The 56,123-nt window shown below is 64.4% G+C and carries 55 protein-coding genes (2 of these 55 cut by a window edge); 32 read left to right on the forward strand and 23 right to left on the reverse strand.

The annotated features are described in order from the left end of the window. Positions 1-860, forward strand: the 3' portion of a protein-coding gene (locus ACIA48_RS11380; protein WP_396730874.1) for a Bug family tripartite tricarboxylate transporter substrate binding protein. It extends 103 nt beyond the left edge of the window; 860 of the gene's 963 nt are visible here — the last part of the coding sequence; its start codon lies beyond the left edge, outside the window; its stop codon occupies positions 858-860. On the opposite strand, the gene ACIA48_RS11385 is transcribed toward ACIA48_RS11380, so the two are convergent. Then, positions 861-1,529: a glycoside hydrolase gene (locus ACIA48_RS11385; RefSeq protein WP_396730876.1), complete on the reverse strand. Its 669-nt coding sequence runs from the start codon at positions 1,527-1,529 to the stop codon at positions 861-863. 199 nt (positions 1,530-1,728) lie between these two features. Between ACIA48_RS11385 and ACIA48_RS11390 the strand changes: the two genes are divergently transcribed. After that, on the forward strand, positions 1,729-3,048 hold the full coding sequence (locus tag ACIA48_RS11390) for an acyltransferase (RefSeq protein WP_396730878.1): 1,320 nt from the start codon (positions 1,729-1,731) through the stop codon (positions 3,046-3,048). On the opposite strand, the gene ACIA48_RS11395 is transcribed toward ACIA48_RS11390, so the two are convergent. Together ACIA48_RS11395 and ACIA48_RS11400 are read right to left on the reverse strand one after the other, a co-directional pair. Next, complete coding sequence (locus tag ACIA48_RS11395) at positions 3,045-5,918, reverse strand: RND family transporter (RefSeq protein ID WP_396730880.1); 2,874 nt, start codon at positions 5,916-5,918, stop codon at positions 3,045-3,047. The two genes, ACIA48_RS11390 and ACIA48_RS11395, sit on opposite strands and share 4 nt — an antisense overlap. Positions 5,919-6,051: 133 nt before the next feature. Further along, positions 6,052-6,687: a cutinase family protein gene (locus tag ACIA48_RS11400; RefSeq protein WP_396730882.1), complete on the reverse strand. Its 636-nt coding sequence runs from the start codon at positions 6,685-6,687 to the stop codon at positions 6,052-6,054. A gap of 389 nt (positions 6,688-7,076) precedes the next feature. Between ACIA48_RS11400 and ACIA48_RS11405 the strand changes: the two genes are divergently transcribed. Further along, positions 7,077-8,396: a hypothetical protein gene (locus ACIA48_RS11405; protein WP_396730884.1), complete on the forward strand. Its 1,320-nt coding sequence runs from the start codon at positions 7,077-7,079 to the stop codon at positions 8,394-8,396. A 15-nt stretch (positions 8,397-8,411) separates the two neighbouring features. Here ACIA48_RS11405 and ACIA48_RS11410 read toward each other — a convergent pair whose 3' ends face one another. The 5 genes from ACIA48_RS11410 to ACIA48_RS11430 all read right to left on the reverse strand — a co-directional run bounded on the left by ACIA48_RS11410 (position 8,412) and on the right by ACIA48_RS11430 (position 13,286). Further along, entirely contained in the window at positions 8,412-8,852 is a 441-nt protein-coding gene (locus tag ACIA48_RS11410; RefSeq protein WP_396730885.1) for a DUF5078 domain-containing protein, read from the reverse strand. Between the two features lie 13 nt (positions 8,853-8,865). Beyond that, positions 8,866-9,192, reverse strand: coding sequence for a DUF732 domain-containing protein (locus ACIA48_RS11415; protein WP_396730887.1), 327 nt, complete (start codon positions 9,190-9,192; stop codon positions 8,866-8,868). Then, complete coding sequence (locus ACIA48_RS11420) at positions 9,189-12,098, reverse strand: RND family transporter (RefSeq protein ID WP_396730889.1); 2,910 nt, start codon at positions 12,096-12,098, stop codon at positions 9,189-9,191. Before ACIA48_RS11420 ends, ACIA48_RS11415 begins: the two co-directional genes overlap by 4 nt. Further along, on the reverse strand, positions 12,095-12,523 hold the full coding sequence (locus ACIA48_RS11425) for an MmpS family protein (protein WP_396730891.1): 429 nt from the start codon (positions 12,521-12,523) through the stop codon (positions 12,095-12,097). The genes ACIA48_RS11420 and ACIA48_RS11425 overlap by 4 nt, the downstream gene beginning before the upstream one ends. A 166-nt stretch (positions 12,524-12,689) precedes the next feature. After that, positions 12,690-13,286 carry a TetR/AcrR family transcriptional regulator gene (locus ACIA48_RS11430; protein WP_396730893.1) on the reverse strand — a complete coding sequence of 199 codons (597 nt, stop codon included), beginning with the start codon at positions 13,284-13,286 and terminating at the stop codon, positions 12,690-12,692. A 65-nt stretch (positions 13,287-13,351) separates the two neighbouring features. On the opposite strand from ACIA48_RS11430, the gene ACIA48_RS11435 reads away from it, so the two are divergent. Together ACIA48_RS11435 and ACIA48_RS11440 are read left to right on the forward strand one after the other, a co-directional pair. Then, entirely contained in the window at positions 13,352-14,185 is an 834-nt protein-coding gene (locus ACIA48_RS11435; RefSeq protein WP_396730895.1) for a mycofactocin-coupled SDR family oxidoreductase, read from the forward strand. Between the two features lie 10 nt (positions 14,186-14,195). Further along, on the forward strand, positions 14,196-15,407 hold the full coding sequence (locus ACIA48_RS11440) for a cytochrome P450 (RefSeq protein WP_396730897.1): 1,212 nt from the start codon (positions 14,196-14,198) through the stop codon (positions 15,405-15,407). A 287-nt stretch (positions 15,408-15,694) separates the two neighbouring features. Here ACIA48_RS11440 and fadD1 read toward each other — a convergent pair whose 3' ends face one another. Beyond that, on the reverse strand, positions 15,695-17,272 hold the full coding sequence (gene fadD1, locus ACIA48_RS11445; RefSeq protein ID WP_396730899.1) for a fatty-acid--CoA ligase FadD1: 1,578 nt from the start codon (positions 17,270-17,272) through the stop codon (positions 15,695-15,697). A gap of 23 nt (positions 17,273-17,295) precedes the next feature. Between fadD1 and ACIA48_RS11450 the strand changes: the two genes are divergently transcribed. From ACIA48_RS11450 to ACIA48_RS11460, 3 genes are all read left to right on the forward strand, one after another. After that, on the forward strand, positions 17,296-18,360 hold the full coding sequence (locus tag ACIA48_RS11450; protein WP_396730901.1) for an amidohydrolase family protein: 1,065 nt from the start codon (positions 17,296-17,298) through the stop codon (positions 18,358-18,360). A gap of 95 nt (positions 18,361-18,455) precedes the next feature. Continuing rightward, a complete protein-coding gene (locus tag ACIA48_RS11455) occupies positions 18,456-19,817 on the forward strand; it encodes an aromatic ring-hydroxylating dioxygenase subunit alpha (RefSeq protein WP_396730903.1) in 1,362 nt (453 codons plus the stop codon). Continuing rightward, positions 19,811-21,508: an FAD-binding protein gene (locus ACIA48_RS11460; RefSeq protein ID WP_396730905.1), complete on the forward strand. Its 1,698-nt coding sequence runs from the start codon at positions 19,811-19,813 to the stop codon at positions 21,506-21,508. The genes ACIA48_RS11455 and ACIA48_RS11460 overlap by 7 nt, the downstream gene beginning before the upstream one ends. A gap of 34 nt (positions 21,509-21,542) precedes the next feature. Here the strand turns inward: ACIA48_RS11460 and ACIA48_RS11465 are convergent, their stop codons facing one another. From ACIA48_RS11465 to ACIA48_RS11480, 4 genes are read right to left on the reverse strand one after another with little or no spacing between them, the layout of a single operon-like run. Further along, entirely contained in the window at positions 21,543-22,361 is an 819-nt protein-coding gene (locus ACIA48_RS11465; RefSeq protein ID WP_396730907.1) for an enoyl-CoA hydratase-related protein, read from the reverse strand. A gap of 9 nt (positions 22,362-22,370) precedes the next feature. Then, entirely contained in the window at positions 22,371-23,591 is a 1,221-nt protein-coding gene (locus ACIA48_RS11470) for a CaiB/BaiF CoA transferase family protein (protein WP_396730909.1), read from the reverse strand. Then, positions 23,588-24,661, reverse strand: a complete 1,074-nt coding sequence (locus tag ACIA48_RS11475) for an acyl-CoA dehydrogenase family protein (RefSeq protein ID WP_396730911.1) — start codon at positions 24,659-24,661, stop codon at positions 23,588-23,590. Before ACIA48_RS11475 ends, ACIA48_RS11470 begins: the two co-directional genes overlap by 4 nt. Continuing rightward, positions 24,658-25,815, reverse strand: coding sequence for an acyl-CoA dehydrogenase family protein (locus ACIA48_RS11480; protein WP_396730913.1), 1,158 nt, complete (start codon positions 25,813-25,815; stop codon positions 24,658-24,660). The genes ACIA48_RS11475 and ACIA48_RS11480 overlap by 4 nt, the downstream gene beginning before the upstream one ends. A gap of 88 nt (positions 25,816-25,903) precedes the next feature. Here ACIA48_RS11480 and ACIA48_RS11485 point away from each other — a divergent pair, with 88 nt between their 5' ends. From ACIA48_RS11485 to ACIA48_RS11515, 7 genes are read left to right on the forward strand one after another with little or no spacing between them, the layout of a single operon-like run. Beyond that, positions 25,904-26,770 (forward strand): mycofactocin-coupled SDR family oxidoreductase, encoded by an 867-nt coding sequence (locus tag ACIA48_RS11485; RefSeq protein WP_396730915.1) that lies wholly within the window; start codon positions 25,904-25,906, stop codon positions 26,768-26,770. Between the two features lie 13 nt (positions 26,771-26,783). Continuing rightward, complete coding sequence (locus ACIA48_RS11490; protein ID WP_396730916.1) at positions 26,784-27,104, forward strand: hypothetical protein; 321 nt, start codon at positions 26,784-26,786, stop codon at positions 27,102-27,104. Between the two features lie 38 nt (positions 27,105-27,142). After that, positions 27,143-28,081 carry a thiamine pyrophosphate-dependent dehydrogenase E1 component subunit alpha gene (locus tag ACIA48_RS11495; RefSeq protein ID WP_396732732.1) on the forward strand — a complete coding sequence of 313 codons (939 nt, stop codon included), beginning with the start codon at positions 27,143-27,145 and terminating at the stop codon, positions 28,079-28,081. Positions 28,082-28,092: 11 nt separating this feature from the next. Next, positions 28,093-29,091: an alpha-ketoacid dehydrogenase subunit beta gene (locus ACIA48_RS11500; protein WP_396730918.1), complete on the forward strand. Its 999-nt coding sequence runs from the start codon at positions 28,093-28,095 to the stop codon at positions 29,089-29,091. Next, on the forward strand, positions 29,084-29,323 hold the full coding sequence (locus ACIA48_RS11505) for a lipoyl domain-containing protein (RefSeq protein ID WP_396730920.1): 240 nt from the start codon (positions 29,084-29,086) through the stop codon (positions 29,321-29,323). Before ACIA48_RS11500 ends, ACIA48_RS11505 begins: the two co-directional genes overlap by 8 nt. Positions 29,324-29,347: 24 nt before the next feature. After that, positions 29,348-30,211, forward strand: coding sequence for an enoyl-CoA hydratase/isomerase family protein (locus ACIA48_RS11510; protein WP_396730922.1), 864 nt, complete (start codon positions 29,348-29,350; stop codon positions 30,209-30,211). Between the two features lie 21 nt (positions 30,212-30,232). Next, positions 30,233-31,768: an acyl-CoA synthetase gene (locus ACIA48_RS11515; RefSeq protein ID WP_396730923.1), complete on the forward strand. Its 1,536-nt coding sequence runs from the start codon at positions 30,233-30,235 to the stop codon at positions 31,766-31,768. A 1-nt stretch (position 31,769) separates the two neighbouring features. Here the strand turns inward: ACIA48_RS11515 and ACIA48_RS11520 are convergent, their stop codons facing one another. Both ACIA48_RS11520 and ACIA48_RS11525 read right to left on the reverse strand, forming a co-directional pair. Continuing rightward, positions 31,770-32,927 carry an NDMA-dependent alcohol dehydrogenase gene (locus ACIA48_RS11520; protein WP_396730925.1) on the reverse strand — a complete coding sequence of 386 codons (1,158 nt, stop codon included), beginning with the start codon at positions 32,925-32,927 and terminating at the stop codon, positions 31,770-31,772. Next, entirely contained in the window at positions 32,924-34,132 is a 1,209-nt protein-coding gene (locus ACIA48_RS11525; RefSeq protein WP_396730927.1) for a cytochrome P450, read from the reverse strand. The genes ACIA48_RS11520 and ACIA48_RS11525 overlap by 4 nt, the downstream gene beginning before the upstream one ends. An 85-nt stretch (positions 34,133-34,217) precedes the next feature. Between ACIA48_RS11525 and ACIA48_RS11530 the strand changes: the two genes are divergently transcribed. Genes ACIA48_RS11530 through ACIA48_RS11545 form a run of 4 tightly spaced genes read left to right on the forward strand, consistent with a single transcriptional unit; the run spans position 34,218 to position 37,183 of the window. Beyond that, positions 34,218-34,574: a Rieske (2Fe-2S) protein gene (locus ACIA48_RS11530; RefSeq protein WP_396730929.1), complete on the forward strand. Its 357-nt coding sequence runs from the start codon at positions 34,218-34,220 to the stop codon at positions 34,572-34,574. Beyond that, complete coding sequence (locus ACIA48_RS11535) at positions 34,571-35,623, forward strand: amidohydrolase family protein (RefSeq protein WP_396730931.1); 1,053 nt, start codon at positions 34,571-34,573, stop codon at positions 35,621-35,623. The genes ACIA48_RS11530 and ACIA48_RS11535 overlap by 4 nt, the downstream gene beginning before the upstream one ends. Continuing rightward, the gene (locus ACIA48_RS11540; RefSeq protein WP_396730933.1) at positions 35,620-36,771 is read left to right on the forward strand and encodes an amidohydrolase family protein; all 1,152 of its coding nucleotides are present in this window, start codon (positions 35,620-35,622) and stop codon (positions 36,769-36,771) included. Before ACIA48_RS11535 ends, ACIA48_RS11540 begins: the two co-directional genes overlap by 4 nt. Further along, the gene (locus ACIA48_RS11545; RefSeq protein WP_396730935.1) at positions 36,755-37,183 is read left to right on the forward strand and encodes a hypothetical protein; all 429 of its coding nucleotides are present in this window, start codon (positions 36,755-36,757) and stop codon (positions 37,181-37,183) included. The genes ACIA48_RS11540 and ACIA48_RS11545 overlap by 17 nt, the downstream gene beginning before the upstream one ends. A gap of 8 nt (positions 37,184-37,191) precedes the next feature. Here the strand turns inward: ACIA48_RS11545 and ACIA48_RS11550 are convergent, their stop codons facing one another. Next, a complete protein-coding gene (locus tag ACIA48_RS11550; RefSeq protein WP_396730937.1) occupies positions 37,192-37,908 on the reverse strand; it encodes an SDR family NAD(P)-dependent oxidoreductase in 717 nt (238 codons plus the stop codon). A 9-nt stretch (positions 37,909-37,917) separates the two neighbouring features. Continuing rightward, complete coding sequence (locus ACIA48_RS11555) at positions 37,918-38,727, reverse strand: FadR/GntR family transcriptional regulator (RefSeq protein WP_396730939.1); 810 nt, start codon at positions 38,725-38,727, stop codon at positions 37,918-37,920. A 75-nt stretch (positions 38,728-38,802) separates the two neighbouring features. Here ACIA48_RS11555 and ACIA48_RS11560 point away from each other — a divergent pair, with 75 nt between their 5' ends. Beyond that, positions 38,803-41,142, forward strand: coding sequence for a CoA transferase (locus ACIA48_RS11560; RefSeq protein WP_396730941.1), 2,340 nt, complete (start codon positions 38,803-38,805; stop codon positions 41,140-41,142). Between the two features lie 12 nt (positions 41,143-41,154). On the opposite strand, the gene ACIA48_RS11565 is transcribed toward ACIA48_RS11560, so the two are convergent. Further along, positions 41,155-42,393 carry a cytochrome P450 gene (locus ACIA48_RS11565; protein ID WP_396730943.1) on the reverse strand — a complete coding sequence of 413 codons (1,239 nt, stop codon included), beginning with the start codon at positions 42,391-42,393 and terminating at the stop codon, positions 41,155-41,157. A gap of 108 nt (positions 42,394-42,501) precedes the next feature. Here ACIA48_RS11565 and ACIA48_RS11570 point away from each other — a divergent pair, with 108 nt between their 5' ends. The 5 genes from ACIA48_RS11570 to ACIA48_RS11590 are packed head-to-tail and all read left to right on the forward strand — an operon-like array spanning position 42,502 to position 46,619. Beyond that, positions 42,502-43,632: an aromatic ring-hydroxylating dioxygenase subunit alpha gene (locus tag ACIA48_RS11570; RefSeq protein WP_396730945.1), complete on the forward strand. Its 1,131-nt coding sequence runs from the start codon at positions 42,502-42,504 to the stop codon at positions 43,630-43,632. After that, complete coding sequence (locus tag ACIA48_RS11575) at positions 43,632-45,233, forward strand: AMP-binding protein (RefSeq protein WP_396730947.1); 1,602 nt, start codon at positions 43,632-43,634, stop codon at positions 45,231-45,233. The genes ACIA48_RS11570 and ACIA48_RS11575 overlap by 1 nt, the downstream gene beginning before the upstream one ends. A gap of 8 nt (positions 45,234-45,241) precedes the next feature. Beyond that, positions 45,242-45,655: a nuclear transport factor 2 family protein gene (locus ACIA48_RS11580; RefSeq protein ID WP_396730949.1), complete on the forward strand. Its 414-nt coding sequence runs from the start codon at positions 45,242-45,244 to the stop codon at positions 45,653-45,655. A gap of 53 nt (positions 45,656-45,708) precedes the next feature. Further along, positions 45,709-46,182 carry a MaoC family dehydratase N-terminal domain-containing protein gene (locus tag ACIA48_RS11585; RefSeq protein WP_396732735.1) on the forward strand — a complete coding sequence of 158 codons (474 nt, stop codon included), beginning with the start codon at positions 45,709-45,711 and terminating at the stop codon, positions 46,180-46,182. Next, complete coding sequence (locus ACIA48_RS11590) at positions 46,179-46,619, forward strand: MaoC/PaaZ C-terminal domain-containing protein (RefSeq protein ID WP_396730951.1); 441 nt, start codon at positions 46,179-46,181, stop codon at positions 46,617-46,619. The genes ACIA48_RS11585 and ACIA48_RS11590 overlap by 4 nt, the downstream gene beginning before the upstream one ends. Here ACIA48_RS11590 and ACIA48_RS11595 read toward each other — a convergent pair. Together ACIA48_RS11595 and ACIA48_RS11600 are read right to left on the reverse strand one after the other, a co-directional pair. Continuing rightward, entirely contained in the window at positions 46,616-47,128 is a 513-nt protein-coding gene (locus ACIA48_RS11595) for a cupin domain-containing protein (RefSeq protein ID WP_396730952.1), read from the reverse strand. The genes ACIA48_RS11590 and ACIA48_RS11595 overlap by 4 nt on opposite strands. A gap of 107 nt (positions 47,129-47,235) precedes the next feature. Then, positions 47,236-48,693 (reverse strand): aldehyde dehydrogenase, encoded by a 1,458-nt coding sequence (locus ACIA48_RS11600; RefSeq protein WP_396730954.1) that lies wholly within the window; start codon positions 48,691-48,693, stop codon positions 47,236-47,238. A 64-nt stretch (positions 48,694-48,757) separates the two neighbouring features. On the opposite strand from ACIA48_RS11600, the gene ACIA48_RS11605 reads away from it, so the two are divergent. After that, positions 48,758-50,077 carry a lipocalin-like domain-containing protein gene (locus tag ACIA48_RS11605; RefSeq protein WP_396730956.1) on the forward strand — a complete coding sequence of 440 codons (1,320 nt, stop codon included), beginning with the start codon at positions 48,758-48,760 and terminating at the stop codon, positions 50,075-50,077. On the opposite strand, the gene ACIA48_RS11610 is transcribed toward ACIA48_RS11605, so the two are convergent. Then, the gene (locus ACIA48_RS11610) at positions 50,070-51,203 is read right to left on the reverse strand and encodes an aromatic ring-hydroxylating dioxygenase subunit alpha (RefSeq protein WP_396730958.1); all 1,134 of its coding nucleotides are present in this window, start codon (positions 51,201-51,203) and stop codon (positions 50,070-50,072) included. The genes ACIA48_RS11605 and ACIA48_RS11610 overlap by 8 nt on opposite strands. Before the next feature lie 108 nt (positions 51,204-51,311). Between ACIA48_RS11610 and ACIA48_RS11615 the strand changes: the two genes are divergently transcribed. Next, positions 51,312-52,307, forward strand: a complete 996-nt coding sequence (locus ACIA48_RS11615) for an esterase family protein (protein ID WP_396730960.1) — start codon at positions 51,312-51,314, stop codon at positions 52,305-52,307. Positions 52,308-52,340: 33 nt separating this feature from the next. Further along, complete coding sequence (locus ACIA48_RS11620) at positions 52,341-52,784, forward strand: SRPBCC family protein (protein ID WP_396730962.1); 444 nt, start codon at positions 52,341-52,343, stop codon at positions 52,782-52,784. Here the strand turns inward: ACIA48_RS11620 and ACIA48_RS11625 are convergent. After that, positions 52,781-53,179 (reverse strand): hypothetical protein, encoded by a 399-nt coding sequence (locus ACIA48_RS11625; protein ID WP_396730964.1) that lies wholly within the window; start codon positions 53,177-53,179, stop codon positions 52,781-52,783. The genes ACIA48_RS11620 and ACIA48_RS11625 overlap by 4 nt on opposite strands. Positions 53,180-53,285: 106 nt before the next feature. On the opposite strand from ACIA48_RS11625, the gene ACIA48_RS11630 reads away from it, so the two are divergent. The 4 genes from ACIA48_RS11630 to ACIA48_RS11645 are packed head-to-tail and all read left to right on the forward strand — an operon-like array spanning position 53,286 to position 55,396. Beyond that, complete coding sequence (locus tag ACIA48_RS11630) at positions 53,286-54,095, forward strand: nuclear transport factor 2 family protein (protein ID WP_396730966.1); 810 nt, start codon at positions 53,286-53,288, stop codon at positions 54,093-54,095. 41 nt (positions 54,096-54,136) lie between these two features. Next, positions 54,137-54,562, forward strand: a complete 426-nt coding sequence (locus ACIA48_RS11635) for a hypothetical protein (protein ID WP_396730968.1) — start codon at positions 54,137-54,139, stop codon at positions 54,560-54,562. Positions 54,563-54,571: 9 nt separating this feature from the next. Next, entirely contained in the window at positions 54,572-54,751 is a 180-nt protein-coding gene (locus ACIA48_RS11640) for a hypothetical protein (protein WP_396730969.1), read from the forward strand. A gap of 60 nt (positions 54,752-54,811) precedes the next feature. Then, on the forward strand, positions 54,812-55,396 hold the full coding sequence (locus ACIA48_RS11645) for a hypothetical protein (RefSeq protein WP_396730971.1): 585 nt from the start codon (positions 54,812-54,814) through the stop codon (positions 55,394-55,396). Here the strand turns inward: ACIA48_RS11645 and ACIA48_RS11650 are convergent, their stop codons facing one another. Beyond that, positions 55,397-56,123, reverse strand: the 3' portion of a protein-coding gene (locus ACIA48_RS11650) for an SGNH/GDSL hydrolase family protein (protein WP_396730973.1). The gene runs 44 nt beyond the window's last position; the window shows 727 of its 771 coding nt (coding positions 45-771); the start codon falls outside the window, past its right edge — the gene reads right to left on this strand; it ends in the stop codon at positions 55,397-55,399.

Here is a 56,123-nt window from a genome sequence, read left to right on the forward strand (position 1 = left end):
CCGTCACCATGACGGCGGGAGCGAACCCGGGGAGTGGATTCGACATCACGATCCGGGCGGTGGTCGAGGCCCTTCAGTCCGAAGAGCTCGTCGACGTGCCGCTTCCCGTGGAGAATCGGCCGGGCAACAGCGGCGCAGATTTCCTCGCCACGATGGTGGAGCAGTACAAGGGCGACGGCAACCAGGTGTCGGTCACGTCGCTGTCGATGATGATGAACGAACTTCTCGGCAAGTCGAAGTACGGCTACGACGACGTCACGATGATCGCGCGGCTGATCACCGAGTACTACGTCGTCGTCACCCGCAACGACTCTCCGTACAACAACCTCGGCGATGTGATGTCGGGGATCAAAGCGGATCCCAAGAGCGTGGTGGTCGGGGCCGCCAACGACGACCAGGCGCCGTTCGACCTGCTGGTCGCGGCGGCCGGCGGTGACGCATCGACCATCAACTACGTCCCGTTCCAGGGCGGCGGCGACCAGATCGCGGCGCTGGAAAAGGGCGACATCAGCGTGGCGATAGGCGGCGTCAGCGAGTTCGTCGACCTGTTGAACTCGGAAGCCCTGCAAGCGCTGGGTGTGCTGTCCGAGGGCCGGCTGTCCGGACTCGATGTGCCCACCGCGAGGGAGCAGGGGCTCGACGTGACCCTCGCGAACTGGCGGGGTCTCTACGGACCGCCGGACATGCCGAAGAGCGCCGTCGAGTTCTGGCAGACTGCACTCGGGACGATGGTGAAATCACCTACGTGGCAACAGATCGCGAAGGACAAGCAGTTCACCACGACCTTCATGACCGGCGAGGAGCTTCACACCTTTTTGGTGGAGACCCAGGCCGATGTCAAACAAGCGCTCGCGCTGTAGCTAGTTCTTCGGCGCCGGGCTCATCGAGCTGATGTAGTACGTCTCGTCGCCGGTCGGATATCCGCCGCCGGCGGTCGCGATGTGCACGTGGTCGAAGTGGTTGGCGGTCTCGTTGCCGTAGTCCGCGGTCCAACTCGGTGCGCCGATGCCGGGGTAGAAACCTTGCCGCCAGATCACGTGCAGGATGCCCCACCGCTCGGCGTTCGCCAACGCCAGGCCGGCGATCTGGTTGCCGAGCTCGATGCCCTCTTCGCTGTTGTGGTTCGGGATCATCACGTCGATCGCCAGACCTTCGGGGTGCCACCGCAGCGGGTCCTGCCGATACCCGCCGATGGTGGTGATCTCGGGGAACATCACGGCGATTGCGCGGGCTGCCCAAATGGTCCGGACCTGCAATCCGCCCTCGGGGGTGATGCCCTTGGGTAGCTCGAACGGAAGCTCCCGCGCAGCGGCGGGCGCGCTGGCCGCCAACAGTTCGGCCTCCGCGGGCACCGGGACCCTCGGCACACTCGGCGGCGCGGCCTCGGGGGAGGACGGCGCGATTGCCGCAGGCTTTTCGGTGTGCGGCGTATCGGCGTTCTGGGCGTACAGCATGGCGCCGGAGACACCCAGCGAAATCACGACCGCCAACCAGCGGCCACGGCCGTTAGCTAACAGATTTCTCGCCACGGCTGAGCACTTTACTGCCGTCGCCAAGGCAGTACTGCCGTCTTCGTGGTCTCGTAATGTTCTCTTAGGGCCCGACGGCCCCGACGGCCAGCAAGTTCTACGCCGCCGAAAACCCCAAAAAATTCACCGGCGCGGTGTGTTGGGCGAAGCGCGTAGTACTACTCATCCGCTGTTGGCCGCGGCACGGCATCCTGAACGCATGACGCTCACCAAGCCTGTGTCCGGTGTCGGCAAGGTCGCTGCCGAGACGCCGGCTGACCGCGACCGCGCTGTCGACGTTGCCCGGCTCGCCGCTCTCGTGGTCGTGATGTTCGGGCATTGCGCACTCTTGCTCGCCATAATCGACGGCGGTCTGCGGATCGGCAACCTGCTCGGCGAGGTGCCCGCGATCGCACCCATCACGTGGATAGTCCAGGTCATGCCACTGTTCTTCCTGGCAGGTGGTGCCGCAGGCGCCTACGGCTGGCATCGGGGCTCGTCGTGGGGCACGTGGCTGGTCAAGCGAGCGCAGCGGCTGTGCCGGCCGGTCTTCTGGTACCTGGCCGCATGGTCGATCGGCATTATGGTGACCTATTACATTCTCGGCGCCGAGTCCGCGGCCAGCATCGGCCGCGAGTGCGTGGCGCTGCTGTGGTTCCTCGGTGTCTATCTCGTCGTGCTGGCCTTCGTTCCCGCCCTGACCCGGATGTCGAGCGGCCGCACGGTCGCCATCACGGTCGTTGCGCTGATCGCTGTCTCAGCGGGCTTCGACGCGATCCGGTTCGCGGTTGGCACGCCGATGGCGGGCGTCGCGAACTTCGTCATCGTGTGGCTGATCCCGATGGTGATCGGCGTGGCCTATGCACGACGCCTGATCGCGCTGCGCACCGCGCTCGTCGTCGCCGCATCTGCGTTCGCTGCACAGCTTGTGGTTGCGGTCGCCGGACCCTATGACGTTTCTCTGGTTGTCACGGGCTCCGAACACGTCTCCAATGTGTCGCCGCCGACGCTGCTGCTCGCGCTGCACTGCACCTGGATGTCGTTCGCGTTCGTCGCCGTCGCGGGGCCGATTCGACGCTGGGCACAGCGTCCGCGCGTCTGGTACTTCGTTGCGACGGGCAACGGGGGAGCGATGACGCTCTACCTCTGGCACATTCCCGCGATCGCGGTCGCCACCTTCACCCTGCACGCCTTCGGACTCGACGCGTATGACGTTGACGCCCCGTACTTTTGGGCCATGCTCGCGCTACGCGCCGTCGTGTTCGCCATCGTGATGCTCGCCATGTTCATGCTGCTGTCGCCGCTCGAGCATCGCCGGCTGCCGTGGTGGGACGCCCCCGTAGCCGCTGTCGGTATCCGGTCGGCCGCCGCCGGTGTGCTCATCGTCCTCGCGGGAGTGGCGCTGGTGCTCCTCGCCAAGAACGGGCTTGGCGATGCCCAGGGGCTTCTCACGCTCGGCTGCTTCGTCTCCGCCGCCGCTGCCGCACGAATCTGCGCGGGAGCGCAGCAGCCGCAACCACTAACGGCTACAACCGTCTAACGGTCGACCAGCTGCTCCGGCGGCTTCGGCCACGGCACCGGCCTGGGCCGGGCACGCACGACCTGCGGCCACCAGAACCATTTACCCATCAGCGCCGCGATCGACGGAGTCATGAACGCACGGATCACCAAAGTGTCGAACAGCAAGCCCATTCCGATCGTTGTGCCCATCTGGGCGACCACCGTCAGCTCGCTCACCGTCATGGAGATCATCGTGAACGCGAACACCAGACCGGCTGAGGTGACGACCGAGCCACTGCCGCCCATCGCGCGGATGATGCCGGTGTTCACGCCGGCATGCAGTTCTTCCTTCAACCGGGCTACGAGAAGCAAGTTGTAGTCGGCGCCGACGGCCAACAGGATGATCACCGCCATGGCCATGACCATGAATTGCAGCTCGATGCCCAGCACATGCTGCCAGATCAGCACCGACAGACCGAACGATGCGCCCAGCGACAACACCACGGTGCCGACGATGACCGCGGCCGCGACGACGGCGCGCGTGATGATCAGCATGATGGTGAAGATCAGCGCGAGCGCGAGGATTGCGGCGATCAGCAGGTCATAGTTGTTGCCGTCCTGCATGTCCTTGAATGCTGCCGCGGTGCCGCCGAGGTAGATCGTGGAACCCTCCAGCGGCGTGCCCTTGATCGCCTCCTTGGCCGCGTGCTTGATGGCTTCGATGCGTTCGATGCCGTCGGAGCTGAGCGGATCTCCCTCGTGCTGAATGATCATCCGCACGGCTTTGCCGTCGGGCGAGATGAAGCTGTCCATGCCGCGCTTGAACTCTTCGTTGTCGAAGATCTCCGGTGGCAGATAGAACGTGTCGTCGTTCCACGAGTCGTTGAACGCATCACCCATCGCCGACTGGTTCTCGCCGAGCGCGGCCTGCTGATCCTGCATGCCGCCCTGGGTGGCGTGCATCGTCAGCATCATGTTCTTCATCGTCTTCATCGTCTCGATCTGCTGCGGCATCAGCGCGAGCAGTTGCGGCATCAGCGCATCGAGCCGCTCGAGATCGGGCAGCAGATCCTGCACCGCCTCTGTCGTCGTGTCGACGCCGTCGATCGTGTCGAACACCGACCGCATCGACCAGCAGAGGTTGATGTTGTAGCAGTGCGGTTCCCAGTAGAAGTAGTTCCGGATCGGACGGAAGAAGTCGTCGAAATTAGCGATGTAGTCGCGCAATTCGGCGATGTCGACCGTCATGTTGCGGGTCTTGGCGACCATGCTGTGCGTGGTCGCGCTCATCTCGCCCATCAGGTTCGACATGCGGGTCATCGTGTCGATGGTGACCTGCATCTCGTCGGCCTGCTTGAGCATGTCTTCCATGCGGTCCTGCAGGTACTTGCGGTTCAGGTCCTGGCCGACGCCGCCCAGGCTCATCTGCGCCGGAATCGTGCTGAACTTCACGGGTTTACCGTCGGGGCGGGTGATCGCCTGGACCCGGCCGATACCGGGTACCCGGAAGATCGCCTTGGCGATCTTGTCGATCACCAGGAAGTCCGCGGAGTTGCGGAGGTCGTGGTCGCTCTCGATGAGCAGCAACTCCGGGTTCATCGTCGCCGGCGAGAAATGCCGTTCGGCTGCTGCGAAACCCAGGTTCGCGGGGAGGTCTTGCGGCAGGTACTTGCGGTCGTTGTAGTTGGGTTGGTACCCGGGCAACGTGAGAAGGCCGACGAGCGACAGCACGATCGTCGCAAGCAGCACCGGCCCGGGCCAGCGGACGATGACGGCACCGATCTTGCGCCAGCCCCGAATACGCATGGCGCGCTTGGGTTCCAGCAGGCCGAAGCGACTCGCCACGGTGATGATCGCGGGACCCAGCGTCAGCGCGACGAACACACCGGTGGTCATTCCCACGGCCAGCGGAACACCCAGTGTCTGGAAGTACGGCAACCGCGTGAACGACAGGCAGAACGTGGCGCCCGCGATCGTCATACCCGAGCCCAGCACGACGTGCGCGGTGCCGTGGAACATCGTGTAGTAGGCCTGTTCTCGGTCCTCGCCGAGCGTGCGTGCCTCCTGATATCTGCCTATGAGGAAGATGGCATAGTCCGTCGCTGCGGCTATCGCGAGTGTGACAAGAAGGTTTGTCGCGAACGTCGACAGCCCGATCAGCTCGTGGTATCCGAGGAACGCCACCACACCGCGCGTCGCCGACAGCGTGAGCACCACCAGCACCAGCACGAGCAGGACGGTGCGGATCGATCGGTAGACGAGCAGCAGCATGGTGATGATCACCGCGAACGTGACCATCTCAATGATCCGGATGCTGCGGTCGCTCGCGATTTGCTGGTCGGCGACCAGGGCCGACCCACCGGTGACGTAGACCTTCACGCCCTGCGGCGGTTCCATCCCGTCGACGAGCTTGATGACCTGCTCGACGGACTCGTTGGACAGCGCCTCACCCATGTTGCCGGCGAGGTACACCTGCACGTATGCGGCCTTGCCGTCGGCGCTCTGCGCGCCGGCCGCCGTCAGCGGATCGCCCCAGAAGTCCTGAACGTGCTCAACGTGCTTGGTGTCGGCCTCGAGTTTGTCGACGAGTTCGTCGTAGTACTTGTGCGCCTCCGCGCCGAGCGGCGCGTCCCCTTCGAGGAGGATCATGACCGCGCTGTCGGATTTGTACTCCTGGAAGAGCTCGCCGACCTTCTTCATCGCGATCACCGACGGCGCTTCGGCGGGGCTCATCGACACCGACCGCATCTGGCCGACCACTTCGAGCTGCGGCACGGTGACGTTGAGCAAACCGACGATGACGACCCAGCCGATGATGATCGGCAACGAGAAGATGCGGATCCACTTCGCGATGCCCTTGCGCCGCTCCTGCTCGCGTGGCGCCAGGGGCTCGCGGGTCGGAGCGCTCATCGGGGCGTCATGAGCCGCGACGGGGTGCTTCCGCAAGTGAGCCCAGCCTGAACACAGTTGGGCACCTCGCGGATCCTCCCTAGATTGTTAAGCTTGCCTTAGTTCCTACCAGATTAGGCCCCTGAGCGGCCACTCACAGCAGTCCCACAGCGAACGACGCCGCCTGATCGACCATTCCCGTCCGGACGTAGGCGCCATGCGCGCCCCAGTCCCGTCCGCCTTCGGAGCAGATCGGATCGTTGGGCACGCACATTTCAACAGTTTTTGCGGCATAAAGGGGACCCACGCCGGGTAGCGGACCTGGCGACAGCGAATCCGCGAAGCTGCTCCTCGGACCGCCGAAGATGGCCGCCGCGGCGACGTTGTCGGCGACCGCGGGTGGCATGGCGGCGGTGGCGAGGTCGACGACGGCGGCGCCCTGGGAGTAGCCGCCGAGCACCATGCGCGTATTCGGGCAAGTGGCGGCCATCGATTGCACGTGAGCGCTCACGTCGTCGCGGCCGGCGGGTGCGCTGCGGCCGAAGTCGCGGCTCGCGGGATAGTTGACCGCGTAGACCCCGACAGAGCGCTCGCCGAGTCGCGAGCGCAGCGACTCGACGAACGCCTGCCCGATACCACCGACGCCGGGCGGTTCGGTGGTACCACGAGCGAACACAATTTCGACGTCGGGACAGGGTGCTGCGGCCGCGAGTGGCACGGTCGCCAATGTGAGTGGCAGGGCGGTGGCGCTGAGGCACACGAGCCCGAGAATGCGCGAGATCGTCGTCATACTCTTACGTCGTTCCGGGCTGCCGAGATGTCACATCAGCTGCCCAGAGTCGACCCACAATCTGATGCGAACGTGACGACACGCAGCCGCCCAGCAAATAAAGCGAGGGGACGTATGAGCATTCTGTGACAGTCGAGACCGTAGTGGTGGCTGATCTCAAAACGACCTCTAGGGGCCAGAGGGACGCCTGTTCGCTCCCGGATACGCATATTTGAAGCGAGTGAACTGGTAATACATCGCGCGCGACGGCGATATTTGTCCTACCGTGTGGGTTGCCGCACGTCGTCCTGACTGCGTCAGGTAGGAACAAGCAAATACTGCCCGTGATCTCGGCGCAACGCGCCGTCTGGGCAGCGGCGGATCAAATTCGCCGACGAAGGTGGTGGGTAGTGGACACGGTACTCGGAATATCAGTGACGTCGAACAACGTCGGCTGGGTGCTGCTCGACGGACCCGGTGTCGATGCAGCCGCGCTCGATCACGGTATTTTCGACGTCTCGGTCGGTTCTGCGGAGGACGGTGACATTTCCAAGTGTCTAACCGCCGTCAAAGGGATTCAGGCGATCGCAGGTACGAGCGGCCACGAACTGAAGTCGATCGGCCTCACATGGACCGCCGACGCCGCGGCTACGGCGAACTCGCTGCTGACGTCGTTGCCCGACCTCGGTTTCGAAAAGGTGGTATCCGTGCCTCTTCCGGAGGCCGCGTCAACGTGGGTGCAGGTGTACAGCGCTAGTCTCGAATTCAAGAGGGCGGCGGTTTGTGTAGTCGAGCCTTTGGTCGTGACGTTACTGTCATTCGGCTACGGCGGAGTTCAGACGTCCGCAACCCATACGCGAGAAAGCGACGACGGCCTGGGCTGGTGGCTGAAATATGCATTCGAAATCAACCATGTTGACCCGCAGCATCTGTTCCTCATCGGGTCACGCGAAGACGTCGGACGGATTTCGGGGCGGCTCGGGAAAACGCTGGACATGTCGGTCGTGGCATCGAAGGAAGCACAGCTTATCCTCGCGCGCGGTGCTGCGATGACGGTGAGGTCGAACGCCGAGGGGGTCGCCGTGCCGTCTCCGAGCGAGCAGCGTGCGACTTTCAAGCACAATGCTGCTGCGCTTGCGGCGTGCGTGGGCGTTTTTGTGCTGATGACGGTGGCCCCCATGTTCAACACTCGGTCGGAGTCCCCTCCGACGCGGGAGCAACCGGTATCCAATTCGTCTCAGACCTCGGTGAGTAGCCAAGCCGTTCCGCCATCGCCCGCGGCTCCACCGTCGAACGCGGTCGCCGAGCCGATGGTGCAACCTGCATTGCCGCCTCCTGACAGCGCACCGTCGCCAGCCGTCCCTGAGATGAGCGCGCCTGAGGCGCCTGTTGAAGCGCTAGTCGTTCCGGAGATTCCAGCCGCCACGGTGCCGCCCGAGGCGCCTGCCGTTACCGAAATACCGGAGGCGCCAGCCGTGGACCTGCCGGAGGGGCCAGCCGTGGCCGTGCCGGCCGAAGGAGTACCCGTGCCGGCGCCGGCTGAGGTCCCAAACCTGCCAGCGCAGACTGCGGATGTGCCGGCCGAGATTCCACACTTGCCGGCCGAAGGCACGCCGCACTTACCTGGAGGTCCGCCACTCGCAGCAGAGGCGCCGACAGCCGAGGCCGCTCCCGCACCGACAACGCCTACGCAGGGAGTGCCAAGCCCGGTGCTTGGCACTCTGCCGTAGTCGAGCCGCCGCCAGCTACCAGGTCCAGACGGACGGGTCGCCGGGTGGGTAATTCATGCAAACGTCAGTGGCGTGCGCGACGACGCCCTTGTTGTTGAAGAACAATTTGGCCCAGTTACCCCATCGAGTTGCCATCTGCTCGTAGTAGACGTTCGTCGCAGTGTTCTCCGAATACTGCCGACGGCCTGCGTAATCGAGCGAGAAGAACCAGTAGATCCGGTTGCGTGCACCGGTCTGAACGTCCGCCGGCCGGTTCTTGTAGTCGATCATGTACCGCTCGTAGTAGAACGGGTCCTGGTCGCGCACAGCGGCCATGTACTGGTCCACGGTGCAGGGGGTTTTCATGATTCGACTCGGGATCGGGTACTCGTCGGTCGAATCAGCCGAGGCGGCAGCAGGAAAAATCATCGCCGCACAGCTCAGCGCGGCGGCCGCAATGCTCGCTTTGCGTAACATCTCGTTCTCCTCGCTAGTGCGCCGCTTGCTGGAGCAGCGGCAACTTGTCGGGGCAATAAAGTCGCAAACCGGCACCGAGGAATTGCCACGCTTGCTCGGTGGTGGTGCCCTTTATCAGCTGATTGTGGACGAACTGAGCCGACGCCGTCGCGTCCCTGTCAAGGCCACGGTTCAGACGCTTGCACGTGATCTTGGCGATCCAAGCGTTGTAGTCCTTCTGACCGTAGATGCCGTAGATGTGCAACTCGTTGGTGAAATCTGTATCTACGTCGGCTTGTGCGGGCGCCGCAAGCACCAATGCTGCCGTCGCGGCGACTATTCCGATCATCAAACGCTTCACTGCTGTCCTCCCTCGGGCCCGACCCTAGCCAACTGTTGTGGCGGCTGAGGCCACGGCGAGGGTACGGGACGTGCCCGAACTCGCTGTGGCCACCAGAACCACTTACCCATCAATGCTGCAATGGACGGCGTCATGAACGACCGGATGACTAGGGTATCGAACAACAGGCCTAGTCCGATGGTGGTTCCGACTTGTCCGATGACTGTGAGTTCGCTGACCGCCATTGACATCATGGTGAAGGCAAACACCAGACCCGCGGATGTGACCACCGATCCACTGCCGCCCATCGCCCGGATGATGCCTGTATTGATGCCCGCATGCAGCTCTTCTTTGAGCCTGGACACCAGTAACAGGTTGTAGTCGGCGCCGACCGCCAGCAGGATGATGACCGACATCGCCAGCACCATCCAGTGCAGCTCTATCCCGATCAGGTGCTGCCAGATCAGCACCGAGAGCCCGAATGAGGCACCCAGCGAGATCACCACTGTGCCCACGATGACCGCGGAGGCCACCACGCTTCGCGTGATGATCAACATGATCACGAAGATCAGGCCGAGCGACGCGATCGCCGCGATCATCAGGTCGAAGAGGCTGCCGTCGGACATGTCCTTGAACACCGCCGCCGTACCGGCCAGGTAGACCGTCGATCCTTCCAGCGGCGTGCCCTTGATGGCTTCCTTGGCCGCCTGCTTGATCGCATCGATGCGCTCGATACCTTCCGGTGTCATCGGATCGCCGTCGTGGGCAATGATGAACCGCACCGACTTGCCGTCCGGCGAGATGAAGTTCTCCATACCCTTCTTGAACTCGGCGTTGTCGAACACCTCCGGCGGGAGATAGAACGAGTCGTCGTTCATCGACGCGTCGAACGCCTCACCCATAGCCGACGAGTTGTCCTGCATCGCCGCCATCTGGTCTTGCATGCCTTTCTGAGTGGCATACATCGTCAACATCATGCTGCGCATGGTCTTCATCGTCTCGATCATGGGCGGCATCAACGTGACCATCTGCGGCATCAACTGATCCAGGCGTTCCATATCCGGAATCAGCTCTTGGATGTCCTTGGTCATCGTGTCGATGCCGTCAAGGGTGTCGAATATCGACCGCAACGCCCAACAGACCGGGATGTTGAAGCACTTAGGTTCCCAGTAGAAGTAATTGCGAATGGGCCGGAAAAAGTCGTCGAAGTTCGCGATGTTGTCTCGCAATTCGGCGACGTCAAGGGTCATATCCTTCATCTTCCCGACCATGGAGTGTGTCGTTGCGGCCATCTCCTTGGTGAGGGCCGACATCTTCTCCATCGTCGCGATCGTCGTATTCATTTCATCGGCCTGCACGAGCATGTCTGCCATGCGGTCTTGCAGGTACTTCTGATTCATCTGCTGGGTCGTGCCCTGCATGCTGATCTGGAACGGGATCGACGTGTGCTCGATCGGCTTACCGTCGGGCCGGGTGATCGCCTGCACGCGTGAGATTCCAGGAACCCTGAACACGGCCTTCGCGATCTTGTCGATGACGAGGAAGTCAGCTGAGTTTCGCAGGTCATGATCGCTTTCGATCATCAGCAGCTCAGGGTTCATCCGGGCCTGCGAGAAGTGCCGGTCCGCTGCAGCGTAGCCCTCGTTTGCGGGCAGATCCGCGGGCAGGTAGTTGCGGTCGTTGTAGTTGGTTCGATACCCCGGCAGCGTCAACAGACCGATCAGCGACAGAGCGATGGTCGCGACCAGAATCGGACCGGGCCACCGCACGACGGCGGCACCGACCTTGCGCCAACCGCGTACCCTCAGCGCACGTTTGGGATCGAGCGTCTTGCCGAACCGGCCCGCCACGGTGATGATCGCGGCGCTGAGTGTCAGCGCGGCTAGGACACCGACTGTCATACCGATCGCCAATGGCACGCCGAGCGATTGGAAGTACGGCAGCCTGGTGAAGCTCAGGCAGAAGGTGGCGCCGGCGATGGTGAGGCCGGAGCCCAGCACGACGTGGGCCGTCCCGTGATACATGGTGTAGAAGGCCTGCTCTTTGTCCTCGCCGGCGGCTCGGGCTTCCTGATATCGGCCGATGAGGAAGATCGCGTAGTCCGTGCCCGCGGCTATCGCGAGTGTCACCAGCAGGTTGGTGGCGAAGGTCGAGAGGCCGATGATCTCGTGGTACCCGAGGAAAGCCACGACCCCGCGGGCAGCGCTCAGCTGCAGGACCACCATGACGAGCGTCAGCAGCACGGTGACGATCGACCGGTAGACGAGGAGCAGCATCACGATGATCACCGTGAATGTGACGGCTTCGATCATCCGCATGCTGCGGTCGCCGGCAATGTGCTGGTCCGCGGCCAGAGCGGCCGGACCAGTGACGAACACCTTGACGCCTGGTGGCGGCTCCATGCTGTCGACCAGGGTCTGCACGGCCTCGACCGACTCGTTGGCCAGCGCCTCACCCTGGTTACCGGCGAGGTAGACCTGGACGTAGGCAGCCATGCCGTCGCTGCTCTGTGCGCCGGATGCGGTCAGCGGATCGCTCCAGAAATCCTGGACGCTCTGAACGTGCTTCTTGTCCGCCTCGAGCTTCTTGATCATCTCGCCATAAAAGGCGCGCGTGTCGTCGCCGAGGGGCTTGTCGCCCTCGATCACGATCATGGCCGAGCTGTCGGAGTTGAACTCCTCGAACACCGAGCCGACGCGTTTCATCGCGATCATCGAGGGTGCGGAATCGGGGCTCATCGAGACCGCGCGCATCTGACCAACCGTTTCCAGCTGGGGCACAACCACATTTACGACAGCGATGACCGCGATCCAGATCAGGATGATCGGGATTGCGAAGGCACGGATCATCCGGGGGATGAACGGCCGCGCAGCATGTTTGACGGGGGGAAAGGCGTCTGTGTTGGCTTCGCTCGTCGGGGTGCTCATGCGGACTTAACAAAGCAGAAGGTTTGCGCGTTCAAGCCGTTCGAAGTTCTTTCGTCTTTGATCTCGTCGTCGACGGTGATGCGGCACGTGATCGAGGATCCGTCACCTTGGGCGACGATGTTCGGAGCCGCCGACGGCGCAGTGGTCTGCAACGTCAGTGACCACGGCAGCCCGGCGCCATCGATGCGCTGAGGCTTGGCGTCCAGATCCAGATAGTTGATGTCCGCGTAAGAGCCCGAACCGAAGATCTCGTACTTCACGACCTTGGGGTCGAACGGTTCGGGGTCGTCGGCGAAAACCTTCGGGGTGACGATGATGCCGTCAGCACCGAAGAAAGTGCGGATGCGGTGGACGGTGAATCCCGCGACGGCCACCACGATGACGATGACAAGCGGGATCCAGATTTTCTTGGCGAGGCCGATCATGCCGATCGCCCCCGACCCGTGCCACCCATCTATGCGCCCTCGAGTTCCGTATCAGTCGACTGTGAATCAGGTGTGCGTAACTTAGCCCGTATAAGTTCTCACTTGCCACAGGTTATCTCAAGTTTTTGTGCTGCTGCCCACCACGGTCGCGACCGTGTGACCCGCATCACGACGAGGGCAGTTCGAACTGTCCCAGATAGCGCTTGATGAAGGCCTCGGCCTCGTCGTGACCTCGGGTTATTCCGAGCCCACGCTCGAGCAGCACGATCCGCGCCAAGCTGGTGACGATCATAGACATCACCACCGGCGGAAAGGCCTCCATGTCGACGCCGTGCGCGCGCATCGCCAGCGTGACAGCGCTTTCTTCGACGTCGCCGAAACGCTCCGCGTAGGCGGCGATCTCGCTCCTTATTTCCTTGCGGTGGTTGGCCAGCCCCATGAACTCCATGAACAGCCGTGCGCCGTGGGTGCTGTTCAGGCGCCACAGCGCGTGCAGCGGTTCGTCATCGGCAAGGGCCTGACGCTGTCGCCGCAGGTTGGTCTCGGCGCCGTCGCGTAGCACGGCGAGGAACAGGTCGTCCATGCTCGGGAAGTAATAGTGCACCAGTGCGGGCTTCACGCCGGCCTTTGCCGCCACCCGCCGCGAAGTCGCCGCGGCGTAGCCCTCCTCGAGCATTACTTGGGCAGTCGCTCTGATCAGCGCGTCGCGTGTAGCCGACGCGCGTCCACCTCTTGACCGCTCACCAGTGGTGCTGCTAGACATGGCCGCAGTCTAGATGTTGGGCGATCGCCCAACAATGGCTCGTCCAACAATTGAGGAGCGTCGGGATGGCTGGTCGGGTAGACGGCAAGGTCGCGTTCATCACCGGAGCCGCTCGTGGCCAGGGCCGTAGTCACGCGGTGCGGTTGGCCCAGGAGGGAGCCGACATCATCGCGATCGACATCTGCCGGGGATTCGAAGACTCGACAGCGCCCGCTGCCACACCCGAGGACCTCGCCGAAACCGCAGACATGGTGAAGAACCTGGACCGCCGCATCGTGACCGCCGAGGTCGACGTCCGCGATTACGACGCGTTGAAGGCCGCGCTCGACAGCGGTGTCGAACAGCTTGGCGGGCTCGACATTGTCGTCGCCAACGCCGGTATCGGCACCACCGGCGTCAAGTTGCACAAGATGCGCGAGGACATCTGGGACGAGACCATCGACATCAACCTCGGGGGAGTGTGGAAGACGGTCAAGGCCGCGGTTCCCCATCTACTGGCAGGCGGCAGCGGCTCGATCATCATCACCAGCTCGGTCGGCGGCACCAAGGCCTACCCGCAGGTCGGCCACTACATCGCCGCCAAGCACGGCGTTGTAGGCCTGATGCGGACATTCGCAGTTGAACTCGGCGCCAAGAACATTCGCGTCAACACCGTGCATCCGACCCATGTGTGCACACCGCTGTTGATGAACGAGCCCACGTACAAACTGTTCCGGCCCGACCTGGAGAGCCCGGGACCCGACGACCTCGCGCCGATCTGCCAGTCGTTCCACTTCCTGCCGATCCCGTGGGTCGAGCCCGTCGACATCAGCAATGCGGTGCTGTTCCTGGCATCCGACGAAGCCCGTTACATCACCGGCGTCACCCTGCCCGTCGACGCCGGCAGCCTTCTGAAATAAGGGATTTGACATGACGACCACTTACGGGACGGCCTCGGACAGTGCTGTTTATTACGACCCCTACGACGTCGAGATCGTGGCGAGGCCGTATCCGACCTACGCGCGTCTGCGCGAAGAGGCGCCGCTGTATTACAACGAGAAATACGACTTCTGGGCGCTGTCACGCTACGTCGATGTCGAGAAGTCACTGAACAATTGGGAGACGTTCTCCAATCAGCGCAGCGACATCCTCGAGTTGGTGAAGTCGGATTTCGACATGCCCAAGGGCGTGATGATGTTCGAGGACCCCCCGATCCACACGATGCTGCGCGGGTTGATGTCGAGGGTCTTCACGCCCCGACGAATGGCCGAGATCGAGGACCAGATCCGCAACTACTGCATCAATTGCCTTGATCCACTTGTCGGTTCGGACAGCTTCGATATCGTCGCCGAACTTGCCGCGATGATGCCGATGCGGGTGATCGGCATGTTGTTGGGCATCCCCGAGTCTGATCAGGTCGGGTTCCGCGACCGCAACGACGCCAACCTGCGCACCAAACCCGGTGCGCCGATGAAGGTCGCCAAGGCCGACGCGATCGCCGACGGCCGGATGTACGCCGACTACGTCGAGTGGCGTTCCAACAACCCGTCCGACGATCTGATGACAGCCCTACTCAACGTCGAGTTCACCGACGAGGAAGGGGTGACCCGCAAGCTGCATCGCAAAGAGGTGTTGCACTACACCCAAGTGGTCGCGGGTGCGGGCAACGAGACGACCGGCAGGCTCATCGGCTGGCTGGCCAAGGTGCTGGCCGAGCATCCGGATCAGCGTCGCGAGATCCAGCACGACCGTTCGCTGTTGATCCCCGCGATCGACGAGACGCTGCGCTTCGAGCCGACGGGTCCGCACGTAGCCCGTTACATGGCACGGGATTTTGAGGCGTATGGGCAAACGGTGCCCGCGGGCAGCGCGATGCTGTTGCTCTTCGGAGCCGCCAATCGCGATCCGGAGCGTTACGCGGATCCCGATACGTTCAACATCCACCGCAGCGGGTCGCATCTGACGTTCGGCAAGGGGCTGCACTACTGCCTCGGCGCCAACCTGGCGCGGCTCGAGGGACGCATCGCGCTCGACGAGTTACTCAACCGGTGGCCAGAGTGGGACATCGACTACGAAACCGCGCAACTGGCACCGACATCGACCGTTCGAGGCTGGGAGAAGCTGCGAATCGTCGTCAGCTGATTTTCAGGCCCCGACGGTTTAATTTCATGCTGTTTGGGGCAAGCTAATGAGCATGTCGAAGTTACTTCGTCCGGCGATCGTAGTGGCTGTGTGCGCGCCCATATTCGCAGTTGTGACGGCGGCCTCCGGCGCGGCGCAGCCACAGCCCATCAACTGTCCGCCAGGCCAGTACTGGGATCCGGGTTCCAACTCGTGCAAATCGGCGGTGCCGCTCAACTGCGCACCCGGCCAATACTGGAATCCGATTACGAATTTCTGTCGCCCGCTCGGCCAGTACTAAGTCGCTCTTAGGCACGGGTGTAGTGGGTGCCGCGCGATTCGCGCACCCAGAGTTCGCCATCGCCCGCGGTCGGACCCTGGGCTGCGAGCTCGCGTTTCAGCACCTTGTGGGTCGCGGTCGTGGGCAGGCTATTTGCGATGCGCACGTACCGCGGCCAGCCCTTGGGTGAGAGATCGGACTGCGCCGCGAGGAAGGCCTCGAAATCTTCCGGCGTGATGGCGACGCCGTCGTTCAGCACGATAGCCGCCATGATCTGGTCGCCGACGTTCTCGTCGGGCACCGCGTAGATGGCGACCAGGTTGATGTCAGGCAGCCGGATGAGGATGCGCTCGATCGGTGCGGCCGCCATGTTCTCGCCGTCGACACGCAACCAGTCGCCGCCGCGCCCCGCCAGATAGATCCAGCCGTCGGCGTCCTTATAGGCCAGGTCGCCCGACCAGTACATGCCGTGCTTCATGCGCTCGGCCGTCGCGTCGTCGGCGTTGTAGTAGCCGGTGAAGAAGCCCTGTCCGTCGGTGTTGACGAGTTCGCCGATCGCCTCCTCGGCATTCATCAGCGCGCCGTCGGCGTCGAACTGCGCTGGCGGACACTCGGTGACGGTCTCGGCGTTGTAGATCGCCACCCCCGGAAATCCTTTGCCCAGTGAGCCTTTCGGCGTGCCCTCTTCGCGGGTGATGATGACGGCGTTCTCGGTTGAACCGAAGCCGTCCCACACCGTGCAGCCGAACCGCTGCTGGAAGGCTTCGATGTCCCGGTCGCTGGCCTCGTTGCCGAACGCGATGCGCAACGTCGTGTCGGCGTCGCCGGGCTGTTCGGGGGTGGCCAGAATGTAGGCCAGCGGCTTGCCGACGTAGTTCATGTACGTGGCGCCGTAGCGGCGGATGTCGTCGACGAAGTTCGACGCCGAGAATTTCGCGGGAGCCATCGCGGCGCCCCTGGCCAACGCCACACCCCAACCCGCCACCAACGCGTTGGAGTGGAACAGCGGCATCGACAGGTAGCACGTGTCGTCTGCGTAGACCTCGAACTTGTCGACGAGCGCCTGGCCCGACATCAGCACCATGAAGTGAGACACCCGCACGGGTTTCGGGTTGCCGCTCGTTCCCGAGGTGAAGATCAGCATGTAGGTGTCCATCGGCTCGACCTCGCGGAACGGCGTGAGGTCACCGGCGGCCTCGAGCATGCGCGCCCACTCCTCGCTCGAGGTGTCCAGAATTTGCACGCCGTCGAGGGCGAGACCGTCGAGCAGCGGCCGATGCTCGGCATCGGTCACGACGATCTGGCAATCGGCGCGCCGGATGTCGGCGGCCAGCGCATCGCCGCGACGCGTCGAATTGATGCCACACAGCACATAGCCGCCGATGCCCGCCGCGGCCATCTGGTTCAGGAACTCCGGGGTGTTGCTCATCAGGACGCCGACATGCAGGGGGCGGTCGTGATCGGCGATGGCGAGCAGCGCTGCGGCGCGGGCTGATGCGTCGTTCAGATGCTCGCGCCATGTCCACGTGGCGTCGCCGTACTTCACCGCGACGGAGTCCGACGTTGCGCGCTCGCGCAGCAATTGCTGGATGGTCTCGCTTGGCATGCAGGTAGTTCTAGCATCCACCCATGAGGATCATTGACGCCGACGGTCACGTCGCGGAGGGAGCGTCGCTGGCAGTCGAGGCGATGCGGCGCTGGCCCGAACACATCGTGCCCCGCGAGGACGGACGAGCCCTCGTCATCGAGGGCCGTAACTACCCCGAGGCCGATGGTCCAGGCGCCGGCTGTCCCCGTGAGCACGGCTTGTCGACGGCGTCGGGTATCGACTACACGTCTGCCGAAGGTGTGCTGGGGGACGCCGACCGCGACCACATCGACACGATGGTGCTCTATCCCAGCCTCGGCCTGTGTGTCCCGACGCTGGAGGATCCCACGTTCGCCGCGGGGTTCGCGCGTCTCTACAACCAGTGGATCGCCGATTACTGCAGTTCCTCCGGCGGCCGGTTGCGCGGGATCGCGGTGACACCGATCGAACACGGCGCTGTCGCGGTCGATGTCATGCGTGAGGCTAAAGAGCTGGGTCTCGTCGCGACCCACGTCCCGCCCGCGCTCAAGACACGCAACCTCGACCATCCCGACCTGGATCCGTTCTATGCCGCCGCCGTCGAACTCGACATGCCGCTCGGGATCCACGGCGCCCCGGGTATGCACCTGCCGAAAGTCGGCGTCGACCGGTTCACGAACTACATCCAGGTGCACTGCGTGAGCTTCCCGTTCGACCAGATGACGGCCATGACGGCGCTCATTTCCGGCGGTGTATTCGACCGCCATCCCGCGCTGCGGGTCGCGTTTCTCGAGGCCGGTGTCGGATGGGTGCCGTTCTTCATCGACCGCCTGCACGAGCACTTCGAAAAGCGCGGCGATTGGATCCACGGCGGCTGGCAGCGCGATCCGGGGGAGTATCTGCGGGCGGGCAATATCTGGACCACGTGCGAGCCCGAAGAGCCGATCCTGCCCGGCGTGATCGACGTGCTCGGCGACGACTTCATCATGTTCGCCAGCGACTATCCCCACTGGGACGGCGAATGGCCGCACAGCACAGAGCATTTGAGAAATCGGCCCGATATCGGCGAGGAATCCCGCGCGAAGATCGCGGGACACAACGCCAAGCGGTTCTACTCTCTGAACTAACGGTCGCTGCCCAAACCGCCGGACCCTCCGGTCCTTCTCGCTATTTTTGCTAAGATACGGAAACTGGCCGCACCGGGGCGTGATGGGGTGAGTGCATGTCTGAGGTGGAGTGGACTCCGCTCCCGGTGCCGTGGGCCGTGCGCAGCGTGGACCGCATTCCGAAACAGCGCTATTACGACCAGGACTTCTATGCGCTGGAGACGGAGTTGTTCTGGCCGCGGGTGTGGCAGATGGCGTGCCGTCTGGAAGAGATTCCCAAACCCGGCGACTTCATCGAATACGAGATTCTCGACCAGTCGATCATCGTCGTCCGCGTCGACGACAGCACCGTACGCGCCTACTACAACGCCTGCCGCCACCGCGGCATGAAACTCGTCGAGGGCAGCGGGTCACGACGCAGCTTCGTCTGCCCCTTCCACGGGTGGTGCTGGGGACTCGACGGCAAGAACACCTTTGTGTTGCGCTCGGAGATGTTCGACGACGCCAACCTCGACGCGGGCGATCTCGGTCTGACGCCGGTTCGGTGCGAGTTGTGGGGCGGATGCGCGTGGATCAATCTCGACGACGACGCGCCCCCGTTGCACGACTGCATCGAGCCGTTCGGCTCCCGCCACGACGAGTTCAAGGTGGGGGCGCTGCGCACCGAGTGGTGGAAATCGTGTCTGCTGCCGGTGAATTGGAAGCTGGCCACGGCGGCCTTCATGGAGGGCTACCACGTCCCGCAGACCCATCCGCAGCTGCTGCCGTCGGCCTACCGCCCGGACTCGTCATCAGTACATCCGGTGGTGCAGGCGAGCCTGTATTTCATGCGGACGCTCGGGTCCGGTATGGGCGGGATGACGCACGAGAACGACATCCGGATTGCCGAAGGGCTGCAACACATGTCGCTCCCGGACGACCCCGCTGAGGCGATGGCGACCTGGCGCGCAGCGGTCAACGATGCGGTCACCGCCTGGCACCTGGCGCGCGACTGCGACTTTCCCGACCTCAACGACCTGGATCGGCGGCGCGCCATCGACCCGATCGGGTTCTGCTTCCCGCACTACTTCATCCTTCCGCAGTACAGCAGCGCGTCGTCGTATCGCATCCGTCCGCTGGGGCCCGAGGAGACGTTGTTCGAGGTGTGGTCACTCACCCGTTATCCGAACGACGTTGCACCGGGTAGGCCCACGGCGCCGGAGCCGCTTGCGCCCGACGATCCGAGCTGGCCGATGATTCCGGCGCAGGACTTCTCCAACCTGCCGCGTCAGCAGAAGGGGCTGCACGCCAAGGGGTTCGAGTACATGCGGCTGTCCAACCAGATCGAGGGCCTGATATCGAACTTCGAGCGCGTCATCGACGGCTTCCTCGCTGGCCTGCCGTACGACCAGCTGGTGCCCGCGATCCAGCGCACCAATACGACGATCGACGTGCCCGTCGCCGACCTCGGGCTGTCGGAGAAGGTTCGCACATGGTGAATTGGGACGCGTCCGTCGATCTTCTGATAGCGGGGAGTGGCGGTGGCGGGATGGTCGCTGCACTTGCCGCGCTCGATGCCGGGATCGAACCGCTCGTGGTCGAGAAACAGAGCCTTGTCGGCGGATCGACCGGAATGTCGGGCGGCATGGTGTGGCTGCCCGACAACCCGCTGATGCGCGCCGGTGGCATCTCGGATAGCCACGAGGACGGCCTGGCCTACTTCGATGATGTGGTCGGCGATATCGGAGAGGCATCGTCGGCCGCCCGTCGCGAGACATTTTTGACCGCCGGTAACGCGATGATCAATCTGCTTGTCGACAACGGGGTTCGGCTCGTGCGGTGTCCGGGATGGAGTGACTACTACCCAAACCACAAAGGCGGTAACGCGGCCGGGCGGTCAGTTGAGGGCGTCCCGTACGACGCCGCGGCGCTCGGGGACTGGAGCGACAAGGTCCAGCCGTCGATGGCCAAGAACTACGGGTTCGTGATCAAGACCAATGAGTTGCGCGCCGTGCAGTACTTCAACCGTTCACCGCGGGCGTTCATCACTGCGATGCGAGTGTTCTTGCGCACCAGAGCGGCTCGCATTCGCAACCGCGAGATCCTGACCAACGGCGCGTCGCTCATCGGGCAGATCCTGAAGGCGCTGATGGATTTCGACGGCGGGCCGTCAATGTCGGCACGCGGTAAGCCGCCGATCTGGACCGACACCGCGATGGACGATCTCATCGTCGAGGACGGTCGCGTCGTCGGCGCGCGCGTGACCCGCGGCGGTACGACGATGAACGTCGAGGCCCGCAAGGGCGTGTTACTCGCGGCGGGCGGTTTCAGCCGCAACGCCGACATGCGCCGTCAGTACAGCGGCAACCAGCCCAACGACGGCAAGTGGTCGATAGCCAACGCGGGCGACACGGGCGAGGTGCTGAAAACCGCGATGGCGCTCGGCGCGAAGACCGACCTCCTCGACGAAGCCTGGTGGCTGCCAATGGTGTTCATTCAGGATTCGGGCGCAGCGTCGCTGGGATCGGGGCGGCAGCGTCCCGGCGCGATCTACGTCGACGGCACAGGCAAGCGATTCTGCAACGAGTCGAACTCCTACGTCGAGGTCGGTAAGGCGATGTACGCGAACAAGGCGGTGCCCTGCTGGCAGGTGTTCGACGAGGGCTACGTCCGACGCTATGTGTCGGGGGCCAATCCGCTGAAGAAACGCAGCCTGTCCGAGACGCTGATCGAACAAGGCGTGGTCAAGCGAGCCTTGTCGATCGCCGAGTTGGCGCGGCAGATCGACGTCCCCCCCGATGCACTGGAGTACACCGTCAAGCGGTTCAACGAATTCGCGGCCAAGGGTCTTGATCCAGACTTCGGCCGCGGTCAGTCGGCTTACAACATCTGCCTCGGCGATCCGGGGTACAAGCCGAACGCCGCGGTCGGCCCGCTCGATTCAGCGCCGTATTACGCGACGAGGGTGTTCCCCGCCGATGTCGGCACTTGCGGCGGAGTGATCACCAACGAGCACGCCCAGGTGCTCAATCAGCAGGATGAGGTGATCGAAGGTCTGTATGCGACCGGAAATATCACCGCGACGGTGATGGGCCGCAACTATCTGGGCGCCGGCGGCAGCATCGCCAACACGATGATCTTCGGCTACGTCGCCGCTCGCCACGCCGCCGGGGCGAATCGGGCGCGCTGACCCACCGCCGCGGTGGGTTTACGCGCCGGATTCGCTAGGAATCGGCGGTGAAATCCCGTGGCTTCTTACCGGATTCGATCAGCAGCCGCCGTCGCTCCTGAACATCGGTGGCCGCGCCGACCATGTTCGTCAGGATGTGGCTGACCTGGAGATGCACCCGCATCCCCATCAGCTCATACGCCCGCTTGACATTGTTCTTCACCGCCATCGACGTGGTCAGCGGAATCTGGCCGATCTTGCGGGCCATCTCCTCGACGGTGTCCTCGAGCTGATCGCGGGGCACCACCTTGTTCAGGAGACCCCATTCCAGCGCCTCCTGCGCGGACAGCGTGGGCGCCAACAGCAGCCAGTCCATGGTCCGATGCCAGTTCATCAGTAACCACGGTTCGATCATGGTGTGGCCGCCGGGCTCGCCGAGGCTCTGTGCCAGCGGCATCTGGAAGTACGCATCCTCCGATGCGACGCAGAAGTCGGTGAGGAGGCCGAGGTAGATCCCGCCGCCCATGCAGTAGCCGTGGATCTGCGAGATCGTCGGCTTCGGGAACTCCCACAGGTACAGCGTCGGCCAGAGGAACAGGTCGGCGGTGCCCTTGTAGAGGTCCTCGAACGTGTCCCCGAAATCGGGGTAGGGATTCTCGTCCGGACCCCACCGCGCGACGTGCCCGCCGCAGAACCCTTTCCCGTTGGCCTTGAGGATGACGACCTTGATCTCCTTGTCGCGGTCGGCCTCACGCAGGCAGGCGTCGACCTCTTGGACGAGTTGCGCGTCCTTGGTGTTGGCCTTCTCTGGGCGGTTGAGGATGATCCGCGCGATCGGGGGCTCGCGCTCGTAGATGACCGCTTCGAACTCCATTGCCGTCTCCTAGAGGATTGCTCCGCTGTCCTTGGCCGCCGAGATGTCATCCCAGTCGAGATCGAGCTCCAGCAGGATCTCCTCGGTGTGCTGTCCATGTTCGGGCGCGCGAGCGGCTGCGGGCGGTGTTTCGTTGAATTGAACTGGCGCGGCGACGATCTGGTACTCGTTGCCCTGGTCGTCCACGTTGGGTACGACGTAACCGTTCGGCCTGACCTGCGGATCGTTGAGGGTTTCCTTCGGGGTGGCCAGCGCGGCCCAGACACCGGGTTCGTCGGCGAGGACCTCGCGCCAGTGGTCCAGATCCTGGCTAGCGATGGCCTCGCCGATGAGTGCGCACGCCTCGGGCGTGTTGGCGATCAGGTTGCTTGACGGGACGAAGCGTTCGTCGGTGGCCAACTCCGGCAACCCGATCCGCTCGACGAAGCCGGCCCAGTAGCGATCGGGCTGCAGGAACACGAGTTGCAGGAACCGGCCGTCGCGCGTCTTGTAGCGGTTGACGAGCGGATTGATCGCCAAGCCTGGTGGTGCGCCTGGGATACCGTCCATGTCGAAGAGGTCAGCGACCGAGATCGACGGGGCGATCGTCCACATCGCCTGCGCCAGCAGCGACGAGTCGACGATGCTCGGCTCCCCGGTGCGCTCGCGGTGGAACAGCGCGGCGCACACGCCGCCGGCCAGCGTGATTCCGCCTTGCAGATCACCAAATCCGGGTCCCTGCACCGCGGGCGTCTCGGTGCCGAACGGCGTCATCGTGTAAGACACCCCGCCGCGCGAGAGGTAGGTGGCCGCGTCGAAACCACCCTTGTCGCGGTCGGGTCCACGCACCCCGGTGCCGGTGCCGCGCGCGATGATGATGTTCGGATTGAACGAGCGGATGTCGTCGACGGTCAGCCGCGCCCGTTCCAGTGGTCCGGGCAGCCAGTTGGTCAGGAACACGTCCGCGGTGGCGAGCAGTCGCCCGAAAAATTCACGACCGGTGTCGGACTTGATGTCGAGAGCGATGCTGCGCTTTCCCCGGTTGCCGATCTCGAGGATGAAATCGATGTGCGCGCGGGCGTTCTCTTTCGTGAAGCCACCGATGACCAGCGCCCGGCCCGGATCTCCCGCTTTGACGTCTTCCACCTTGATGACGTCGGCGCCCCAGTCGGCGAGCGCCGCACCGGCCGAGGGAACGTATGTCCACGAAGCCAATTCGACGACTCGCACACCACTGAGAACTCCGGTCATTGCAGCCCCTTCCCGACTTCTTCGAGATACCGGTCGGGTGAACCGAGGAATCCGCTCCAGCCCAACAGTCGCTTCAGATACAGGTGCGCATCGTGCTCCCAGGTGAAGCCGATACCGCCGAACACCTGGATCGCCGTATCGCCGACCTTGGTCAGCCGCCCGGCGAAGGCCTTGGCGCGCAGTGCGGCGAGATGGCGCTCCGCGGGGTCGGCCGCGTCGGCGGCCCACAGCGCGTGGATGACGCCGCTCCGCGCGAGTTCGACTGCCTCGTACATGTCGACGCACAGATGCTGGACGGCTTGAAAGCTTCCGATCGGCTGATCGAATTGCTTTCGCACCTTGGCGTATTCGATGGCGAGGTTCATCACCGCGGTCGCTGCCCCGAGCGCGTCGGCGGCATATGCGATCACCACGTCGTCGACGACCGCATTCATCGCGTCTTCCGACACGGGGCCCAGCCGTCGGGCGGGTGCATTGTCGAACACGAGGTCTGCCATCACGCGTGTCGGGTCGACGCTGGCGCATGGTGTCATGGTCAGTCCCGCGGACGACGTGTCGACCGAGTACAACCCGATGCCGTCGGGTTCGCCGGCGAACACCAGGATGACGTCGGCGTCGTCGGCGTCGGGCACGCAGTCGACGCTGCCGTGCAGTCTCGTCTCGTCGATTGCCGTCGGCCGTGGACCGGACAGGGACGCGACGGTGGCGATGGCGGAACCATCCGCGATGTGGTTCAACAGTCCGACGGCATTGCCGTCAGTGCCGGTGCGGACGAGTGCTCGCGTCGCGGCCACGGCCGTGGACAACCACGGACCCGGGTACAGCGCAGCTCCCAGTTCCTCGGCGACCACTCCGGCTTCCACCATCGTCATGCCCGCGCCGTCGCATTCTTCAGGCACCAGCAAGCCCGTCACGCCCATCGCCGCCAGCCCACGCCAGACCGAATCGGCCCCCGCGACCTTGTCGTCGAGCTGCGGGCGTACATATGTTGCCAGGCTTGCCTTTTCGGTAAGGTAACGCCGCAGGGTGTCTCGCAGCGCGGTCTGCTCGTCGCTGAGTTCGAGGTTCATCGCCTTGGCAGGTCTAACACTCGGGTCGCGGTGATGCCTTTGTTGATCTGGGTTGTCCCACCGGCGATGGTCAGTGAACGCGACGAGAGTCGACGGTCCATCCACCGGCCGCCACTGCCGAGCGGTCCGAACACGTCGAACGCCAGCTCGGCGAGTTCCTGGCCGAGTTCGGCCCAGACACTCTTGGCCAGGCTGGCCGAGCCGAGCGCATCGCCGCCGTGCAACATGGCCGATATCGAGCGCTTGCACAAGTACTCGAGGTATTTGATGCGGACAGCGACGTCACCGAGCCGACAGAGCGTCGCGCTGTTCTCCAGCGCCGGTCTGCCGTCAACGACGTGCTCGCCGAGGTCGGCCACGAGGTCGGCCAGCTGCATCTCCATCTGCGCGTACAACCGCGCGGCGCCGGCCCTCTCGTGGCTCAACGTGGTGGTGGCGACCTGCCAACCCGCGTTGAGCGGACCGAGCAGGGCATCGGCGGGTACGCGCACGTCGGTGAAGAACACCTCGGCGAAGTCGGCGGCCCCGTTGATCGTCACCAGCGGCCGCACCTCGATGCCGGGCGACTTCATGTCAACGATGAGGCAGGAGATGCCCTTGTGTTTGGAGGCGTCCGGGTCGGTGCGCACATACAGCTGACACCAGTCGGCCCGGTGGCCCAGCGATGTCCAGATCTTCTGGCCGTTGACGACGAAGTCGTCACCGTCACGCGCCGCGCGGGTTCGCAGCGACGCCAGATCGGATCCCGCCTCGGGCTCGGACATGCCCTGACACCAGATGTCGTCGGCCCGCACCATCCGGGGGAGCAGCCGACGCATCTGATCCTCGGTGCCGTACTGCATGATCGCCGGGGCAATGTTGTTCATGCCGATCACGTTGAGCGGCATGGGAGCTCGTGCCCGCGTCGTTTCCTCGGCGTAGACCAACTGCTCGAGCACCGTCGCCCCGCGGCCGCCGTATTCCTGCGGCCACGAAACCGCACCCCAGCCCGCGTCGGCCACCGCCGCATCCCACGCCCGAAGAGTCTCAAAAGCCTGCGGATCGCGCCCTCGGCGCCGGTCTGCGGTCGTCACCTCATCAGTCAGGTTGGCGGACAGCCACGCCCGCAGCTCCTTGCGGAAGGGCTCCACCTCCGCCGGATATGAGAAGTCCACGGTTTCCTGTTCGGGATCGGCCTGATTGGTTTCTTTATAATTTTAGGTAGTATAGCCACCGCTGGCGTACTGGCAGAGAGGTTCGGTCATGGGCAGGGTTACGGGCAAAGTGGCCCTGGTCAGCGGAGCTGCCCGTGGCCAAGGACGTTCACACGCGCGCACGCTCGCCGCGGAGGGCGCTGACATCATCGCCGTCGACATCTGCGCCGACATCGAGACCAACGACTACCCGCTGGCGCGTCCGGAGGACCTCGACGAGACCGCGCGACTGGTCGAAAAGGAAGGTCAGCGCGCCTACACCGAGATCGCCGACGTCCGCGACCGTGTCGGGCTGGCGGCGGCGATCGACCGAGGCGTCGAAGAGTTCGGACAGCTCGACATCGTGGTCGCCAACGCCGGGATCTGCCCGATGACCGCGGGGCTGCCGCCGCAAGCGTTCGTCGACGCGGTCGACGTCGACCTCATCGGCGTCATGAACCTCATTCACGCCAGCATGAAGCACCTCCACGCGGGTGCCTCCGTCATCGCCACCGGATCTGTCGCGGCGTTCATGGCGACGGCCGTCAACACCAGCGGCATGGATGGCGGACCCGGTGGAGCGGGCTACGCGTTCGCCAAACAGATTGTCGCGCACTACGTCAACGATCTCGCCCGCACCTTGGCGCCCGAGCAGATCCGCGTGAACGCCGTGCACCCGACCAACGTCAACACCGACATGCTGCACAGCCCGCCGATGTACAAGGCGTTTCGACCGGATCTGCCGAATCCCACGCGCGAGGATGCCGAAATCGTCTTCCCGATGATCCAGGGGATGCCGATTCCGTACGTGGAGCCCGAGGACATCAGCGAAGCCGTGCTGTTTCTGGCCAGCGACGCCGCCCGTTACGTCACCGGCCAGCAGTTGCGTGTCGACGCGGGCGGTTTCCTGAAAATCAAGCCGTGGTCGGGCCCATAGCGGAGGTGTGGATATGCCAAGGGGAATCATGTACGTCGAGACGATGCCGGTTTCGTCTGATCGTGAAGCGGAGTACCACAAGTGGTACAACGACACACATCTGGCGCAGATCCTCTCGGTCGACGGCATCGTCTCGGCGCGCCGGTTCGCACCCAACGATGGTGACGGACCGTTCATCGCGATCTACGAACTGGATTGCGACGACCTGGATGCGGCTGTAACGCGGCTCGGGGAACTCGGCGCCAGCGGAACAATGACCGGCCTCGAGAACCTCGCCATGGATCCAAAGCCGATTCCCAAGGTGTACCGCGAGATCGGGTCGCTGGGCCCGTGAGCTATTCGACAGATCTGCAGCGGCGCATCTATGCGCTGATGGTGCTGATGAAGGCGGCCGACGACAGGTTGTCCAAAGGAATCGGAACCGGCGAGTTCATGTGCGTGTACTGGCCCTCGCGCGGGCAGGAGGCGATCGGCGCCGCGATGGGTGTCGCTCTGCGTGACGACGACCAGCTGGTGACGACCTATCGCGGGCTGCACGACCTGATCGGCAAAGGCGTTCCGCTGGAAGAGATTTACGGCGAAATGATGGGCCGCACCGTGGGCGCCAGCCGCGGCAAGGGCGGCACCATGCACATCGCCAAACCCGAGAACGGCGTGATGTTCGCGACGGGCATCGTCGGTGCCGGACCACCCGTCGCGGTCGGGCTTGCGATGGCGGCCAAACGTAAGGGTCTGGACCGAGTCACGGTCGTCAGTTTCGGTGATGGCGCCACAAACACGGGCTCCTTCCATGAGGCCGCGAACATGGCCGCACTGTGGAACTTGCCAATCGTGTTCGTCTGTCAGAACAACCTTTTCGCCGAGATGACGCCCACCCACGACACGATGAAGCTCACGCGCGTCGCCGACCGGGCGGCCGGCTACGGCATGCCCGGTGTCCAGGTGGACGGCAATGACCCGCTGGCGGTGCTGGATGTGCTGGCCGAGGCGATCGGCAAAGCGCGCAATGGCGACGGCCCCACCTTCCTCGAGTGCGTGACCTTCCGTTTCCGCGGGCACTACTTCGGCGACCGTATGCCCTACATCCCGAAGGATCAGCTCTCGGCGGCGATGGAGGCGGATCCGGTACCGCGGTTCCGGAAGTACTTGATCGACAGCGGCGTCTGCACCGACGACGAGCTCAGCGGCATCGACGAAGGCGCCTCCATCAAGGTCGAAGAGGCGCTCAAGGCGGTCATCAGTGCCGAGGCGCCGTCGATGGACGAACTCGACCGCGACGTGTACGCGTCCCCGATCCGTTACCCGGTCTGAGGGAGACGCTGATGGACGAGAAAGAAATGACCATGCGCGAGGCGCTGAACCTCGCGCTCGACCAGGCGCTGGCAGCCGACGACCGGGTGTTCCTGCTCGGTGAGGACATCGCCGATCCCGGCGCGTCCGGCCCGACCGCCGGGCTGTCGACGAAATACGGCCACGACCGGGTGCTGGACACGCCGATTTCGGAGGCCGCCATCGTCGGTGCTGCTATCGGCGCCGCGATCGACGGGCTGCTGCCGGTCGCCGAGATCATGATCATGGATTTCATCGGCATCGCTGCCGACCAGCTGATCAACAGCGCCGCCAAACTGCGATTCATGACGGCTGGACGCACGACGGCTCCGATCACTGTCCGTACCCAGGTGTACGGCGGACTCGCCACCGGGGCAACGCATTCCCAGACGCTGGAAGCCTGGTTCATGCACATACCGGGAATGAAGGTGATCGTTCCCTCGACGCCGCGCGACGGTAAAGGCCTACTGACATCGGCGATCTTCGACGAAGACCCGTGTCTGTTCGTCGAGACGATTCGTCTACAGGGGCAGAAGGGCGCGGTCCCAACGGATCCCGGGTTCGCGATTCCGCTCGGCCAGGCCGATGTCAAGCGGCCCGGCTCGGACGTCACCCTGATCAGCTATGGGCGCAGCGTATTGGAATGCCTGAAGGCCGCAGAACAGCTGCAGGAGCAGGGTGTCAACGCCGAGGTTGTCGACCTTCGCACGCTCGTGCCCTTGGACGTCGAGACCATCGTCGAATCGGTGCGGCGCACTCGCCGCGCGGTCGTGGTACACGACGCCGTCCAGTTCGCGGGACCTGGCGCGGAGATCGTCGCCACCTTGCAGGCAGAATGCTTTGGTCAGCTCACCGCGCCGATCGAGCGCGTCGGAGCACGGTTCGTTCCCACGCCGGCAGCGGCGGCGCTGGAGGCGCAGCTCTATCCGTCGGCAGCACGGATCGTCGAGGCCGTGCAGCGGACCCTGGCCACCGCGGGCGCGCATGGCTGACTTCGTCATTCGTATTCCGCGTACGTCGGTCGCGGTCTCTGAAGCCGAGCTGACAGAGCTACTGGTCGAGAACGGCCAGCACGTGGAGGAAGGCGCCCCGCTCTTCACTGTGGCCACCGAGAAGGTGGAACAGGAGATCGAAGCCGGAGCATCGGGCACCGTCAACTGGACAGGCGAAATCGGGACCACCTACGACATCGGCGCTGAAATCGGCAGCATTCGTGGCATCTGAAAGTAGTGGAAAGGGAATTCATCCATGGACATCAACGAAACTCGCGAACGGATCATCTTCGAGAAGACCGGCCCCATCGCGAAGATCACCCTGAACTGGCCGGAGAAGGCCAACGCCCAGGACCAGAAGCAGGTCGAGGAGATCGACGATGCGCTTCGTGATGCCGACCGCGATTACGACATCAAGGTTCTGATCATCAAGGCCAACGGCAAGGGCTTCTGCTCGGGGCACGCCATCGGCAACAACGCCGTCGATTACCCGGAGTTCGTCGAGGGCTTCAAGGCCACCGGTATGCCGTGGAAACCTCAGACCGATCTGTTCGTCAAGCCGATCCTGAACCTGTGGGAGTTTTCCAAGCCCACCATCTCGCAGATCCACGGGTACTGCGTCGGTGGCGGCACGCACTACGGTCTGACCACCGATATCGCTATTGCTTCCGAGGACGCCTACTTCTCGTATCCGCCACTGCAGGGGTTCGGTATGCCGTCGGGTGAATGTTCGATCGAGCCATGGGTTTTCATGAACTGGCGGCGCGCATCGTATTACCTGTATACGGCCGAAAACGTCGACGCGAAAAAGGCTCTCGAATACGGCCTCATCAACGAGGTCGTCAAGCGGGAAGATCTGGAGGCGCGGGTGGAGGCGATCGCCCGCCACATCGCTCAGGCCCCGCTCACCACGCTGCTGGCCACCAAGGCCAACATCAAGCGGGCGTGGGAGATGATGGGCATGCGCGTGCACTGGCAGAGTTCCAACGATCTCGTTGCCCTCGCGTCGGTCAGCCGGGACGTTCAGGACCTCATCCAGCGGGTGTTCGCCGACAAGATCCTGCCGTCGGAGATGGCGGAGCGGCAGGCGGCGGCCTCCAAGAACGGCGATGCCACGTAAAGTCCTCCAGGGACTGAGAACTTGAACATCTCTGACCACGCGACGGCGGCCGCGGATTCTGCAGCCGTGGTCGTCGCGGACGGTGAGACGATCACGTACGGCGAGCTCTACGCCAGGAGCCAGCGGGTGGCGGCTCTGCTGTACGAGGCAGGGCTACGGCACGGCGACGGCGTCGCGCTGGTGTTGCCGAACCGGCCGGAGTTCTTCGAGATCACGTGGGGCTGCCAGCTTTCGGGGTTGTACTACAGCGCAGTCAACACGCACTTCACGGCAGATGAAGTCGCCTACGTCATCGATGACTCCGAAGCCAAGGCCGTGTTCGTCGACGAGTCGATGCCTGAACTGGCTGCGCACATTCTCGAGGCGAATCCGGGCGTCGAGGTCCACATCAGCGTCGGCGCCACGCTGCCGGGCTGGACCGCCTACGCCGAGGCGCTGGCATCCGCGGGCTCGGCGCCACCGATTTCTGACGGCACCGAAATGCTCTACTCCTCGGGAACCACGGGGCGGCCGAAGGCCGTTCGGCGGCCACTGCCGACCGACGGGCAGGGGTCGTGGGCGCAGAAGGTGCTCGAATACTCACTGGGCCAGCGCTACGACATGACGTCGTCGAGCGTCTACCTCTCCCCGGCACCGCTGTACCACGCGGCGGGCATCAACTACACGATGGCGGTGCACCGGGTGGGTGCCGCCTCGATTCTGATGCGCAAGTTCGACGCCGAGGCGGTGTTGCGGCTCATCGAGAAGCATCGCGTCACCCATGCGCAGTTCGTGCCCACGATGTTCGTCCGGATGCTCAAGCTGCCCGAAACCGTCAGAAGCTCCTACGACGTGTCGAGCCTGCAATGCGTGATCCATGCCGCGGCACCGTGCCCGGTCGACGTCAAATACAAGATGATGGAGTGGTTTGGTCCCGTCATCCACGAGTATTACGGGGGGACAGAGGGTTTCGCCGGCACCGGTATCGGGCCCGAGGAGTGGTTGGCGCATCCGGGATCGGTCGGTCAGCCGATCACACCGGTGCATGTGTTGGACGACGAGGGTGTCGAGGTTCCCGTCGGCGAGTCGGGGGAGCTGTTCTTCGAGGGCGGACCGGCGTTCGAATACTTCAAAGACCCGGACAAGACCGCGTCCGTGTCCAACGACCGTGGCTGGCGGTCGCTGGGGGACATGGGCTTCGTCGACGAGGACGGCTACCTGTACCTCACCGACAGGTCCACGTTCATGATCGTCTCCGGCGGAGTGAACATCTACCCGCAGGAGGTCGAGAACCTCCTCGTGATGCACCCCAAGCTCGTCGACGCCGCGGTGTTCGGTGTGCCCAACGACGAGTTCGGCGAGGAGGTCAAGGCCGTCGTCCAGCCCGTCGAGGGAGTCGAGGCTGGGCCTGCACTCGAGGCCGAACTGATCGACCACTGCCGATCGCATCTCGCGACGTACAAGTGCCCGCGCACGATCGAGTTCGACCCGCAACTGCCGCGCGATCCCAATGGCAAGCTCTACAAGCGGCGCATCCGGGAGCGCTACTGGCAGGGCCGCGCGTCGCGCATCCTCTGACTCAGTCGAGGCTGAAATCGATGATGCCGCGGACGATCTCGCCATTCAACTGGTCGCGGTAACCGTCGTTGATCTCGTCGAGCCGGTAGCGCCGGGTGATCATCTCGTCGAGTTGCAGCTGACCCGTCTCGTAGAGCTTGACGAAGCGGGGTACGTCGACGCGCGGATTGCACGATCCGTACACGGTGCCGACGAGGTTCTTGTTCCACAGGATGAACTCCTGCAGATTGATCCCGATCGAACTCGTCAGCTGCCTGGTCATCCCGGTCAGCACACAGGTGCCGCCCTTACGCGTCAGGCTCAGCGCCGGCTGCACATCGTCCTCGGTGATCAACGAGGGGGAGACGATGACGCTGTCTGCCATCACCCCTGCGGTCAGATCGCGAACCAGATCGGCGGCTTCTTCGGTGGACGCGACGCTGTGGGTGGCGCCGAATCCCAGCGCGGACTTCTGCTTGAACTCCACCGGATCGACGGCGATGATCTGCGCGGCGCCGTTGATGCGGGCGCCCTGGATCGCGCCCGTGCCGATACCGCCGACGCCGATCACCACGACAGTGTCTCCGGTGCGCACCTTGGCGCGGTTCTCCGCGGATCCGTAACCGGTGGGGATGCCGCAGGACAGCAGTGCCATCGGCAACAGCAGCAAGTGAGGGTCGATCTTAACGATCGAATCAGGCGACACCACAGTGTGTTTCGAGAACGCGCCGACCTTGGACAGATGGCCCAAATTGCGGCCGTCGGCCGTGTGATGGCGGAACGTACCGTCGGTGGGCATGCCGGGGATCATCACCTGGGCGCCCATATCGCAGATGTACTCCATGCCGGAGTTGCACCACCGGCAACTGCCGCACACTGCGACGAACGACGTCACGACGTGGTCACCCGGCTTGAAGTCGGTGACGCCCGCGCCGACCTCGAGGACCACGCCCGCACCCTCGTGGCCACCTATCAACGGGAACATCGACGGCAGCCCGTAAGACTGCATCACCTCGTTGGAGGCGGACATGTCGCCGTTGCGGATGTGCTCATCGGAGTGGCACAGCCCGGCCGCGGCCATCTCGAGGAGCACCTCGCCGGCCTTCGGCGGGTCGAGCTCGAACTCCTCTACCGACCACTGCTGACCCATGTCGTGCAGGATCGCCGCGCGAGTTTTCACGAGAGGGGTCGGAACGTGACGGGCAGATGCTTGGGCGATCGAAATGGCATGCCGGTAATCTTCGTATCCTCGTCGGCGATTAGTTGGAAATCGGTCAAACGGTCGAAGAGGCTCGTCAGCATCGCCTTGGTCTCGACACGCGCCAGGTGCATCCCGAGGCAGCTGTGAATGCCACCCGCGAAGGAGATGTGTGCCCGCCGCGGACGGTGGATATCGAACACGTCGGGGTTGTCCCACCGCTTGTCGTCGCGATTGGCCGCGCCCATACACAAGGTGATCGACGCGCCCTCCGGAATCGTCTGGCCATGCATCTCGACATCGCGAGTGGTGTTGCGCGCCACCAGAACCAGTGGTGTCTCGTAACGGATGCCCTCTTCGATGGCCGCGGGAATGAGGTCGCGATCCTGCTGCACCGCCGCGAGCTGTTCGGGGTGGGTGAGGAGCAGGTACAGCAGATTCCCCGATGACCGGTACGTCGTCTCGAGACCGGCGGGCAACAGCAGTCGAAGGAACGAGATGATCGCCTCGTCGGTGAGCTTTTCGCCGTCGACCTCCGCGGCGACCAGATCGCCGATGACATCGTTGGTCGGTGTGGTGCGACGCTGGTCCACCTGCTGTTGGAAGTAGGTCCCCAGTTCGACCGAGGCGTTGAGGCCGGCCTCGATGTCCTCGGTGATCGAGATCAGGTCCAGCGAGAGCCGCCGGAACATCTCGAGATCCTCCTGCGGGAGACCCAGCAGCGCCGCGGTGACCCGTGTGGGGAACTCGAACGTCACCGCCTTGACCAGATCGACCTCACCCGCATCTTTGAACTCGTCGACCAGCTGATCGCAGATCGGGTCGATGACCTCGGGTTCCCATGCGGCCAGAGTGCTCTGTTTGAACGCCTTACTCACCAGGCTGCGGTGGTCGTGATGCTGCTTGCCCGCCATGCCCAGAATCGTCGGCCCGAAGACCAGTCCAATGGTCTGGTTGTACATCTCCGAGGCGAAGACCGTGTCCTCGCGGAAAGCGGTGAAGACGCTGTCGAAGTCGAACAGGGTCCAATTCTCAGGGTTCTTGAGCTCCTCCGGCATGAGGTCGCTCTCCATGAGCGTGCCCCGCCACACCGGCGCTGTCCTGCGCATGTGGTCGAAGTACGGGTAGGGATCGTTCACCAAATCAGGGGCGGTCGGCTGGTCATGCGAATCCGTGCTGGTTGTCACACATGCCTCCCGCGGCAGCCTCTGGCAAGTCGTTGGCTCTATCTTTACTATTTTAGTATTCTAGGTCAAGGGAAGAGGAGGTCATATGCAGCGCCAACCGGTGTGTGCGATCGAAGACCTGCCTCCGGGAACCATGAAGCTGGTCCAGGCCGGGAAGTTCGGAGTGGGTGTCTACAACATCGACGGCTCGCTCTACGCGATCGCGAACTACTGCTCACACGAGGGCGCGCCGCTGTGCCTTGGGTATGTCAGAGGCACCACCGAGTACGACCCCGAGATGCCTGACCAGATCCGCCATGTGCGTGAAGGCCAGATCGCGCGTTGCCCGTGGCATCAGTGGGAGTTCGACATCACCACCGGGGCGAGTCTTGCGGATCCGAAGAAGCGAGTGCGCACGTACGAGGTGGACGTCGCCGACGGACAGGTGTATTTGACGGCATGACGATCATCGACGCGAATGTCCAGCCGCACTTCCGGTTCAACTCCGAGATCCGGAGATACCTGTCGGCGCCGCACAAACTGCGGGCCATCCCCGATGTGGAGCAGCAGTGGTACCAGGCGCCGGGCGGGGACTACCGCCAGGACCTGTACGGCGACGGCTATCCAGGCTCGGACCCAGAGACCATGGCGCACCACCTCTTTGACGAGAACCGGGTCGACTACGCGATCCTCAACCCGCTGACGCGCGGCAACATCGCCGACTATCTGCTGAACAGCCGGATCTGCGCGGCGGTGAACGACTGGCTGCTCGACCGCTGGCTGGACCCCGACACCTCGAACCGTTTTCGCGGCACCATCCGGGTCAACCCCGAGGACGTCAAAGGCGCGGTCGCCGAGATCGAGCGGCTGGCCGGGCACCCGAAGATGGTTCAGGTCGGTGTCCCGATGCAGTCGCGCGAACCGTACGGCAAGCCGATGTTCGAACCGATCTGGGAAGCCGCTGCCGCGCACGGGCTGCCGGTGGCCGTACACATCAACGGCGGCAACGGCGTCGACCATGCGCCGACGTTCGCCGGCCATGCCTACACCTATCCGGGCTACGCGGCGTTCATGCCGCTGAACTCGTTCGTTCACCTGGCGACGCTGATCGTCGAGGGCATGTTCGGCCGGCATCCCGTCCTGCGGTTCGTGTTCGCCGATGGTGGCTACGACATCCTCACGCCGCTGATGTGGCGGCTGGACACGTTCTGGATGTCGATGCGGGACCAAACGCCTTGGGTGGACCGTTTTCCCAGTGAGTATCTGCGCGACCACGTCCGGTTCTGCTCGTCGGCGCTGGACGGGCCGACGGATGAAACCCAGGCCGAACAGTGGCTGGACTTCACGAACAAGGCCGACCTTCTGCTGTACGGGTCGAGCTACCCGCACTGGTCTGCCACGAGACCCGACGCCGTCGTCGCCGGTCTCAACGATGCCCAGCGAGAGAAAGTGCTGTGGCGCAATGCAAGTGATCTTTATGGGGTCACGGAGGTCGAAGGGAGCCTGATATGACGACCGTCGAGGATGTGCAGGACATCGCGGTGACGATCGTCGACACCGACGTCCATCCGCTGCCGGTGTCGGCCGAAGTGCTCAAGACGTATGCGCCCGCGGAGTGGAAGGACAAACTGTGGCCGACGGGCAATGCCGTCTCCGCGGTTCCGCACTTCTACGACACCCCGGATTCGTACAAGACGAACTCACTGCGGGTCGATGCCAGCCCGCCGGGTGGGGGTGTCGCGGGCAGTGATCCGGACTTCGCGGCCAAGCAGCTGCTGGTTGATGCCGGTGTGAGTATCGCTGTGCTAGAGCCGATGTGCGATGCACAGCTGCCGCAGGCCGAAGACGTTCTCAAGGCCACCCACAACGACTGGCTCGCCGACGTGTGGCTGGGCGAGGCCAACTGGCACGGCCGCTGGCGTGGCGCGATCAGCGTCACCGCGCAGGACCCGGCCGCGGCCGCACGCGAGATCGAACGCTGGGCCGGCCATCCGTACATGGCCGAAGTGCTGATGACGCCGCAGACGCGAGGGATCCCCTTCGGCAGTCCGCATTTCGACCCCATGTATGAGGCCGCAGCGCGCAATGGCCTTCCCGTCGCGACCCACCTGATGGGGCAGACACCGTTCGAGCTGATCCCGATCTATCCGGTCGGCAACCCCGCGCACTGGCACGATTTCTTCGCGTCCTGGCCACTGCTATACGTGTCGCATCTGATGAGCCTGGTGTTCGACGGCGCCTTCGATCGGCATCCCGATCTTCGAGTGGTATTCGTCGAGGGTGGCTTCACGTGGGCATTGCCCGCGATGTGGCGGATGGACCGAATCTGGGAGCAGCGCAAGGCAGATCTGCCGCACGTGCGCCGCAAGCCGTCGGACTACGTCCGCGAGCACGTGCGGTTCACCACGCAGCCGCTCGAAGAGGTCGACCTCGGGGTCTACCGCCAGTACCTCGACATGATGGACCTTGGTGACAACATCATGTTCTCCACCGATTACCCGCACTGGAGCTATGACTCGCCGGACTGGGCGATCAGACGGTTCCCGGCGGACCAACGTGAGCGGATCATGCGCGGCAACGCCACGTTGCTCTACGGCCTGCCCGCCACGGTCAAGGCGCTGCCCTCCGAACTTCCGGGCGCAGGTGACGTCGCCGTCTGACGAAGGCGCTGTCGAATCGGCATTGACCGACCTGGTCTGCGATTACGACAAGCGATGGTCGGCCCTGGATTTCGTTGCGGTTGGCGACCTCTGGTCGAATGGCGACCCGGCGCCGATCTACGTCGGCGACGAGTACGCGGCGCCGGTGATCGGTAACGACGAACTGGAACGGCACTGGGCGAGGGTGGCGGGGCGGCTCAGGTCGGCAACTGTGTCGTCGACACTCCATGAGTTCGACGTGGTGGATGACACGGTCGTACGCGCCATCGTGCTGAGCCGCTGGCGTCTCGCCGGTATGGAAGCCGACGGTGAACGCAAGGGGGCGAGTTGGATCACGTGGCTTCTGGTCCGCCGTGGCGACCGGTTGCGCATCTTCCACCAGATGGAATCGCAGGTGCACCTCGCCGAATGAGTGCGAAATCACTGCTTGGCGGTGCGTCGCTCGGCCTCCAGCGGAACCACGGGCGTGCGAGCGTGCGGCCCGCGCGTGATTGCGTGCAAACGGATTTCGGGCAGATCGACTGACGGGTCCAGGGTGTCGAGCCATGCCACGGCGTCGGCGACATCGGCCGCGCGAATCGCGTACATCTCGAACGGCACATCCTGCAGCATCTCGGTCTCGACGGGTCCGGGTGTGACGATGTGGACGTTGATGCCGTCGCGGTCGACCTCACGCGCAAGCGCACCTGCGAACGCATTCATGCCTGCCTTCGACGCCGAATACGCTGTCCGCGCGAGCATCGGCTCGTGCGCTGCCGACGATGAGATGAACACGAAGCGCGAACCAGGTTTCATCTTCGGCAGCGCCTTGGACGTCACCACGAAACACGAGTCCAGGTTCGCCGACATCGTCGCGCGCCACTGATCGAAAGTCTGTTTGCGAGCGTAGGTTCCGCCCAGAATGCCCGCCGCGTGCACGACGAGGTCGATCTCGTCCAGCGCATCCACCGCGGGTGCGAACGTCTCGGGTTGCGCCGCGTCGGCGACGGCGTAGCGCGCACCGATCTCCGCGGCCGCGGCGCGCAGAGGTTCCTCGCGCCTGGCGGTCAGGACGACGTCGTAGCCGAGCTCGGCGAGCTTGCGCCCACACGCTTTTCCGATTCCACCGCTGCCGCCGGTCACCAGGGCGCTACGCACTCGGCACCGTCAGCGGTTGCGTCGGGCCAGCGCCTGCGGCGACAGCGCCACGATCCGCTGCTCGGGATCGGCTGCGCTGAAGTAGGTCTGGGTATCTGCGATGTGACGCGCCGACAGCTTGCGGGCACGCTCACCGTCGCCGGCTTCGATCGCATCGGAGATCTTGTTGTGAATGGACATCGCGACGCGGCGCTGACTCATCGACGGGTATTCGCCCCGCGCCGTGGTCTCCTGCGCCCACCAGTTCAGGTGACCCGTCCACAGCGTCTCGAGGCTTCCCACGACGGCGATCATGGTGTGGTTGCCGCATCCCCGGACGACCTCGTCGTGGAACTGCCCACCGATCTCGGTGAACTGTGGTCCGTCCTCGATGCGTTCGGCCATCAACGCGTTGATCTCTTTGAGCTTGGGAACCAGTTCATTGCCACGGTCGGGACGCCGTGCCGCCAGCGCCGCACACATCGGCTCCAGCTCCTGCAGTGCGGCGCCCAGATCGGAGAGCGGAACCGTGTCGCTCTGCAGCAGCAGTCCGAGCATGTATGCCGCGCTGGCTTTCGCGGGCGCGTGGACGACGGCGCCACCGCGGTTGCCGCGGCGCACAGAAACGAGACCCTCGGTCTCGAGGATCCGCAGAGCTTCCCGCAACGACACCAGGCTGACCCGGAATTGCTCGACGAGCACCTCTTGGCGCGGCAGCAGATCGCCGTCGGCAAGCTCGCCGTCGATGATCTGCCGGCGAAGTTCGTCGGCGACGATCTCGGCCGTTCGGCGCGAACCCAGTCGGCGGCGAGCCTCGGGGCCAATTCCCAAAGTGGTCATATCGCCAACAATGCTAACAGTGAAATGCCCGCTACCTGGGGTGTACGTCGTCGCTATCTGACAAAAGTTACTAATATGACAAAGAAACCAGGGAGGCTCCAGCGAGTGAGTGACGTAGAGGATGTCGTACCTACGCCGCTGCATGATCTGCGCGTCGTCGAGATCAGTGATCGTATCGCGGGCGCGTACTGCGGGAAATTGCTGGCCGACGCGGGTGCCGACGTCATCACGGTGGAACCTGTCGGCGGCGACCCGTTGCGCCGGTTCACCGCGTCGGGTGCCGAGTTACCCGACGGTGCGGACGCGCCGTTGTTCGCGTATCTGAACGCCGGGAAGCGCAGCGTGACAAGCATTTCCGACGAGCTGCTCACCGCCGCCGACATCGTCATCCACACCGGGACCCGATCCGCCGCGCTTGAGAGCGGAATCGACCCGCGGCGCCTGCTGGAACAAGCGCCAAAGCTCGTCATCGTCACGATCTCCGACTTCGGCTGGACGGGTCCGTGGGCCGAGCGCCCCGCGACGGAGTTCACGCTGCAGGCCGACAGTGGACTCACAGGTTTTCGCGGCGATCCGTCCGGTCCGCCCATTTCGGTCGGCGGCGACCTAGGGGAGTACCAGGGCGGCGTCTGGGCGGCCTATGGGGCGCTCGCCGCCCGCCGCGGGGTCAGCCGCGGCGGCCGGGGCGTCCATCTGGACTTGTCGATGCTCGAGGCGATCACGCTGATGCAGAGCGGCGAGTGGCTGCACTCGCAACTGCTGAAGGCGCCACACGTCCGGCGCTCGGTCGAAGTGCCCTCGATCGAACCGGCCAAGGACGGTTTCGTCGGCATCAGCATGGTGACGGGGCAGCAATGGCTGGACTTCGCGGCGATGGTGGACTGCCCGGAGTTCACCGAGGTGCCGCAACTGCAATTCCAGATCGGGCGCTGGGATTACCGCGACTGGATCCGCGAGCGGATAGACCCGTGGATGCGTGAGCGCACCGTCGCGGAGATTGTCGAACTGGGCCAGTTGTTCAGGTTGCCGCTGGCCGCGCTGGGTAACGGCGCCACAGTTCGCGAGATGGACCACTTGCAGGAGCGCGGCGTGTACGTGGAGAACCCGGGTGGGTTCCGGCAGCCGCGTCCGCCGTGGTTGATGTCCCTCGCCGCGCCGGCGGCGCTTCGCACTGCACCAGGTATCGGCGACTCCGATGCCGAACCTCTATGGGAGCCAAGACAATCGACGACGAAAGCGACGGCCGGGCGTCCGTTGGCCGGTCTGCGGGTGATCGACTTCACCGCTTTCTGGGCGGGACCGTCGGCGACGCACTCGCTGGCGGCGTTCGGGGCCGACGTGATCAAAATCGAGTCGATTCAGCGGCCGGACGGAATCCGCTACTCGGGTGGGATGCGCAAGGACGTCGACGACTGGTGGGAGTACGGCTGGGTCTTTCACGCCATGAACACCAACAAGCGGTCGGTCACGCTCGACCTGCAGTCCGATGACGGTATCGGCTTGATCAAGACACTGATCGCGCAGGCCGATGTGGTGATCGAAAACTTCTCACCGCGCGTGATGGATCAATTCGGGCTCGGTGCAGACGCATTGCTCGAAATCAATCCGCGGCTCGTGATGGTGCGCATGCCGGCCTTCGGCCTGACCGGTCCGTGGCGCGACAGGGTGGGTTTCGCGCCCACCATGGAGCAGATCGCCGGCCTCGCCTGGGTCACCGGCATGCCCGACGGACTGCCGGTGGCCCCGCGTGGCGCTTGCGATCCGCTCGCGGGGACACACGCGGCGTTCGCGCTCATGGCGGCGCTCGAATTCACCGACCGCACCGGTCGCGGCCAGCTCGTCGAGGTGCCGATGGTCGAGAGCGTGCTCAATGTGACCGCCGTGCAGCCAATGGAATTCGAGGTGTTCGGATCGATCCTGGAGCGGCGCGGCAACCAGGGGCACCACCCCGGCGAGTCGCAGGACATCTACCGGTGTGCCGGCGACGACAGCTGGATCGCCGTGACCGTGCGCACCGATGCCCAACGGGGCGCGCTCGCGGCGCTGATGGGTGCTGCGGACGCTGACCCCGCGACATGGCTCGCCACGCAGGACGCCGTGACGGTCGTCGAGCAACTAGTGGCGGCCGGAATTCCAGCGGCCGTGGTGATTTCGCCGTCCCTGGTGATCGACAATCCGCAGCTGGCACACCGGGGGTTCTTCGAGCCGCTCACGCACCCGAGCACCGGACCCGGTCTGTATCCGTGTCCGCCGTTCGCCCGTCCCGACGGCGTCGACACCTGGCTGCACCGTCCACCCCCGAGACTGGGACAGCACAACAGCGAGGTTTTGACCGAGCTGTGTGGGCTGACGGAGGCCGATCTGGAACGCCTTGCGGCCGACGGTGTCATCGGCACCAGACCGAAAGGTCTGTGAGTCGGCGGTAAATCAGCGTCGTGTCAGCGAAATCGACATCGCGTCGAAGATCGACATGTTGTTCGCGAGCGTCGGGTGGGTGACCCTGGGAATGCCGAGACTGATGTCATCGGCGCGCAGGAGCAACTCGTCGAGCGCCGCGCGGATCTCGGCGCGCGCGAGCATGGCGCCGAGGCAGTGGTGCGGCCCACCCCCACCGAAGGTGACATGAGGGTTGTCTGCGCGCCCGATGTCGAACACGAACGGGTCGGCGAACACCTCGTCGTCGCGGTTGGCCGACCGCAGCATCGACACCACGCGATCGCCCTTGGGGATGGTGATGCCGTCCATCTCGACGTCGACCTTCGTGGTGCGAGTCCAGAACGCCACGGGTGACGCCCAGCGCAGCACCTCTTCGACCGCACGCCCGCGGATCGACTCGTCGTCGCGATAACGCTGTATCTCACCGGGATTGGCCACGAAGGCCTGAAGTCCGGCGGCGAGCGCATTCTTTGTCGTGTCACTGCCCGCCAGCGTGAGGATGAAGAAGAAGATCTCGAGTTCGTTGGCGGGGATCGACAGCTCCTCACCGCTCTCGTCGGTCACCACCGCAGTGGTCAGCGTGCTCCAGATGTCGTCAGTGGGATTGCGCCGCTTCTCGGCGGTGAGCTCGAGCGCATACGTGAAGATTTCCCCGAACATCGCCATGTGCTCTTCGGTGTTCGGGTGGCTGTCGCCGGCGCCGGCCTTGAGGATCCGATCGAGCGTGTCGAAGATGTGGGGCCGATCCTCGTCTGGAATCCCCACGATGTCGCCGATCACCGACATCGGCAACACGTCAGCGACATCCTCGATCCAGTCGCCGCCCCCGGATTCGAGCAACCCGTCGATCATTGCGGCGGCGCGGCGACGAATGCCGTCCTCCAGCTTTCCGATGGCCTTGGGGGTGAATGCATGCGACATCACCCGGCGGCGCTTGGTCAGGACGGGAGGGTCCATGGTGATGACGTTCGGGAACGCACCGATGGGCCCGATCCCCTGGATCAGGGGACCGTCAGCGGCGGTGAAGGCGTCGGTGTCGCGGTGAATGCGCTGCGCGTGGCGGTGCTTAGTCGTCATCCAGAAGTCGCGTTTGACGCTGCTGGCGACGCCGTTGGTGAGCTCGTGGTGGAAGATCGGCAGCTCACGGCGGAATTCGGTGAACAGATCGTCGGGAAAACCGTTCTGCCACAACGCAGAATCCGACAGGTCGACCGGAGTGGTCGTGGGCATGCGTTCTCCTCGCGTCGCCATTCTTGACCTAGAATGCCTAAAATAGTAAAAATAGGCAACGGGCAGGTTTGGCGACCTGCGGATATGGTGCGCGCGGATGGAGAAAGAATGACGACAGGGTCTTTTCAAAGAGAAGTCCACGACCCGCAGATCGATCCGTCTGAACGCGAGTTCGGGCCGAGTGGGATCAGCCTCTCGACGTACCGCTTTCCAACGGGTTGGTTCATCGTAGGTTTCGCCTCGGAACTGGAACCCGGTCAGGTCAAGCGGGCGCATTATTTCGGCGAGGAACTGGTGATGTTCCGCACCAAGTCCGGCAAGGTGAATGTGCTCGACGCCTACTGCCTGCACCTCGGCGCCAACATGGGCGTCGGCGGCACAGTCGAGGGTGAGCACATCGTGTGTCCGTGGCACGGCTGGGAATGGCGCGGTGACGGCACCAATGCGCTGATCCCGTACAGCAAGATCGGCTGTAAGCAGAACGTGCGGATCAAGTCGTATCCCGCCCAGGAGTGGTACGGGTTCATCGTCGTGTGGCACGAGCGTCATGGCCGCGCCCCCTACTGGCAGCCGCCGGTACTGCCCGAGCTGGAGACCGACGATTACTACCCGCTGCATCCGCACTCGAGGATGCTCAACCGGGTCAAGGTGCACGCGCAGATGATCATCGAGAACGCGGCCGACCCATATCACGTGCAGTTCGTCCACAAGGCCGACAGCGCCGCCAACACAACGTCGTTCGACGCCAACGGCTACCACCTGCACGCGACGGTGACCGCGAACTTCGGCGGTGGCCGTCCGACAACGTGGCTCACGCCGGATGGACCGGTCGACGCCAACATCATCTACGACAACTATTCGCTCGGCCTCGGCATCGTGCGCTTCCCCAAGGAGCTCGTGGCGACCATCGAGGTTACCGGCCAGACCCCGGTCGACGAGGACTACACCGATTACTTCTACACCCAAGCGTCGGTGCGCGAACCGGGCGACACTGGCGACAAGCCCGCCGGCCGTGCGGCGAAATTCCTTCAGCTGCAACAGGAAGTCATCAAGCAGGACTTCTTCACCTGGGAGAACATGAAGTACCTCGAGAAGCCCAACCTCGCACCTGAGGAGGCACGCGACTACGCGGCGTTGCGGCGGTGGGCGCACCGGTTCTATCCGGGTGAAGAGCCGTCGCCGATCGACTTCGGGTACACCGCCGACGGTGACCCCGATCCGGCTGCAGCGGGGGCGTGATGCCCCGTGGCCGGGACGCCACGCTGAACCCGGAGGCCTTCGGCGTTGAATGTTTCAGCGTCCCTGCGGTACTCGATCGTCGTGCCGATGAGTACGGCGACCAGGTGATGATGTCGATCGCCGGCACCCCGGTCACCTTCGCGCAGATGCGCGACCGTTCGTGCGCCGCCGCCCACGTGCTCACCGATCTCGGGGTGCGGCGCGGCGAAACGGTGGCGCTGTTCTCCGCGACGTGTCCGGAGTGGGTGTACTTCTGGCTTGGCGCCGCACGGATCGGGGCGGTCTCCGCCGCGGTGAACGCGGCCAGCAAGGGCGAGTTCCTGGCGCATGCGCTGAGCCTGTCCCAGGCCGCGGTAGTGATCACCGACGCCGATCGCCACGACCGTCTGACCGAGGTGGCAGGCGAGGTCGCCACGGTGAGATCGATCCTCGTCCAGGGAGGTTCACTCACCGAGGCGTTGACGAGCGCGCCGGTGACCGCACCGGACATCGAACCCATCGGGCCCGGCGACATCGGTGCGCTGTTCTTCACCTCCGGCACGACGGGACCGTCGAAGGCCGTCGCCACCACCTGGCACTACCTGTTCACCGCGGCCGCGACCGTCGCGTTGTCCTGGGAACTGCAGCAGGGGGACACCCTATGGACCGCGATGCCGCTGTTCCATCTCAGCGCGGCACCCACCGTCCTGGCACCCATGCTCTTCGGCGCCACCAGTGTGCTTGCCACCGCCTTCCACCCGGGCCGGGTGTGGGATGAGATACGAGACTGCGGCGCAGTGGGTTTCGCGGGTGCCGGGGCGATGGTGTCAATGCTGTGGAGTCTGCCGCCGGATCCCCGGGACGCCGAGTTGGGGCTGCGATTCATCTCGGCGGCACCCATCACCGCTGACATGTACCACGCGATCGAGGAGCGTTACAGCTGCCGCGTCGTGACGATGTACGGCCTGACCGAAGCGTTCCCGATCGCCTACAAGGCGGTTTCCGACGACGGCAGACCGGGTACCTCAGGTCAGGTCAACCCGGCGTTCGAGGTGCGAATCATGGACGACCGGGGGCAGCCACTGCCGACCGGTACGGTCGGCGAGATTGCCTGCCGGGCGCGGACAACACATGCGATGAGCGAGGGGTATGTGTCATCGGCGCCCGGCAGGGCAAGTCTGCAGGTCGATCTGCATCCAGAGTGGTTCGGCACGGGGGACCTGGGCTCGCTGGACGACGACGGCAACCTCGCCTACGTCGACCGAGCGAAGGACTCGCTGCGGCGCCGCGGCGAGAACGTGTCGTCCGTGGAAGTCGAACAGACCGTGATGGGCCACCCGGCCGTGGCGGAAGCCGCCGCCGTGGGCATACCGAGCGACCTCGGGGAAGACGACATCCTCGTTTTCGTGACGCTGTGTCACGGTGCGACGGTCGATTTCGCCGAACTCCTGGATTTCTGCTCGGCGCGCATGCCGTACTTCTGCGTGCCGCGTTACCTCGAAACGATCGACGAGATTCCCAAGAACGTCATCGGACGTGTCCGCAAGGACGTGCTCCGCAGCAGGGGACTGGGCGCCGACGCCTGGGACCGCGAAGCGCACGGCTACGTGCTCACCCGGTAGGAGATGAAATGTCGTTGACATACCAACAGCAGTTCGTGTTGGACGGACTGGCGGGGCGGGCAGCCATCCTCAATCTGGACGCGCGGCACAACCGCATGTACTCGGCCGGCGACCTCGTCGGCTGGATCACCACGTTCCGTCACGCGGGCGCGACGTATCTGCGGGCGGGGGAGTCGTTCACCGACCTGCGCAAGGCGTTCGACGGGGGAGGCGGGGCGCGGTTGGTGACCGTCGACCATGAGATCAACGTCGACGGGGTCGATGCCACTCAGCAATGTGTGGCATTGCTGCTGCGCGACAACCAACTTCAGGCCTCAGGCACATTCAGCGACCGGCTGATTTACGAGCGTGGCGGCTGGTACTTCACTTCACGCGAACTCGAATGGGATCACGTGTTGAACGAAAGCGCGCTACCCGTGTGAACGACGGCATTCGGTACGAGTTCGCGTACGGCTCCTACGAGGACGCCCTGCGCATGGTCGGCATCCGTACGGAGCCGCGATATGCCGGGACGGCGGTCAGCGGCGCGCGCATACAGCAGTTCGCTTCTATGGTTCACGATCCGAACCCCGCCTATTGGGACGTTGACTTCGCCCGCGAGGTGTGGGGCGGTCTGCTCGCGCCGCCGGCGTTACTGATGGGCTGGCTGATCCCGCCACCGTGGCTGCCCACCGACGAACCACCCAAGCCCTCGATCGCGATCCGCGTGCCCTTGCCCGGAACGACATTCATCAACGCCTCCAACGACGTCGAGTTTCCCGCGACCATCCTCGAAGGTGATCGTCTGCACGTTGTCGAGGAGGTGGTCTCGGTCTCACCGGAAAAGACGACTCGCGTCGGTACGGGACATTTCGTCGAGACCTGCGACCGCTTCCACCGTGCCGACGGAGCGTTGGTGGCCATCAACCGGAACACGTTGTTCCGGTTTACTCCTGCGGCGCAGCCGTGACGACATATCGCAGGTTGTCGTGGGACGAGATCGTCGTGCCGACCGAGCTGGCAGAGGTCGTCGACGCGATCGACTATCAGCGCGTCGTGATGAACCCGGGAGCGACCTGGGACTACTTTCCCGGTCACTTCGATCCGGAGTACGCGCGCCGGCACGGCCAGCCGACGATATTCGTCAACACCATGCACACCGCGGGTTTCGTGGATCGAATCGCGACCGGATGGGCCGGGCCCTACAGCAGGGTGGTGCGGCGAAAGGTCTCGCTGCTTGGGTCGTTCTATGCCGGAGATTCGATGGTCGGCCGGGGCCGCGTGGTCGACAAGCGCGTCGAATCCGCGGGTGACGTCCTGCGACACCTGGTTGACCTCGAGATCGCGGTCTACAACCAGCGCGACGAATTGTGCTGTCCCGCAGAGGTCACGCTCGAGATCAGCTAGCGTCCGACCGGACGGCCGCCCTCTACGTCGTTGTGGGCACCGATGGTGACAGCCAGCAGCCGCGCGGTCGTCGTGCCGCGGTTGTGCCACCGGTGCCGGGTGCCGTTCTGCACCACGACATCACCCGCATTCAGGATGACCTCTGCGCCGTCGTCCAACTCGAGGCCGATCGTGCCTTCCAGCACGATGTCGTAGTCCATGGTCGCGGTGCGGTGCATACCCGGTTCGTCGGGATCGGCCCACTGCGCCAACGCTGTTCCGACGAACTCGTGGAACTCATCGTTGCCGGGTGCGAGTTCCATCAGCGCGATCGAGCTGCCGCCCGGTGGTGGGAAGATCGTCGACACCGCCGGCTGGCTGCCGTCGTCGGGAAACCGGCCCGGGTCTTCGCGACCCCAGATCAGCGACGTCGCTGTCCCGCTGTCGCCGATGGCGATCCGGTCGACCTCGGTATCGCTGGCCACCACCGAACGTCCGTCCTCCGTATGACCGGTAACCACCCGCCTCATGGCGCTCCTCGTCGTCGAGTGTTGGGTTATTGCACGTTTTTCGGCGTGAAGCGTGACATAATCCCCCTGCACGCGGGGAGGTGCCCCCACCACACTCGGCGGGGTGGTTAGTCGAGATCGGGCAGCTTGTTCGCGCTTACCGTTGACTGCAACTCGGTGTACTCCGACAGCCCCTCGGATCCGAACTCGCGTCCGATGCCCGACTGCTTGAATCCGCCGAACGGCGCGGTCGTGTCGAGGGTGTACATGTTGATGCCGTACGTCCCCGTCCGAACCGCAGCGGCGATCTCGAGCCCGCGCGCCACGTCGGCCGTCCAGACGGAACCGGCCAGGCCGTAGTCGGTGTCGTTGGCGATCCGCACGGCGTCGGCTTCGTTGTCGTACTTCAGCACAGTAAGCACGGGACCGAAGATCTCCTCCCGCGCGATCTTCATGTCGTTGGTTGCGTCGGTGAACAGCGTCGGCTGGACGTACCATCCGCGGTCGTGTGGCTTGTCCTTGCCGCCCAGGATCATTCGCGCGCCCTCGTCGAGGCCCGCCTGGATGTAGCCCTGGACCTTCTCCTGTTGCCGTTGCGCGACCAGCGGCCCGATGTCGGTGGCATCGTCGGCCGGGTCGCCGACCTGCAGGCCGGTCATCATGTCGGCCAGCGCGTCGACGACCTCGTCGTGTTTGCGCTCGCTGACCAGAATCCGGGTCTGCGCGACGCATGCCTGTCCGTTGTTCATCAGGCTGGCCATCTTCAGTTGCTTGACGGTGTTTCCGATGTCGGCGTCATCGAGGATGATGGCCGCCGACTTGCCGCCTAGTTCAAGGCTGACACGCTTGAGCTGTTCACCGCACACCGAGGCGATGTGCCTGCCCGTCGCCGACGATCCAGTGAACGAGATCTTGTCGATGCCGGGATGACGGATCAGGGTCTCGCCGGTCTCCCTGCCGCCGGGAACGATGGACACGACCCCTTCGGGCAGGTCGATCTCCTCCAGCATTTCGGCCAACCACATGGCGTCCAAAGGAGTTTCGGGTGCGGGCTTGACCACGACGGTGCAACCCGCGATCAACGCGGGGATCATCTTCGGCATGATCAGGAACTGCGGAACGTTCCACGGAACGATCGCGCCGACCACGCCGACGGGCGCGCGACGCACATGGACGTCGCCGAACAGTCCCGGGCGTCGTTCCACCCACGGAAAGTCCTTGGCTGTGGCCATGTTGAGGTGCATCTGCGCGAGCGCGCCCGCACCCTGTCCCAGCCGACTGAAGCTCTTGGGTGAGCCCATCTCCGCGGTGATCAGGTCGGCGATCGCGTCGGTCTCGGCCATGTAGATGGCGGCCAGCTTCTCGATCCTCTCCATGCGCTCGCCGACGCGCAGGCGCGGCCACGGCCCCTCGTCGAACGCCGTCCGCGCGGCGGTGACCGCCTTGTCGACGTCCTCGGGGGCCGCTTCAGGCGTCTCGCCGATCGACTGTTCGGTGTGCGGGGAGATCACGGAGAGTCGTTGACCCGTCGATGGTGCCTGCCAGCGGCCGCCGATATAGAGCTTGTCGTAGTTGAGGGATCGCATGTCGCCGCCTGTCCTACCGCCTAAAGTTGCTATTAATATAAACATAGTGAAAAAGGCAGGGCCCGTGAACCACCCGCAACCACACGATTGGCGCCGATACCCGTTTCAGCTGGTGCCGGCCGACCGCCAACTCGACTTCCCGGCCGCCGAGGCCAATCACCCCGACTGTGAGTCCGACACCTGGTTTCTGGCCGGCGAGCTGACCGGGGAGAGCGGCCGCGGCTACGCGTTCCTGTCGATCTTCAACAAGAACCGGCCCGGACTCGGCGACATCGTCGCCGACTTCTACACGTTCGCGCTGTTCGATCTCGACGCAGGCACCTACGGCACATACACCGACTACGACATGCCGCCCGCGAACATGGAGCCCGGCGCCGTCGTGAAGATGTCGGTGTCCGACGAATGCCTGGACATCGCCTTCGACAGCGGCGCGGGCCACGCGGAGTGGCGTACCTGCCGCGACGAGAACGATGACCTGGTGCCCTACACCTACGACGTCAGCTTCGTCGGCACCGATGCTTTCGGTGCGGCGATGGGGGTGAACCTGCACGTGACCCCGACGCGCGCGCCGGTACCGTTGGGGGCCGCGGATTTCGGCGGCAGGATCGAATGCTTCGGACAGCCTGACACCTACTCCTACCTTCAGACCGGCCTGACGATGACGGGAACGCTGACGTGGGGCTCGACGAGCGAGCCGGTGAGCGGCACAGCGGGCCATGTCGACCGGCAGTGGTTCCCGCTGATCGCGAACAGCGGCGGCGCCGACGGCGACGTGCGCTGGCGCGCCCACGAATGGCGCACGATCAACCTCGGCAACGGCGTGGACATGAGCATCTGGCGTCAGTTCGACCGCACCGATCGCAATGCACTGCAACCCTTTTCGGGTGCCACCACAAGCTCGCCGGATGCCGACCCCGAATTCGCCGACGACATCGAGGTGTCCATCGAGAGCTACGTGCGCTGGCCCGAAGCGGTGCGAACCCTATACCGTCCGCCTGCGAAGGCGCGCTACCTGCCGGACCGGCACCGGTTGACATCGCGCAAGCTCGATCTGGACCTGATGGGTGAGCCCTTGGTGCCCGCACCGGGACACGGGCTACCGCTGGAATACATGGAGGGCCCGTTCCACTATCGCGGAACACTGCGCGGAGAGCCGGTGAGCGGCTTCGCCTTCTACGAACGATCGCTTGCGCTGTACCGAGACTGGGAGTTGGTTGACGTGCTCGCCAGCGTCGTGGGCGATGATCGGGTCACGACACTGCGCACGCTTGTGGACGCGGGTCGGCGCGAGGAAGCAGTGGCACACCTGCGCGACGAGATCCTTCCGTCGGGAGCCGGAATCACCGAGTTGGTCGACGATCTCATCGTCGCGCTGACTAAGTGATCGCCTCGTCCCAGGTGGTGTGGCGGTGCTGCAGGCCGGGCTCATTGCGGCCGAAGACGAGATGCTCGCGTACTCCTGATTCCAGGTTGGCCTGCAATCCCGCCACGAGTGCGTAGTCTTCGTCGCGGACCGTCGAGTGCGCGTACTCGAAGACCGCCGCCGCGCCCGCGGCCGTCGATTCGTCCGACAGGTCGAGCGGCGTCGAGTTCTGGTGCACGGTGATCGAACGTCCGGGCGCATCGCCGGGGTAGACGCGGAACAGCTCGCCGTTGGCCACTGTGCACGAGATGACGATGTTGGGGTGCAGCGCGTAGATGACAACCATTGCCTGTAGCGGCTCCCACTGCTCATCGGGCACTTCGTCGAGATCGAGAATTCCGTTGAGCGGGAAAATGAGTCGATGATGAGGGCCGAAAGAATCGAACACGGTGCAGTTGCTGCGGGCAATCGTCGCGAAGGTCGTCTTGTGCACCGTGGCGAAGTGGTAGTTCTCAGCGAACGTGTCGATCGCCAGTTTCCAGTTGATCGGGCAGTCCAGCACCTTCTCACCCAACGGCGACCAGCGGCCGATGCCCCAAGAGTCCAATTCGTCGGCCAGGGGGCCGAGGAAAGCGGGGATGTCCAGCGTGCCGTCGGGGTCTAGTGAGATCCACAGAAAGCCTGCACATTCGGCCGCCGGTAATTCAGACAAACGCGGTGTGCCCGAGGATGTTTCGGGAAACCCCTCTTTACCCGGCACGCCGGCCAGATTGCCGGTGAGATCGTAACTCCACGAGTGATACGGACAGGCGAGCCTACGCGCAGCGCCGCACCCGTCGGCGATGCGCGACTGCCGGTGCAGGCAGACATTCTCGAACGCGCGTACCACTCCGTCGGCGGCGCGGGTCAGCAGGATGGACCGGCCCATCACGGTCTTGGTGCAGTACGTGCCAGGCCGATCGAGTTCTGAGACATAGCCAACCAACTGGGGGCTCGCCATCAGCATGGCGACGTCCTGCGCGTGGCGCTCGGCCGACGTATACGTCTTCGCGGCGACTGTGCATTCGGACGGCATCAGATCGGTGGTTTTGTCCCGCGCGAGCTTCAACGCGCGCCGGGTGAGATCGATCAGCTGTTCGCGGTCCATCACTGGTCCTTGGTCGAGGGGTGGGTGACCATCTGCCTATTTTTATGATGATAGCGTTCCTATGTCAAAAACCGCTGGTGAGCGGCGCGCCCCGCGTATCGTCCGATCATGCTCGCTGGGACACACTCAGCCGGCCGCGTCAGGCGCCTCGCGGTCGCATTGGCGGCGGTCGCGCTGCTACCGGCCCTTGTCGACATCGTCGGCGGATCCCCGTCGGCTACCGCTTTTTCGAATCCGAACCTGCCGGTCGAACACCTCGAGGTTCCGTCGACGGGGATGGGGCGCAACATCCGCGTTGAATTCCTCTCTGGCGGCCCGGATACACCGGCTCTCTATCTCTTGGACAGCATGGAAGCGGGCGAGAACCTCAACGGCTGGGATATCAATACCGCGGCCTTCGACTGGTACAGCGGTTCTGGACTGTCGGTCGTCATGCCCGTCGGCGGCAAGTCGAGCTTCTACAGCGACTGGTATCGACCCGCCGTCGGGAACGGGCAGAACGTCACCTACAAGTGGGAAACCTTCCTCACGCAAGAACTTCCCGCGTGGCTCGCCGCGAACCGGCAGGTTCGGCAGACCGGCAATGCCGTCGTGGGGTTCTCGATGGGAGGCTCGTCGGCGTTGGTTCTGGCCGCCTTTCATCCGCAGCAGTTCGTCTATGCGGGATCACTGTCCGGTTTTCTCAATCTGTCCGCTCAACCCGGCCAGGTCAGCACAGCCATGATGTGGAACGGTGGCTTCAATCCGGAAGCCATGTGGGGCCCGCCGGGCGACGCGGCATGGGCGCGTAACGATCCGACCGTTCAGGCCGGCAGGCTTGCTGCCAACGGCACCCGGGTCTGGATTTACTGCGGGAACGGCACACCGACGGACCCCGCTCTGTCGAGCCCGGACGCTCCCATTGCGGGACTCGGTTTTCTCGAGGGATTTGCGATCGAATCCAACCGCGCGTTCGTCGACGCCTACGTCGCGGCGGGTGGGAACAACGGCGTTTTCAATTTCCCCGACGGCATTCACAGCTGGGGCTACGCGGGGCAGCAGTTGCAGCAGATGAAGCCCGATATGCAACGGGCGCTGGGTGTCACCGACACGAGCCGAACCTGAGTTGCGGCAATCGAATTCGGACGGTGGGTGATCATGCGCGCAGTGCGGGTGTTGGCTGAGGATGTGCCGGCATCACCGGACGAGGTCCGCGCGTTCTACGTCGACCTCGACAACATCAAAACCGTCCATCCGCTCGTCGTCTCGGTGCAGCGGACCGGGCGCACCGAACTGGTGGACGGCTACTGCCAGAGCTACCGCGTCAGGGACCGAATCCCCCTCGGTCCGTTGACTCTGCCGACGAGCTACACCGCCAACCTCAGGGTTGCGTCAGCCGGTCCGGTGATCACCCAGGCGCGTCAGTTTCCGCACGTCCGCCTCTACGGCGTGGTGTCCTTCGAGCCCATCCGCGACGGAACCAGACTCGTGGAACGCCTCACGATCGACGCGCCACGCCTGCTCCATGCCACGACACTGCGCGAGGCGGTCAAGGCGCACACCAAGATGCTGGCGGGTATCCGCAGCCACTTCGGAGGCTAGGCGTCCTCCGCAGGGGCTTCGGATGCGTCGAGCACACTGACCGCAATGCCGTACGGCAGGAACCGCACCTTGCGGGTGGGATCGGTGTTGTTCTTGTTCGCGCGCAGCGCATCGAGTTCGGACGGATACACCTGCTCGATGTGGGCGCCGCCGTCGCTGTCGACGGTGTAGATGGCCCAGACGCCGTCGCCGGTCTCGCCGGTGGTCTCCGGTTCCCGCTTCGGCCGTGAATACCGGGTGAACTCGTCGACGAGATTGGCCCAACCTGCGCGTTCGCCGGACGTGCTGATGAACCTGCCTACGCCGTCCAAGGCGTCACGCAGCCCTTCACCCGCTTCGCGAACGACGCGATCGAACTCCTCGGGGTCGATCCCGAAAGGTCCGTTCCTGCTCATAGCGGTTCCTCCTCGCGCCGGTACATCCGAATACGGCGGTATTTCCAGTGTGCCTGCACGTGGCGAAGTAGTCGACTAGGGCCGACGGGAGGTGGTAGGCAACGGTATGGCCTTCACACGTTCGGACGTGCTGGCGACCGCCGAGCGGTCACCGGCGGCGGCAGGCGCTCGCGACAAGAACGAGTGGGTGGGCCTGTTCACCGCCGACGGACGGGTCGAGGATCCGGTCGGCTCACAGCCCCATCGCGGCCTGGGCGCGATCGGAGCCTTCTTCGACACATTCATCGGGCCGCGTCACATCACGTACCGGCCCGACGCCGACATCGTCAGTGGCTCGACGGTCGTCCGCGACGGCGAACTCGACATCGCCATGGGGCCGGTGCAACTGCACGTGCCGGTGTACATCCGCTACGACGTGCAGGAGGGTGGCGGCGGACTGAAAATCGCTGCGCTGTCGGCCTTTTGGGAGCTCCCCGCCATGGTCGGGCAGTTCATGCGCGCCGGGGTCAGTGGCCTGCCCGCCGGTCTGCAGCTGTCGAGGGCACTGCTGGTCAATCAGGGCGTGGTCGGGGTGCTCGGCTACCTGGGTGGACTCCGGGGGACCGGATCACAAGGCAAGAAGCGGATACGGGAATTCCTCGACGATGCGCGGGCGGGCGACGAAGTCGCGGTGCGTCGCTGGCTCGGCAAGGGGACACGTGTCACGACGGGTGATGACATCCCGTTGAGCACCGCGGACCTGCTGACGCGCATCGCCACCGCGCGCCCGCGCAAGTTGATCGCGTCGGGCTACAGCGTGGTTGTCGGGTTGGACCGCGAGGCGCGCCGCGACGTGCTCATCGCCGAGGTGGCCGCCAAGCCGTTCGCCATCCGCAGAATCCGCTACTTCACCGAAGACGACCCGGCATCCGGGTAGTTCCACGTTTCGCCGCGGCGGGGCTCGGGCAACCGGAGAACATGCGACGGACTGATGCCCGCAAGGTGGCGATGGTCGGCGTGGTCGTGGCGGCGGTGCTTGCTGCATGTCTCGTGGTCCCGGCGTTCGGTCAGGTGCTCACCCTCGAAAGAACCTGGCTGGCCGCCGCGATGATCGGGGTGCCGACGGCCTTGCTGCTCGCGGCGACCGGTTATCGCCATTACGGCGTCGGCCGCGGTCTTCTCGTCGCCGTGGTCATCACGGGCCTCACCCTGGTCATCACCTGGGTCGTCTCGGTGTTCGTGGTGGCCTCCGCACTGAGCGGATCGGCCACGAGCGTGGTGATGGGGGCAGTCCTCTACGGCGTACCCGCGGTCACGGTGGTGGTGCTGGGGTTGCTCTCCCTCAAGCTGGTGCCGGCGCGACAGGCCGTCGACAAATCGTTTGAGCACGTCGACGCCGGGTAGAGGGTGCGCATGGAATCCCGTGACGACAAAAAGTCTGAAACCGACGTCGATGACGACGACCATGTCGCCGCGTCGCGCGCAGGAAAAGAAGGCGATGACGACGGCACCTACGTGGGTCAGACGGCGTCCGACGACGCGATAGACGTCGGCGAGTCGGGAGCCGAAGCGCGCAGCGAGGCCGGCCGCTGACAGCGTGTTGTCTCGATTCGGTCGCGTTGGACAGTGTGTGACTGCCGGGCATGAGACGGTATGAGCACCATGGCCGTCGACAATCCCCTGAACTCTGAGATGACCTACGAGCAATTCGGTCGCGAGTTCTTCGAGATCGCCGTGACCGAAGACCGTGTCGGTGGCGCGATCGCCGCCATCGCGGGTGACGAATTCGAAATGGGTCCGATGGCACAGGGCCCGGGCAAGGTCGCCAAGGTGACAGCCAAGGTCAGGATTCAGGAGCCTCGGCTCACCCGCGACGTCGGCGAGCTCATCACCTTCGCCATCCGGATTCCGCTGGAGATCGACCTGGTCGTCGACCTGCGGATCGACAAGCCGAAATTCATGGTCTTCGGGGAGATCGCCCTACGCGCCACCGCGCGTGCCGCCAAACCGCTCCTCCTCATCCTCGACGTCGAGAAGCCGCGGTCGTCCGACATCTCCATCCACGTCACGTCGAAGTCGCTGCGCGGTGAGCTGGTGCGGATACTCGGCGGGATCGACGCTGAGATCAAACGGTTCATCGCGGCGCACGTCGCCGGGGAGATCGACAGCCCCGCTTCGCAGAAGGCGAAAATAATCGACGTCGCGGACAGCATCGACGGCGCCTGGTCGGGCGTCTAGCTAGGCGGCCACACCCTCGAGCCGCGGACGTTTGGGACCCCGGCCGTCGCCGGCCGACTTGCCGCGGACGTGATACCACAGCCACGGCATCAGCATGTTCTGCGTCCACAACACCTGCGACACCGCCTGTGACCGTAGCGACGGTCGCTGTGGGGGACCGTCGACCAATGCCCAGTCGTGGTTGCTGCCGGGCAGACCCAGCGCCTCAGCCGCCGCGGCGGCAAACAGCTGGTGTCCCTTGATCGAGCCGTGCACGCGGTCGGCGCTCCATGTGTCGGGCACCGTCATCGATGGCGCGTCGTAGAGGTCGACGAGCCTAAACTCGTGTCGCACTGCGGCTTTGCGGATCTCGTCGTTGATCTGTTCGACGCGTGACGCGATCATCCGTCCAATCGGGAGGATCTTCGCGATGTCCGGGAACGTCGTCGTCAGCACAGTCGCGCCGGTCGCGGCCAGATGGGTGTGCAGCTCGTCTAGCTCAGCCAGAGCACTGCCGAAATACGGGCCTGGGCGCGTCACGTCGTTCATCCCGATACATACCGAGATCAGATCCGGCTGCAACGCCAGTGCCGCGGGAAGCTGCTCGTCGAGCAGATCTCGGATGCGCCGGCCGCGGATGGCCAGATTCGCATAGGTCACGCCGGGGTGGTGTGCGTCGATCATTGTGGCGAGACGATCGGCGAAGCCAACGAGACCCTTGGCGTCATCGCCGTCCCACAGCCCCTCG

The sequence above is a fragment of the Mycobacterium sp. NPDC051804 genome, assembly GCF_044452905.1.
Classification (GTDB): Bacteria; Actinomycetota; Actinomycetes; order Mycobacteriales; family Mycobacteriaceae; genus Mycobacterium.

Bases quoted from the DNA above. Each gene is read 5' to 3' on its own strand.
- ACIA48_RS11390 (WP_396730878.1), top strand. From the start codon at position 1,729: ATGACGCTCACCAAGCCTGTGTCCGGTGTCGGCAAGGTCGCTGCCGAG.
- ACIA48_RS11395 (WP_396730880.1), bottom strand. From the start codon at position 5,918: ATGAGCGCTCCGACCCGCGAGCCCCTGGCGCCACGCGAGCAGGAGCGG.
- ACIA48_RS11400 (WP_396730882.1), bottom strand. From the start codon at position 6,687: ATGACGACGATCTCGCGCATTCTCGGGCTCGTGTGCCTCAGCGCCACC.
- ACIA48_RS11410 (WP_396730885.1), bottom strand. From the start codon at position 8,852: ATGTTACGCAAAGCGAGCATTGCGGCCGCCGCGCTGAGCTGTGCGGCG.
- ACIA48_RS11420 (WP_396730889.1), bottom strand. From the start codon at position 12,098: ATGAGCACCCCGACGAGCGAAGCCAACACAGACGCCTTTCCCCCCGTC.
- ACIA48_RS11425 (WP_396730891.1), bottom strand. From the start codon at position 12,523: ATGATCGGCCTCGCCAAGAAAATCTGGATCCCGCTTGTCATCGTCATC.
- ACIA48_RS11430 (WP_396730893.1), bottom strand. From the start codon at position 13,286: ATGTCTAGCAGCACCACTGGTGAGCGGTCAAGAGGTGGACGCGCGTCG.
- ACIA48_RS11435 (WP_396730895.1), top strand. From the start codon at position 13,352: ATGGCTGGTCGGGTAGACGGCAAGGTCGCGTTCATCACCGGAGCCGCT.
- ACIA48_RS11440 (WP_396730897.1), top strand. From the start codon at position 14,196: ATGACGACCACTTACGGGACGGCCTCGGACAGTGCTGTTTATTACGAC.
- fadD1 (WP_396730899.1), bottom strand. From the start codon at position 17,272: ATGCCAAGCGAGACCATCCAGCAATTGCTGCGCGAGCGCGCAACGTCG.
- ACIA48_RS11450 (WP_396730901.1), top strand. From the start codon at position 17,296: ATGAGGATCATTGACGCCGACGGTCACGTCGCGGAGGGAGCGTCGCTG.
- ACIA48_RS11455 (WP_396730903.1), top strand. From the start codon at position 18,456: ATGTCTGAGGTGGAGTGGACTCCGCTCCCGGTGCCGTGGGCCGTGCGC.
- ACIA48_RS11460 (WP_396730905.1), top strand. From the start codon at position 19,811: ATGGTGAATTGGGACGCGTCCGTCGATCTTCTGATAGCGGGGAGTGGC.
- ACIA48_RS11465 (WP_396730907.1), bottom strand. From the start codon at position 22,361: ATGGAGTTCGAAGCGGTCATCTACGAGCGCGAGCCCCCGATCGCGCGG.
- ACIA48_RS11470 (WP_396730909.1), bottom strand. From the start codon at position 23,591: ATGACCGGAGTTCTCAGTGGTGTGCGAGTCGTCGAATTGGCTTCGTGG.
- ACIA48_RS11475 (WP_396730911.1), bottom strand. From the start codon at position 24,661: ATGAACCTCGAACTCAGCGACGAGCAGACCGCGCTGCGAGACACCCTG.
- ACIA48_RS11485 (WP_396730915.1), top strand. From the start codon at position 25,904: ATGGGCAGGGTTACGGGCAAAGTGGCCCTGGTCAGCGGAGCTGCCCGT.
- ACIA48_RS11490 (WP_396730916.1), top strand. From the start codon at position 26,784: ATGCCAAGGGGAATCATGTACGTCGAGACGATGCCGGTTTCGTCTGAT.
- ACIA48_RS11495 (WP_396732732.1), top strand. From the start codon at position 27,143: ATGGTGCTGATGAAGGCGGCCGACGACAGGTTGTCCAAAGGAATCGGA.
- ACIA48_RS11500 (WP_396730918.1), top strand. From the start codon at position 28,093: ATGGACGAGAAAGAAATGACCATGCGCGAGGCGCTGAACCTCGCGCTC.
- ACIA48_RS11505 (WP_396730920.1), top strand. From the start codon at position 29,084: ATGGCTGACTTCGTCATTCGTATTCCGCGTACGTCGGTCGCGGTCTCT.
- ACIA48_RS11510 (WP_396730922.1), top strand. From the start codon at position 29,348: ATGGACATCAACGAAACTCGCGAACGGATCATCTTCGAGAAGACCGGC.
- ACIA48_RS11530 (WP_396730929.1), top strand. From the start codon at position 34,218: ATGCAGCGCCAACCGGTGTGTGCGATCGAAGACCTGCCTCCGGGAACC.
- ACIA48_RS11535 (WP_396730931.1), top strand. From the start codon at position 34,571: ATGACGATCATCGACGCGAATGTCCAGCCGCACTTCCGGTTCAACTCC.
- ACIA48_RS11540 (WP_396730933.1), top strand. From the start codon at position 35,620: ATGACGACCGTCGAGGATGTGCAGGACATCGCGGTGACGATCGTCGAC.
- ACIA48_RS11555 (WP_396730939.1), bottom strand. From the start codon at position 38,727: ATGACCACTTTGGGAATTGGCCCCGAGGCTCGCCGCCGACTGGGTTCG.
- ACIA48_RS11560 (WP_396730941.1), top strand. From the start codon at position 38,803: ATGACAAAGAAACCAGGGAGGCTCCAGCGAGTGAGTGACGTAGAGGAT.
- ACIA48_RS11565 (WP_396730943.1), bottom strand. From the start codon at position 42,393: ATGCCCACGACCACTCCGGTCGACCTGTCGGATTCTGCGTTGTGGCAG.
- ACIA48_RS11570 (WP_396730945.1), top strand. From the start codon at position 42,502: ATGACGACAGGGTCTTTTCAAAGAGAAGTCCACGACCCGCAGATCGAT.
- ACIA48_RS11575 (WP_396730947.1), top strand. From the start codon at position 43,632: ATGCCCCGTGGCCGGGACGCCACGCTGAACCCGGAGGCCTTCGGCGTT.
- ACIA48_RS11580 (WP_396730949.1), top strand. From the start codon at position 45,242: ATGTCGTTGACATACCAACAGCAGTTCGTGTTGGACGGACTGGCGGGG.
- ACIA48_RS11585 (WP_396732735.1), top strand. From the start codon at position 45,709: ATGGTCGGCATCCGTACGGAGCCGCGATATGCCGGGACGGCGGTCAGC.
- ACIA48_RS11595 (WP_396730952.1), bottom strand. From the start codon at position 47,128: ATGAGGCGGGTGGTTACCGGTCATACGGAGGACGGACGTTCGGTGGTG.
- ACIA48_RS11600 (WP_396730954.1), bottom strand. From the start codon at position 48,693: ATGCGATCCCTCAACTACGACAAGCTCTATATCGGCGGCCGCTGGCAG.
- ACIA48_RS11610 (WP_396730958.1), bottom strand. From the start codon at position 51,203: ATGGACCGCGAACAGCTGATCGATCTCACCCGGCGCGCGTTGAAGCTC.
- ACIA48_RS11615 (WP_396730960.1), top strand. From the start codon at position 51,312: ATGCTCGCTGGGACACACTCAGCCGGCCGCGTCAGGCGCCTCGCGGTC.
- ACIA48_RS11620 (WP_396730962.1), top strand. From the start codon at position 52,341: ATGCGCGCAGTGCGGGTGTTGGCTGAGGATGTGCCGGCATCACCGGAC.
- ACIA48_RS11625 (WP_396730964.1), bottom strand. From the start codon at position 53,179: ATGAGCAGGAACGGACCTTTCGGGATCGACCCCGAGGAGTTCGATCGC.
- ACIA48_RS11630 (WP_396730966.1), top strand. From the start codon at position 53,286: ATGGCCTTCACACGTTCGGACGTGCTGGCGACCGCCGAGCGGTCACCG.
- ACIA48_RS11635 (WP_396730968.1), top strand. From the start codon at position 54,137: ATGCGACGGACTGATGCCCGCAAGGTGGCGATGGTCGGCGTGGTCGTG.
- ACIA48_RS11640 (WP_396730969.1), top strand. From the start codon at position 54,572: ATGGAATCCCGTGACGACAAAAAGTCTGAAACCGACGTCGATGACGAC.
- ACIA48_RS11645 (WP_396730971.1), top strand. From the start codon at position 54,812: ATGAGCACCATGGCCGTCGACAATCCCCTGAACTCTGAGATGACCTAC.